This is a genomic window from Enterobacter cloacae complex sp. HYC080_NIDB, from assembly GCF_056673325.1.
This window is the reverse complement of the sequence record NZ_CP114212.1, coordinates 346,029-403,699: the sequence shown is the minus strand read 5'-3', so window position 1 is coordinate 403,699 and position 57,671 is coordinate 346,029. Positions and strand designations below refer to the sequence as shown.

Genomic DNA, 57,671 nt, shown 5'->3' with positions numbered 1-57,671 from the left:
TGAACGGAGACCAGCCTTTTACCTAATTTTACGAAATTGAAACAGTTGTAACCACGCAAACGATTGGTTATGGCGTCTTTTTATGTGATAGAGATCACATAAAAAACTGCAATGAAGTTTAAATTTCTTTGAAAAGGTATGAATGGATCACTTTAATGTCTAAAATCTGCCCGCTCTCAGCGCCTTCCGGGCGCTTTTCTTTTTTGAACAGGCCAGACATGACTAACAGCAATCGCATCAAGCTCACATGGATCAGCTTCTTCTCCTACGCCCTGACCGGCGCGTTGGTGATCGTCACCGGGATGGTGATGGGGAATATCGCAGACTACTTCCAGCTGCCCGTCTCCAGTATGAGTAACACCTTTACCTTCCTCAACGCCGGTATCCTCATCTCTATCTTCCTGAATGCCTGGCTGATGGAAATCGTGCCGCTGAAGACGCAGTTGCGTTTTGGTTTTGTGCTGATGGTCGCCGCCGTGGCGGGTCTGATGCTGAGTCACAGCATCGCGTTGTTCTCCGCCGCCATGTTCGTGCTCGGCCTGGTCAGCGGGATCACCATGTCGATCGGTACGTTCCTGATTACCCATATGTATGAAGGCCGTCAGCGCGGCGCGCGCCTGCTGTTCACCGACTCCTTCTTCAGCATGGCCGGGATGATTTTCCCGATGGTGGCCGCCGTTCTGCTGGCACGCAGCATTGAGTGGTACTGGGTCTATGTCTGTATCGGTCTGGTTTACGTAGCAATCTTTATTCTGACCTTCGGCTGTGAATTCCCGGTTCTGGGCAAAAAAGCGCAAACCGCCGCAGAACCCGTCGCGAAAGAGAAATGGGGCATCGGCGTACTGTTCCTCTCCATCGCCGCCCTGTGCTATATCCTGGGCCAGCTGGGCTTTATCTCCTGGGTACCGGAATACGCGAAAGGCCTGGGCATGAGCCTGAACGACGCGGGTAAACTGGTAAGCGATTTCTGGATGTCTTACATGTTCGGCATGTGGGCGTTTAGCTTCATCCTGCGCTTCTTCGACCTGCAGCGCATCCTGACGGTGCTGGCGGGCCTGGCAACCGTGCTGATGTATCTGTTCATCAACGGTTCTCCGGACAATATGCCGTGGTTCATTATGACCCTGGGCTTCTTCTCCAGCGCGATTTACACCTCTATCATCACGCTGGGCTCCCTGCAGACCAAAGTAGCTTCGCCGAAGCTGGTTAACTTCGTGCTGACCTGCGGTACCATCGGCACCATGCTCACCTTTGTGGTGACGGGGCCGATCGTTGCCCACAGCGGCCCGCTGGCGGCGCTGCACACCGCTAACGGTCTGTATGCCGTGGTGTTCATCATGTGCTTCGTGCTGGGCTTCGTGACTCGCCACCGCCAGCACAACGCGGTAGCGTCTCACTAACCTTCACGCCCCTTTGCGCTACGCAGAGGGGCTGTTTCTGGCAAAGCTGACCTCTTCACCCCCGATATCCATCTGGATCCACGTCTGCGCCAGCTGCGTCGTGGCAATCACCCGCCCCTGACGAATCGACCAGCGCACCGGCACCTGACAGCGCACCGCTTCAAACCCGCTTTCCGCAGGCAAAATCACCAGATTCGCCGGATTGCCCGTGGCAATACCGTAATCGCTCAGGCCAAAGGTACGGGCGCTGTTATGGGTGATCAGATCCAGGCCGCTGTCGATTTGCGGATAGCCCATCATCTGGCAGACGTGTAACCCCATGTGCAGCACCTGGAGCATATTGCCGGTTCCCAGCGGGTACCAGGGGTCAAAAACATCGTCATGACCAAAGCAGACGTTAATGCCTGCTTCCTGGAGTTCCTTCACGCGCGTGATGCCGCGGCGCTTAGGATAGTCGTCAAAACGCCCCTGCAGGTGGATATTGACCAGCGGGTTAGCGACGAAGTTAATCCCCGACATCTTCAACAGGCGGAACAGGCGCGAGGTGTACGCACCGTTGTAGGAGTGCATGGCGGTAGTATGGCTGGCGGTCACGCGCGGACCGATGCCGGCCTCGTAGGCCAGGGTAGCCACCGTCTCGACAAACCGCGACTGTTCGTCGTCAATTTCATCGCAATGGATATCCAGCGGACGGTCATATTTCTTCGCCAGTGCAAAAGCAATATGCAGCGACTGGACGCCATACTCGCGGGTGAATTCGAAGTGCGGGATCGCCCCCACCACGTCGGCACCCAGTTTTAACGCCTCTTCCAGCAGCGCCGCGCCGTTCGGGTAAGAGAGAATACCCTCCTGGGGGAACGCGACGATTTGCAGCGTCACCCACGGGGCCACCTCCTGCTTCACCTCCAGCATGGCCTTCAGGGCGGTGAGCGTCGGGTCGGAGACATCCACATGGGTACGGACAAACTGAATGCCGTTGGCGATTTGCCACTTCAGCGTTTTCCAGGCGCGCGCTTTGACGTCGTCATGGCTGAGTAACGCTTTGCGCTCCGCCCAGCGTTCAATGCCCTCAAAGAGCGTGCCCGACTGATTCCAGTTCGGCTCGCCTGCCGTCTGGGTGGTATCAAGATGGATATGCGGCTCGATAAACGGTGGGATCGCCAGCCCACCGCGCGCGTTCAACACTTCATAACTTTCAGCGCGGGTGTCGTCCATTGGGGTGATGTCACCAAATCGCCCGTTCTCAATGGCGAGTTGCCATAGTCCTTCCCGGCCCGGTAAGCGAACATTCTGAACAAGCCAAAGCGGTGTTGTAGACATTTCTTATCCCCTGATCAACGCAACGTTGTTTAAGCATATTTTTGTTCAAAAATACGCCATTGCTTTGTACACAAAATCGACGCCCCCGAAAAGCCTGCGATTTCCATAACTTATAAAAATCCTGACAAATCAGCCGCATACCACCTAAGGAGTAGGCGAAGACGTATTTGATTTACATCAATAAGCGCCCCTGCTGAATCGTTAAGGTAGGCAGTAATAGAAAAGAAATCGAGGCAAAAATGAGCAAAGTCAGACTCGCTATCATCGGTAACGGCATGGTCGGCCATCGCTTTATTGAGGATCTTCTCGATAAAGCCGGTGCCGACCAGTTCGATATTACCGTGTTCTGTGAAGAACCCCGCAAGGCGTACGACCGTGTGCACTTGTCTTCCTACTTCTCCCATCATACCGCCGAAGAGCTCTCTTTAGTGCGTGAAGGTTTCTATGAGAAGCATGGCGTAAAAGTGCTGGTGGGCGAACGCGCCATCACCATCAACCGTCAGGAAAAAGTGATCCACTCCAGCGCCGGGCGTACGGTTTTTTACGACAAGCTGATCATGGCGACAGGCTCGTATCCGTGGATCCCGCCTATTAAAGGTTCTGAAACTCAGGATTGCTTCGTTTACCGTACGATTGAAGACCTCAACGCCATTGAATCCTGCGCACGCCGCAGCAAGCGCGGCGCCGTTGTCGGCGGCGGTCTGCTGGGCTTAGAAGCCGCGGGCGCGCTGAAAAACCTCGGCGTAGAAACCCACGTCATCGAATTTGCCCCGATGCTGATGGCCGAACAGCTCGACCACATGGGTGGCGACCAGCTTCGCCGCAAAATCGAAAGCATGGGCGTGAAAGTTCACACCAGCAAGAACACCAAAGAGATCGTGCAGGAAGGCACCGAAGCACGTAAAACCATGCGCTTTGCTGACGGCAGCGAGCTGGAAGTAGACTTTATCGTCTTCTCCACCGGTATTCGTCCACGCGACAAGCTTGCAACCCAGTGCGGTCTGGCCGTCGCGCAGCGCGGCGGGATCATGATTAACGATACCTGCCAGACCTCCGACCCGGATATCTACGCGATTGGCGAATGCGCCAGCTGGAATAACCGCGTATACGGTCTCGTGGCGCCAGGCTACAAAATGGCGCAGGTCGCCGTGGATCATATTCTCGGCAGCGAAAACGCCTTCACGGGCGCGGATATGAGCGCCAAGCTGAAGCTGCTGGGCGTGGACGTGGGCGGTATCGGCGATGCGCACGGTCGCACGCCTGGCGCTCGCAGCTACGTCTATCTCGACGAAAGCAAAGAAGTCTACAAACGTCTTATCGTCAGTAAGGACAATAAAACCCTGCTCGGCGCAGTACTGGTAGGCGATACCAGCGACTTCGGTAACCTGCTCCAGCTGGTGCTCAACGCCATCGAGCTGCCGGAAAACCCGGACGCGCTGATCCTCCCGGCGCACGCCTCCAGCGGTAAACCGTCCATCGGCGTGGATAAACTGCCGGACAGCGCGCAGATTTGCTCCTGCTTCGACGTCACCAAAGGCATGCTGATCTCTGCCATCAACAAGGGCTGCCATACCGTTGCCGCGCTGAAAGCCGAAACCAAAGCCGGTACCGGCTGTGGCGGATGTATTCCACTGGTAACTCAGGTGCTGAACGCCGAGCTGGCGAAACAGGGCATCGAAGTGAACAACAACCTGTGCGAGCACTTTGCTTACTCTCGCCAGGAGCTTTATCACCTGATCCGTGTGGAAGGCATTAAGTCCTTCGACGAACTGCTGGCGAAACACGGCCAGGGTTACGGCTGTGAAGTGTGTAAACCGACCGTCGGCTCTCTGCTGGCCTCCTGCTGGAATGAATACGTGCTCAAACCCGAGCACACGCCGCTGCAGGATACCAATGACAACTTCCTGGCGAACATTCAGAAAGATGGCACCTACTCCGTCATTCCACGTTCCGCCGGTGGCGAAATCACGCCGGAAGGGCTGGTCGCGGTGGGCCGGATCGCCCGCGAATTTAACCTGTACACCAAAATTACCGGTTCACAACGTATCGGGCTGTTTGGGGCGCAGAAAGACGACCTGCCAGAAATCTGGCGCCAGCTGATTGAAGCAGGCTTTGAAACCGGCCACGCGTATGCCAAAGCGCTGCGTATGGCGAAAACCTGCGTGGGCAGCACCTGGTGCCGCTACGGCGTGGGCGACAGCGTCGGCTTCGGCGTGGAGCTGGAAAACCGCTACAAAGGCATCCGTACCCCGCACAAAATGAAGTTCGGCGTCTCCGGCTGTACCCGTGAATGTGCCGAAGCGCAGGGTAAAGACGTGGGTATTATTGCCACCGAAAAAGGCTGGAACCTGTACGTCTGCGGTAACGGCGGGATGAAACCACGCCATGCAGACCTGCTGGCAGCGGATCTTGACCACGACACGCTGATTAAGTACCTCGACCGCTTCATGATGTTCTACATCCGTACCGCCGATAAGCTGACCCGTACAGCGTCCTGGCTGGATAACCTGGAAGGCGGCATTGATTATCTGAAAGCGGTGATCATCGACGACAAGCTGGGCCTGAACGAGCATCTGGAAGCAGAGATGGCTCGCCTGCGCGAGGCAGTGATCTGCGAGTGGACCGAAACCGTGAATACCCCTGCGGCGCAGACACGCTTCAAACACTTTATCAACAGCACCCAGCGCGACCCGAACGTGCAGGTGGTGCCAGAGCGCGAGCAGCATCGCCCGGCAACACCGTATGAACGCATTCCAGTCACGCTGGTGGAGGAAAACGCATGAGCCAGTGGGTAAACATTTGCGAGATTAACGACATTCTGCCCGCCACCGGCGTGTGTGCGCTGCTGGGTAACGAGCAGGTCGCGATTTTCCGTCCCCGTCACGATGAACAGGTTTTTGCCATCAGCAATATCGACCCGTTCTTCGAGGCCAGCGTGCTCTCCCGTGGCCTGATTGCCGAGCACCAGGGTGAACTGTGGGTCGCCAGCCCGCTGAAAAAGCAGCGTTTCCGTTTAACCGACGGACGCTGCATGGAAGATGAAAGCGTCTCCGTGAAGCACTATGACGTCCGCGTGAAGGACGGCAAGGTGCAGCTCAAAGCGTAACCCCCCGCCTTTTCAATAGGAAAGGCTTATGACCCCTTATGGGTAACGGCAGGAAAAACCGTATATTTTCGGCGATTCCTGCTGTTATCCTGACGTCAATGCTTACCCCCCTCCTTGAATGCTGTGAGGTATCGTCGTGGACCACCTGCCGATTTTTTGTCAATTACGCCATCGCGACTGCCTGCTTGTAGGCGGCGGCGATGTGGCTGAGCGCAAGGCGCGCCTGCTGCTGGAAGCGGGGGCCCGACTGACCGTGAATGCTCTCACCTTTACCCCGCAGTTTGACGTCTGGGCCCAGGAAGGGATGCTCACGCGGGTACAAGGAGAGTTTGATGAATCCCTGCTGGATACCTGCTGGCTGACCATTGCCGCAACGGATGACGATGCCGTGAATCAGCGCGTCAGCGATGCCTGCGAAGCGCGGCGTATCTTCTGCAACGTGGTAGATGCGCCGAAAGAAGCCAGCTTTATCATGCCGTCGATTATCGACCGCTCACCGCTGATGATTGCGGTGTCATCCGGTGGACGCTCTCCTGTTCTCGCCCGCCTGCTGCGGGAAAAACTGGAAGCCGTGCTGCCGCAGCATCTTGGTCAGATTGCCCACTATGCCGGACAACTTCGTTCCCGCGTGAAGCAAACCTTCGCGACCGTAGGGGAGCGTCGTCGCTTCTGGGAAAAGTTCTTTGTGAACGACAGGCTGGCGCAGTCGCTGGCGAACCAGGACACAAAAGCGGTGGAAGAGACGACCGAACAGTTACTGAACGAACCGCTGGATCACCGTGGAGAAGTGGTGCTGGTCGGCGCGGGTCCTGGCGATGCAGGCTTACTGACGCTGAAAGGCCTGCAACAGATCCAGCAGGCGGATATCGTGGTCTACGACCGCCTGGTCTCCGATGACATCATGAACCTGGTGCGTCGCGACGCCGATCGCGTCTTCGTCGGCAAGCGCGCGGGCTACCACTGCGTACCGCAGGAAGAGATTAACCAGATCCTGCTGCGCGAGGCGCAGAAAGGTAAGCGCGTGGTGCGTCTGAAAGGCGGCGATCCGTTTATCTTTGGTCGCGGCGGCGAAGAGCTGGAAACCCTGTGCAACGCAGGTATTCCGTTCTCCGTGGTGCCAGGGATTACGGCGGCGTCCGGCTGCTCAGCCTACTCCGGCATCCCGCTAACCCACCGCGATTACGCGCAGAGCGTGCGTCTGGTGACGGGCCACCTCAAAACCGGCAGCGAACTGGACTGGCATAACCTGGCCGCTGAAAAGCAGACGCTGGTCTTCTACATGGGGCTAAATCAGGCCGCCACCATTCAGGCGAAACTGCTGGAGCACGGCATGGAGGCAGATATGCCCGTTGCGCTGGTGGAAAACGGTACCGCCATTACGCAGCGTGTGGTCGATGGTGTGCTGACTCAACTCGGCGAGCTGGCGCAGCAGGTTGAAAGTCCGGCGTTGATTGTGGTGGGTCGCGTGGTTGAATTACGCGATAAGCTGAACTGGTTCTCGAATCACTGACACATATTTTTCCTTCTTCGAGTAGTCCTTAAGCGGACTACTCCCCTCTAACGGCTACCGCTAACATACCGCCCGCATAGTGGAACTTTTCCATTTATTCCCTCGTATTACATCCAATTTTTTAGACAAGGAATGCGTATGTTCAAGCTGGCAAAAGCCGCCGTTCTGGTTGGCCTGTTATCGACCCTGACGGCCTGTACCGGTCACGTTCAAAACACCAAAAATAACTGCAGCTACGATTATCTGCTGCACCCGGCGATCTCAATTTCGAAGATCATCGGTGGTTGCGGACAGGCGGCACAGCAGTAAGCCGTTTTCAGGCGTAAAAAAACCGGGATTACCCGGTTTTTTAGTTTTGGGAAGTGCGGCCTGATGCCCTCACCCTGACCCTCTCCCACAGAGAGAGGGAACAAACCCTAAAAACGGTAACGTGGTTACCGTTTTGCTTTTACCTATGGTTTACCAACAAACCCAATCGCTTCATACACCGCTTTGAGGGTTTCTGACGCGCGCGCGCTGGCTTTTTCCGCGCCGTCTTTCATCACCTTCTGCAGGAAAGCTTCGTCGTTACGGTAGCGGTGATAACGCTCCTGCAACTCGGTCAACATGCCGGAAACGGCGTCTGCCACTTCACCTTTCAGGTGGCCGTACATCTTGCCTTCGAAGTGCTGTTCCAGCTCTGAAATGCTCTGGCCGGTGACACCGGAGAGAATATCCAGCAGGTTGGAAACGCCCGCTTTATTCTGCACGTCGTAGCGCACCACTGGCGGCTCGTCGGAGTCGGTCACCGCACGCTTAAGCTTTTTAACCACGGATTTCGGATCTTCCAGCAGGCCAATAACGTTGTTGCGGTTATCGTCTGACTTGGACATCTTCTTGGTCGGTTCCAGCAGCGACATGACGCGTGCGCCCGATTTCGGAATAAACGGCTCTGGTACTTTAAACACCTCGCCATAAAGCGCGTTGAAGCGCTGGGCGATATCGCGGCTCAGCTCCAGGTGCTGTTTCTGGTCTTCACCGACAGGAACCTGGTTGGTCTGGTACAGCAGAATGTCAGCCGCCATCAGCACCGGATAGTCAAACAGACCGGCGTTGATGTTTTCAGAATAGCGTGCGGATTTATCCTTAAACTGGGTCATGCGGCTCAGTTCACCGAAGTAGGTGTAGCAGTTCAGCGCCCAGCCCAGCTGTGCGTGCTCTGGTACATGTGACTGAACGAAAATGGTGCTCTTCTCAGGATCGATGCCGCAGGCCAGATAGAGGGCGAGGGTGTCCAGGGTGGCTTTGCGCAGCTTCTCAGGATCCTGACGCGCAGTGATGGCATGAAGGTCCACGATGCAGTAAATGCAATGGTAGTCATCCTGCATGCTGACCCACTGACGCAACGCACCCATGTAGTTACCAATGGTCAATTCACCTGACGGCTGTGCGCCACTAAATACGATGGGCTTAGTCATTATTCAATTCCTGATGTTCACTGTGCGAAAGCCCGAGTGCGGGCAACAAATCTTTGAAGTGGTCGAACACAACATCCGGCTCACTCAGCGTAATGGCCTCACCGTAGTTGTAGCCATAGGTCAATCCGACGGAAGGACATCCTGCCGCGCGGGCAGCCAGAATATCATTGCGGGAATCCCCGACAAAGAGCAGCTCCGCAGGTGTTAAGGATAATTTTCCTGCCACCAGCAACAGCGGTTCCGGATGCGGCTTTTTGTTTTGCACATCATCGCCGCCCACAATCACGGAGAAATATTTCGCGATATCCAGCGCGTCGAGAAGAGGGGCAACAAACGGCGTGGGTTTATTGGTCACCAACCCAAGCGGGATGCCTTTGGCATGCAGCGCGCTCAGGGTTTCCTGGACGTCCGGGAAGAGAAAACTCCCCTCTTCAACGGTCTCTTCATAGAAACGATTGAACAGTTTGCGCAGAATACGCAGCTGCTCATCCTGAGGGATATCCGCGTGATCGACGCTCGGTTTGCCCTGCGCGGAACGCTGCGACGCGCGCTCCTGACGAGCCCACGTTAACGCGCGCTCCATCAGCACATCGGCACCGTTGCCAATCCACGTCACAACACGTTCTTCGCCCGCAACGGGCAGTTCAAGGGCATACAGCGCCTGATCCACGGCGCTCGTTAAGCCCGGCGCGCTGTCAACCAGCGTGCCGTCGAGGTCGAACGCTACACCCCGAATTGCCTGCAATTTATCCATGACTTACCTTCGCCAGCTCGTGGCGCATTTCATCAATGACTTTTTTGTAATCCGGTTGGTCGAAAATGGCCGACCCGGCAACGAACATATCCGCGCCCGCTGCCGCAATTTCACCAATGTTATTCACTTTCACACCGCCGTCCACTTCCAGGCGAATATCGTAGCCTGACTCATCAATACGACGGCGCACTTCGCGCAGCTTGTCCAGCGTATGAGGGATGAACGACTGACCGCCAAAGCCCGGGTTAACAGACATCAGCAAAATGACGTCCAGTTTATCCATGACATGATCGAGATAGCTCAACGGCGTGGCCGGGTTAAACACCAGACCCGCCTTACAGCCATTCTCTTTGATCAGCTGCAGGGTGCGGTCCACATGTTCAGAGGCTTCCGGATGGAAAGTGATAATGCTGGCCCCCGCCGCGGCGAAGTCTGGCACGATTCGGTCGACCGGCTTCACCATCAGGTGAACGTCGATCGGCGCGGTGATGCCGTAGTTACGCAGCGCCTTGAGCACCATTGGGCCAATCGTCAGGTTGGGGACATAGTGGTTATCCATAACGTCGAAATGGACGACATCTGCGCCAGCCGCGAGAGCTTTAGCCGTGTCTTCACCCAGGCGGGCAAAATCGGCCGACAGAATTGAGGGAGCAATCAAAAACTGTTTCATCCGCATCTCCTTGAAATGTGTTTACCGGCGGGCAAAACGGCTCAGGGGCGATAAAGAGCCAGGAGTTCGTCCACCTTTTTACGTGTGCCGCCGTTGCTGCTAATGCTACGCCGCACTTTAACCTGAAAATGCTTCGCGGCTTTATACCATTCGCGCGTATCAGGCGTATCGTGATTCGAAATTAACACCGGAATTCTTTTGCTGACCAGCTTTTCCGCCATCTCCGCCAGACGCGCCTGTTCGGCCGGGCTGAAGCTGTTGGTATGGTAGGCGGTGAAATTCGCCGTCGCCGACAGCGGGGCGTACGGAGGGTCACAGTAAACCACCGAATTTACGCCCGCCAGTTCCATACACTCCTCATAGGAGAGACAGTGGAACTCTGCATTCTGCGCTTTTGCAGCAAAGTGATATAACTCGTCCTGCGGGAAGTACGGGCGCTTATAACGACCAAACGGCACGTTGAATTCACCACGCAGATTATACCGGCACAGGCCGTTGTAACCATGACGGTTGAGATAGAGGAACAACAGAGCGCGGCGGAACGGATCCTGGCTCTGATTAAACTCCGTGCGGAACCGATAGTAGACGTCAGGGTTGTTGTTCTCAGGCGTAAACAGCTTACGCGCCTCTTCCACATACTCATCGGTACGCAGTTTGACGATGTTATAGAGGCTGATAAGGTCGCTGTTGATATCCGCGAGGATATAACGAGAAAAATCGGTGTTCAGGAACACCGATCCTGCACCCACGAAGGGCTCGATAAGACACTCGCCTTTTGGCAGGTGCTTTTTAATATCATCGAGCAGGGGGTATTTCCCCCCTGCCCATTTCAGAAAAGCGCGATTTTTTTTCATGCTGACTAACTGATTACACCTTCTCCGGCTGTGGAGAAAGCTCCGACAGCATCCTGCGCTTTAAACATTACTTCAGATCGGCCTGAACCTGATGAATCGGCTTCGCCCATGGGTTTTTAGCCTGAACATCTGCAGGCAGCGACGCCACGGCACGTTTCGCTTCATCTTTGGATGCATAAACCCCGCTAACCAACACATACCACGGTTGACCGTTTCGGGTCGTCTGATAAACCACATAGTTTTTCAGATTTGATTTCTTCGCCCAACCGTTGAGGTTGTCATAGTTAGACGAACTGCTCAACTGCAGCGTGTAGTTGCTGGATGGCGCAGATTTCAGCGAGCTGACGTTGCCTGCGGTTTTGCCTGCTGTCGTGCTGGAAGCCGTCGCGGCAGGCGCAGTGGTGGCCGCCGGTGCCGTTGTGGTCGCCGTCGCTTTCGGTGCAGTCTGCGTGACTGGCGCTTTGGCCGGCTCGTTCACGGCAGCTGTAGCCGTGTGTTTCGGCTGTGTCGGTGCGGCTTTCACTTCAGGCGCTTTGACTACGGCCTGAGGTTTGGTTTCACGCTTAGGCTCAATCACCGCCTGCTTACGTTCAGGACGTGTCGCCGTTTGCGTCTGACGCGGCTTGGTTTCCGTCGCCGCAGTTTGCGGCTGAGCGTTACCACCGCGAATCGGCGCAACGGTTGCAGGTTCAGTTGGCAGCGTAGAGTTCACCACAACGTTATCAACCTGCTGCTGGTTCTGTGGCTGCGTCAGTGCATTGTTCAGGTCTCCCTGAACTTCTACACGCTGCTGGCCTTCAGGCGTAACGGGAGCCTGGCCTTGAGCTGGGGTTGATGACACAGGCGGCAGGGAAACATCCTGCGGCGTCGTGGTGTTGCTGGCAGTCTGCTCAGCGGAAGTGGTGCCCGGCGCTGGCTGCGCACCGTTCGCCTGATCCGTCGCATCGTTACCGGAAAGATTAATGCTCTTCTCAGTAGAAGCCGTCTGCTCGGTTGAGTTCGTTGACGGTGCTTTCAGCGCGGAGCCAATGCCAACAATCAGCAGCACAAGCACCAAAACGCCAAGGCCCATCATAATATACTGGCGGGAAGCCGGTTTCTGCGCAGCGGCTTTTTTACGTTTACGCGGGCGACGCTCTACAGGCTGTTCGTCCATTGAATCTTCTTCGGACTCATAATCCTCTTCTTCTCGCTCATCACGCGCGTTGCGGCTACGCGAAGGGCGACGATCGTCTGCATCCAGTTCAACATCGTCAAAGTTGATCTGCGGCTCGTTATCACGTTCTGAAGATTGACGAGAACGACCAGTACGACGATCGCTGGGATCGGGTTTCAGCTCGTCTTCTGGTTTGAATTCATCCATTTAACACCCCACTCAAAGGCTTATGCCTACGTCTTTGCATTTCGCCTGAAGCTAAACGACCACCGGTAAAAGTGGCCTGACCTTTCTAGTTGTTACGCCTGCTGACAATCAGCGATAGCGCCAAGAACGACATCGTGCGACACTCCGCCGCGCACTTCACTCTTCCCTATTGCAAGCGGGAGTACAAGACGCATCTCACCTGCCAATACTTTTTTATCGCGCATCATGTGGGGTAAATACGCTTGCGCCGACATCTCCTGCGGCCCGGTTACCGGCAAACCTGCACGTTCAAGCAGCGCAATGATACGTGCCGTCTCTTCCGGTTTAAACTGACCCAGACGTTCAGAGGTGCGGGCTGCCATGACCATTCCGGCTGCGACGGCTTCACCGTGCAACCAGTTGCCGTAACCCATTTCGGCTTCAATGGCGTGACCAAACGTATGCCCAAGATTCAGTAAAGCACGTAAGCCGGTTTCACGCTCGTCTGCGGCGACAACTTCTGCTTTCAGTTCACAACAACGACGAATGCAGTATGCCAGTTTTGCTTCATCCAGGCGCAACAACGCATCCATATTCTCTTCCAGCCAGTTAAAGAACTCGCCATCCAGAATAATGCCGTATTTGATCACTTCAGCCAGACCCGAAGCCAGCTCGCGCGTCGGCAGGGTTTTCAGACAGTCGAGATCCACCACGACCGATGCGGGTTGGTAGAACGCGCCAATCATGTTTTTGCCGAGCGGATGGTTGACTGCGGTTTTGCCGCCGACAGAGGAGTCGACCTGTGACAGCAACGTGGTCGGGATTTGAATAAAACGAACGCCACGTTGATAACTTGCGGCCGCAAAGCCGGTCAGATCGCCCACAACACCGCCGCCCAGGGCAAGCAGTGTTGTATCGCGACCATGCGGTTTTTGCAGCAATGCGGTAAAGACGGTATCCAGTACCGTCAGGCTTTTATACTGCTCGCCATCGGGCAGAATCACACTGTCGACTTTAACGCCTGCCTGCTCAAGCAGGTGGCGTACGCGGTCGAGATAAAGCGGAGCCAGCGTCTCATTGGTGACCAGCATCGCCTGATCACCCGCTTTTAGTGGTAAAAAGGAAGCTGGGTCGTTAAACAAACCAGCCGCGATGGTGATAGGGTAACTACGTTCCCCGAGAGTAACTGTAATCCTCTCCATGACGCGACATCCACCTTTAATGCTTTACCCGCAGGCGAGTGTATATAAAGCCAGAATCAGTTGCTTTCCAGCATATGAATAATCTGGTTTGCAACCACTTTAGCGCTCTGATCGTCAGTGCGAATGGTCACATCGGCAATCTCTTCGTACAGCGGATTGCGTTCATCGGCCAACGCTTCCAGAACTTCGCGAGGTGGCGTTTCAACCTGCAGCAGCGGGCGCTTTTTATCGCGCTGCGTACGTGCCAGCTGTTTCTCAATGGTCGTCTCAAGATAGACCACTACGCCACGGGCGGAGAGACGGTTGCGGGTTTCGCGAGATTTCACAGAGCCGCCGCCTGTTGCCAGTACGATGCCCTGTTTTTCCGTGAGTTCGTTGATCACTTTTTCTTCTCGGTCACGGAAACCTTCTTCGCCTTCTACATCGAAAACCCAGCCCACATCAGCTCCGGTTCGTTTCTCAATCTCTTGATCAGAATCGTAAAATTCCATATTGAGTTGTTGAGCTAACTGACGCCCAATAGTGCTTTTGCCGGCACCCATAGGCCCAACCAGAAAGATATTGCGTTTCTCTGCCATTTTATCGGTACTACTAAGACTATTCGTTAATGGTAATCCCCGCTTCGCAGACACCCGGCGTAGCAGGACATGAACTGAAACCTCATATGCAATAGAGCGAGAGTCAGACTAAAAATTATCTCAATACTCCGGCTTGTTTGGCAACTGATTAAATCACCACGCCGGTCGCATAAGGTAATAAGACGTAAGTCCAACTCAAATCGGTACTCCTTGTATGCTAATTCATGCCCCACGTCAAACATCTGCAACAAACTGAATGCAAAATCATTGCGGGGATCGTTACCCGTCAGTGAATAGCCACCAGACGTGGTGTAATAAACACCACTAACTCACGCCGTTCATTGTCTTTTCCATCATGGCGAAAAAGTTGTCCCAGCCAGGGGATGCGGCTAAGCCCGGGTACGCCGTCACTGCCGGTTTTATTCTTTTGCGAGAAAATCCCGCCCAGCGCCAGCGTTTCTCCACTTTTGACCTCCACCTGGGTTTCTATCTCCTGCTTGTCGATGGCCAGCGTTTCACCGTCAGCCTGCTGCAACACCTGTCCCGGCATGTTTTCACTGATGTGTAATTTCAGTCGCACGCGTCCACCGGGCAATACCACCGGCGTGACCTCCATTCCGAGTACTGCCTCTTTAAACTCCACCGAGGTCGCGCCGCTTTCGCCGCTTGAGACCTGATACGGGATCTCACTGCCCTGCTTGATGCTTGCCGGTTGCATATGCGAGGCCAGCAGCCGGGGGCTGGCGATGATATCGACCTGCTGTTTTTGTTCCAGCGCAGATAACTCCAGATCCAGCAGCCTGCCGTTAATCCGCCCGATGTTAAACCCCACATGGCTGGTTGCGCTGGCCACGGACAGATCGCTGCCAAGCGTCGTAATCTGTCCAACCCTGCCCGCCTCGGTAGCGTCAGCGAGATTCCATTTCACGCCCAGCTCACGGAGGCTTTTTTCATTAATGGTGACAATGTGCGCCGCCAGCTCAACCTGCTCGACGGGAATATCCATCTGCAACGCCCACTGCTGCAGCGCTTCCAGCGCGGCCGCGTTATCTCTGACCAGCAGGCGGTTGGTACGTTTGTCGACCGATACACTCCCCTTTGGACTCAGAAGCTTTTCCGCGGCTTTTTGCAGTTCCCCGGCATCCGCATATGAAAAAGGGAGGCTTTGCGAGACCAGCGGTGCATCAAGCTGTCGACGCGCCCGCTCCTGCTCTAAACGTTCCCGCCGATCGCGCAGCCATGCCGGGGTATGAACATAAAAAATGCTGCGCTCCTCGTGCAAAACGAGCCCGGCGCTGGCAATGACCGTCTGCAATGCTTGCCGCCAGGGGACGCCCGTCAGATTAAGCGAGAGCGTGCCGCTGACATCGGGCGATATCACCAGATTACAGTTCTCCTGCGTAACCAGTGCCTGGAGCACCTGGGCCACAGGAACATCATCCACCACCAGCGTGACCGGCTTTGGCGCGGCGGCCCACAGCGGGTGGCTGAACGCCAGCAGCAACAGCACTATCCTTAACGTCATTTGTATCCTTTCCTTCTCGTTGCCACGTCCATTGCCCGGGTTCACATGTCTCCCCCACGGCAATGACCAGTTCCGTTTCATTGATGGCGGTTATCTGCCAGCCCGCCGGAAAACGATCGCGCATTTTCATACGATGCCAGCGCTGTTGCCCGTCCTGTAAAATAGCCAGTCGCTGCTGTCCTGCTACCATTCCGCGGTAGTGCCACTGCGCCAGCTCGCCCGTAGCGCAAGGGTCATCCGGCGGACGAAACGGATCGCGCATGCCGGTCAATAACAGCACGGAACAAACCAGCAGACCCTTCGCGCTATTTCGCATGTTCCAGCTCCAGCCGCAGGCGTAACACCGTACTTTGGGGTGAAATCGTATAAGCAGCGACCTGCACATCCCGCTGTGCCAGCCGGGAAAAGAGTGCGGGGATCGCCTGCCACGCCGATTCCAGCGCCAGTTCGCCGCCGTTTTGCAACGGCTTCCAGTGCAGGAGCGTTGTTCCTTCACCCTGAAAATCGAGCGGCGAAAATGGCATCATCTCCCGTGCAGTCTGGGTTTCCGGACGAAGCGTTGTCTTACTGGCGGAAGGCCACAGCGACGCGTTAGTCCGCACCTCCTGGACCAGCTGCTGCTGTCGCTCTGTACACTGCCTCTCAACTGGCCGAAGCACCGTGCTCCATGCTGCCAGTCCCACAAGGAAAATCCCCAGACACATGCAGATCAGCCGACACCAGGGGCGGCTATCACACCAGCGTTCTAACAAAGTCTCCACGCGCTACCCCTCGCTTTTCAGGTACAGCGTGAACATCCAGCGCCCCTGGCTATCCTGCCGAAGCTCCCCTTCAGGCCCGGGCGTAAAGCCGGCGAGTTGTCCCACCCCGTTGCGCAGCGCAGAGAGAGCCGGAAGGGTGGAGGCATACCCGATCATCATCAGCGCGGGAGGCTGATAACGCAGCTCTGTCAGCCAGACCTGTGGGGGCATGGCGCGGGAAAGTGATTCCAGCACCGGTTGCCATGCGTGTCGTTGCAGCGTGCCCGCAGGCTTCTGCGTCACGGTGGTCAGTTTCTGGCGAGACATAAGGCCACGCTGCACGGACTGGATTCCCACAAGCTGACTTCGCAGCGCGCGCAGCGTTACCTGATGATTCATTCGCAGACTGAAAACGATCATGAGGATCAGCAGCGACGTGCTGATAAACATGCCGCCCCAGAAACGCAGGCATCGCGCGCGACGCTGCTGACGCCAGGGCAGGAAATTGGTGACGTTCATTCAGGCTCCTCACTCATAGCCAGTGCCAGCGCGACGGTAAAGTCAGCTCCGCATTCGGGGAGAGGAGCATGGCAGCGTTGCAGGGTTTCCCATGGCGTCTGTTGGGTATCAAATAGCGCGATGTCGTTCGGGTTGAGGGCCAGCAGCGCCGCCAGCTCAGTGACGTTTTCTGCTTCAGTGGTGTATCGACGTCCCCACTGGTGGCGCATGGCCCACAGCCATTGATGCTGATCCCGCCAGGCGACGCACGGCGTCGGTGCTACCGCAGGGAGCAGGTTCGCCAGCGCGCTGGCATCCGGGGTGATGGTCGCCAGCCGCAAATGCAGTGTTTTCGCCAGCGCCAGCAGCGTTTCAACCTCCTTGTTTTGTGCGGCAGTGACGTGATACGTATTGCTGAACGTATCCTGGGTGTAATCGAAACAGAGGGTATCTGCGGACATCTCCAGTTCGCGCGAGAGCGACGCGCCCAGCCATGAGAGCTGTTCGCTGTCGCGCAGCGCAACCGCCGGGCGGGGAAGCGACCTTTGCAGAGTGCGCGCGGCTGGGAATGAGAGATAGACCCGGTGATAATGCGGCAGCGTCTTTCGCCAGTCGCGCAACGCATTAACCAGCTGTTCCGGCTGGCAAATTTTGCCGTCACGAATCGTGCCTTCAGCAAGAGTGAATGCCCACCAGCGGCGTAAACACCAGCCGCCTCTCTCCCGGGCCAGCGCCGCAATCAGCACCCTATCCTGTTGAATATGAACGCCCGTTTGCCATGTTTTGAAAGCCATGCTTCACGATCTCCTTATCGCCCGTCGCCGTGACGGCTATATCAATGAATCAGGCTTGCCTTTATACTACCGCGCGATTGTTTAGAAACTGCCCAAGTGAAACCAAATGGGAAATCTCCGGTGAAGTTCGTAAAGTATTTATTCATCCTTGCAGTCTGTTGCATTCTGCTGGGAGCAGGCTCGATTTACGGTTTGTACAAATATATTGAGCCACAGCTACCTGATGTCGCCACGCTTCGCGATGTGCGGCTCCAGATCCCGATGCAAGTCTATAGCGCCGATGGCGAATTGATGGCGCAGTATGGCGAGAAGCGTCGTATCCCGCTGACCTTAAACCAAATTCCGCCCGTGATGGTGAAAGCCTTTATCGCCACCGAGGACAGCCGTTTTTACGAGCACCACGGTGTCGATCCGGTGGGGATTTTCCGCGCCGCGAGCATTGCGTTGTTCTCTGGTCATGCCTCCCAGGGGGCAAGTACCATTACGCAGCAGCTGGCGCGTAACTTCTTCCTCAGCCCTGAAAAAACGCTGATACGTAAGATCAAAGAGGTGTTCCTGGCGATCCGTATTGAGCAGTTGCTGAGCAAGGACGAAATCCTTGAGTTGTACCTCAATAAAATCTACCTGGGCTACCGTGCTTATGGCGTGGGGGCTGCGGCACAGGTGTATTTCGGTAAACCGGTGGATCAACTCACCTTAAGCGAAATGGCCACCATCGCCGGTCTGCCTAAAGCGCCTTCTACGTTTAACCCGCTCTATTCGCTCGATCGCGCCACCTCGCGTCGTAACGTCGTCCTGTCACGTATGCTGAGCGAAGGCTATATCAGCCAGAGCGAGTACGACCAGGCACGCAACGATGTCATTGACGCCAACTACCACGCCCCTGAGATCGCCTTCTCTGCGCCTTACCTGACCGAAATGGTGCGCCAGGAGATGGTGAGTCGTTATGGCGACAAGGCCTATGAAGATGGCTATCGCGTGTACACCACCGTCACTCGCAAAGTGCAGCAGGCGGCTCAGGAGGCGGTGCGCAACAACGTGATGGACTACGACATGCGTCACGGCTATCGCGGCCCGTCAAACGTGCTCTGGAAAGTGGGTGAAAGCGCGTGGGACAGCAAAAAAATCACCAGCACGCTGAGGGCGCTGCCAACCTATGGCCCGCTCCTCCCTGCTGTCGTGACGCAGGCCAATCCTCAGGAAGCCGTTGCGACCCTGGCGGATGGCACTTCCGTCTCCCTGCGTATGGACGGGATGCGTTGGGCACGACCTTACCGTTCGGACACTCTGCAAGGGCCAACCCCGCGTAAAGTCACCGACGTGGTACAGACCGGACAGCAAATCTGGGTGCGTAAGGTGGGCGATGCCTGGTGGCTGGCGCAGGTCCCTGACGTCAACTCGGCCCTGGTCTCGATCAACCCACAGAATGGTGCGGTCATGGCACTGGTTGGCGGGTTCGATTTCAACCAGAGCAAGTTCAACCGCGCGACTCAGGCACTGCGTCAGGTTGGCTCCAACATCAAGCCGTTCCTCTACACTGCGGCGATGGATAAGGGCTTAACCCTTGCCAGCATCCTTAACGACGTGCCTATCTCCCGCTGGGACGCCGGTGCCGGTTCCGACTGGCAGCCGAAAAACTCGCCTGCGGAATATGCCGGCCCTATTCGTCTTCGTCAGGGTCTGGGACAGTCGAAAAACGTGGTGATGGTACGTGCCATGCGCGCAATGGGCGTTGACTATGCGGCAGAGTATCTGCAGCGTTTCGGCTTCCCGGCGCAGAACATCGTTCGCACCGAGTCGCTGGCGTTAGGCTCCGCTTCCTTTACCCCGCTTCAGGTCGCACGTGGATACTCGGTGATGGCCAACGGTGGCTTCCTGGTTGACCCGTTCTTCATCAGTAAAATCGAGAACGATCAGGGCGGCGTGCTGTTTGAGGCAAAACCGAAAATTGCCTGCCCTGAGTGCGATATCCCTGTCATTTACGGCAATACACCGAAATCCGAGGTGCTTGAAAACAAGGACATGGAAGACCCTGCCGTGTCTCAGGAGCAGCCGAATATCGTTGTACCGCAGCCACAGCTGGAGCAGGCTAACCAGTCGCTGGTTGCACAGACCGGCGCGCAGGAGTATGCCCCGCATGTGATCAACACGCCGCTGTCATTCCTGATCAAGAGCGCGCTGAACACCAACATCTTCGGTGAACCAGGCTGGCAAGGTACCGGCTGGCGTGCGGGACGCGATTTACAGCGCCATGATATCGGCGGTAAAACGGGTACCACCAACAGCTCGAAAGATGCATGGTTCTCCGGCTACGGTCCGGGCGTAGTGACCTCGGTGTGGATCGGTTTCGACGATCATCGCCGTGACTTAGGTCGTACCACGGCATCCGGCGCGATTAAAGATCAGATTTCCGGCTACGAAGGCGGCGCGAAAAGCGCACAACCGGCGTGGGATGCGTACATGAAATCCGTTCTTGAAGGCGTACCAGAGCAGCCATTAACGCCACCGCCGGGTGTGGTCACGGTCAATATCGACCGTAGCACCGGACAGCTCGCTAATGGCGGTAATAGCCGCGCCGAGTATTTCATCGAAGGCACGCAGCCAACCACGCAGGCGGTGCATGAGGTGGGTACAGAGATTATTGATAACGGCGAAACGCACGAGCTGTTCTAAGCATAAAAATGCCCGGTAAAAACCGGGCAAAGAATCCCAGGCCGGGTAAGGCGTAGCCGCCACCCGGCTTTTTTTATGACCTACAACCGCCCCTGCCCCTTCAACCATTCCCGAACCAGGAACAACGCGCTCACGTTGCGGGCCTCGTTAAAGTCTGGGTCTTCCAGCAGATCCATCAGATGCGCCAGCGGCCAGCGCACCTGCGGCAGCGGTTCCGGCTCATCTCCCTCCAGCGATTCAGGGTAGAGATCTTCAGCCACCACAATATTCATTTTGCTGGAAAAATAGGATGGCGCCATGCTCAGTTTTTTCAGGAACGACAGCTCATTCGCGCCAAAACCCACCTCTTCTTTCAGCTCACGGTTTGCCGCTTCAAAGACCGTTTCACCCGGGTCGATCAGTCCTTTGGAAAACCCAAGTTCGTAAGATTCTGTTCCCACGGCGTATTCGCGGATCAAAATCAGATGATCGTCGACGATAGGGACAATCATCACCGCTTCGCGCGAAGAGGGGCGCATACGTTCATAAACACGACGCACACCGTTGCTGAACTCCAGGTCCACACTTTCAACATTAAACAGGCGCGATTTGGCGACAGTTTCAACATTCAGAATGGTGGGTTTTTGTAGTGGTTTGCTCATCTTGATGGGGTCTTAACAGTGTGAACTGGCTTTATTGTGCGATATGCCGCACGGTTTCGGCAATGTCAATCGCTCTTTATTTACATTTATGCAACGTAGCTGGGATCAATCCTCAATTCAAAACAAATGTCAAGAGGTTGAAATGTTTCCAGGAATTTGCTGATATCGCGCCATAAGAGGCTTTGCTATCATCACTGGTCACTGGGATGCGCTTCAGAATGCTCAAGTTCGACTCCATACTTGCCGATAGCCAGCCACAGACTCTCATTCAATGTAAAGGTGCTACTGATTACACCTGTAAGAAGATTAGTAAGATGGGGAAAGCATGAGCACCATTTTGATTGTTCTCGCTGCTATGCTGGCCAGCGCATTGATTGCAGGGTGGCTGTACTGGCGACGCGCACAGCGCCGTTACCGGCTGCCTTTTTTAAATGCCTTCGCGGGTGCGACCACCCGTAAACTCGCGCAAGATGAGCGCGATGCAGTTGAAAACTATCTCGAAACGCTGAACCGTACCCAGTTATCGCCTGGGCCGACGGGAGCCACAGCTGCGCCTGTCGCACTGAAACTTAACGCGCAGAGCGACACCGTGCTCTGCGTGACGCGTTCCATTACTCGCTACGGTATCACAACGGACGACCCCAACAAGTGGCGCTACTATCTTGATTCCGTCGAGGTACATCTGCCCCCCTCCTGGGAACAGTACATTAACGACGAAAACAGCGTTGAGCTGATTCATACCGATTCGCTGCCGCTGGTTATCTCGCTTAACGGTCATACCCTGAGTGAATATCTTCACGAAGCTCCGCGTTTTGCGCTGGAACGCGCGAGTTCTACACAGGCCTCCATTCGTGGCGAAGAGACCGAGCAGATCGAACTGCTGAACATTCGTCAGGAAACGCATGAAGAATACGCCCTGAGCCGTCCGGACGGCATCCGTGAAGCCATTCTGATCGTTGCCGCTTTCCTGCTCTTTTTTGTCTGCCTGCTGACGCCGGACGTCTTTGTTCCGTGGCTGGCGGGGGGCGCTGTGCTGCTTCTGGCTGCCGGACTGTGGGGGCTTTTTGCACCGCCGGCCAAAACCTCGTTGCGGGAGATCCACTGCCTGCGCGGCACACCAAAGCGCTGGGGTCTTTTCGGTGAAAACGATCAGGAGCATCTCAACAATATTTCGCTCGGTATTATCGACCTTATCTATCCGCGCCACTGGCAACCGTGGATCGCGCAGGATTTAGGGCAGAAAACCGATATTGATATCTACCTTGACCGCCACGTTGTGCGTCAGGGACGCTTCCTGTCTCTGCATGATGAAGTGAAAAATTTCCCGCTTCAGCACTGGCTCCGTAGCACGGTCATTGCTGGCGGCGCCGCGCTGGTGTTTATCATGCTGCTGCTTTTCGTGCCGCTGGATATGCCCATCAAATTCACCCTGTCGTGGATTAAAGGCGCGCAGACCATCGAAGCGACCAGCGTCAACCAGCTGGATGAAGCAGGGGTACGGGTGGGCGATACGCTGCGCCTGAAGGGAACCGGGATGTGTAATATCCACAGCCCGGGCGGATGGAACACGCGGCAGAGCTCGCCTTTCATGCCGTTCGACTGCTCGCAAATTATCTGGAACGACGCGCCGCCGCTGCCATTACCGGAATCCGAAGTGGTGAATAAAGCCACGGCGCTGACCCAGACGGTTAACCGCCAGCTGCACCCGAAAGCGGATGACGATTCACGCGTCAGCCCTGCGCTCCGTTCTGCCATCCAGAAGTCAGGCATGGTTCTCCTGGATGACTTTGGCGATATCGTTCTCAAAACCCAGGATTTATGTTCCTCGCAGGATGAGTGCATACGCCTCAAAAACGCGCTGGTTAACCTGGGGAACAGCAAAGACTGGGACTCACTGGTCAAACGCGCCGAAGCGGGACGACTGGACGGCGTCAACGTCCTGCTGCGCCCGGTAAGCGCCGAATCGCTGGATAACCTGGTCGCCACGTCGACATCGCCGTTTATGATGCGCGAAACCACCCGTGCGGCGCAGGCGCTCAACAGCCCGGCACCGGGCGGCTTTGTGATTGTCAGCGATGAGGGCAGCGACCTGGTCGATCAGCCTTACCCGCAGGTGGCGCTTTATGACTATCCGGCACAGGAGCAGTGGGGTCAGTTCCAGCGTCTGGCGCAGATGCTGATGCAAACCCCCTTCAGCGCCGAAGGGATTGTCACCAGTATTTATACCGATGCCAACGGCACCCGTCATATCGGCCTGCACCGGATGCCGGATAGCGCAGGATTGTGGCGATACATTGGCACCTCTCTGCTGATGATCGCCATGCTTATCGCCATTGTCTGGAACGGTATTATGGCGCTGCGCCGCTATCAACGCTCGCGCACCCGTCTTGCTGAGATCCAGCAATATTATGAAAATTGCCTTAATCCCAAGCTGATCCCCTCCTCCGAGAGCCTGATCTGATAACCTCGTTGCGCGACAAGATGTGCTACCCTGTCGCGCACGTTTCTTCTGGCTGGAGTTCCCCCTTATGCATCTTGATATCGACTGGCAGCAGGTCGACACCGTTCTGCTGGATATGGACGGCACACTGCTCGATCTCGCCTTTGATAACTATTTCTGGCAAAAGCTGGTACCGGAAACCTACGGCGAACAGCAGGGTATCTCCCCGGCAGAAGCACAGGCATTCATTCGTTCGCAATATAGCGCGGTGCAACATACGCTAAACTGGTACTGTCTTGACTACTGGAGCGAGCGCCTCGGTTTGGATATTTGTGCCATGACCACCGCCCAGGGCCCGCGCGCGGTACTGCGCGAAGATACGGTTCCGTTCCTGGACGCGCTGAAAGCCAGCGGCAAGCGCCGTATTTTGCTGACCAACGCGCATCCACATAATCTGGCCGTGAAGCTGGAGCACACGGGGCTGGCATCGCACCTTGATTTATTGCTTTCTACCCACACATTTGGTTATCCGAAAGAGGATCAGCGGTTGTGGCATGCGGTGAAGGAAGAGACCGGCTTGCAGCCGGAACGCACGCTGTTCATTGACGACAGCGAGCCCATTCTGGATTCCGCGGCAACGTTTGGCATTCGCTATTGTCTGGGCGTCACCAATCCTGACTCTGGCCTGGCTGAAAAACGCTATCTGCGACATCCTGGACTGAACGACTACCGCCAGATGATCCCCTCACTGACCGTGAAGGAGACGCCATGAAAGAAAAACCCTCTGACGGGGTAAGACTGGATAAATGGCTGTGGGCGGCCCGTTTTTATAAAACGCGCGCCCTTGCCCGCGAGATGGTTGACGGCGGTAAAGTGCATTACAACGGCCAGCGCAGCAAGCCGAGCAAGCTGGTTGAGCTGAACGCCACCTTAACGCTACGCCAGGGCAACGATGAAAAAACGGTGGTGATTAAAGCCATTACCGAACAACGTCGGCCCGCATCGGAAGCCGCACTGCTTTATGAAGAGACGGCGGAAAGCGTTGAGAAACGCGAGAAGACCGCGCTGGCGCGCAAAATGAATGCGCTAACCATGCCCCACCCGGACCGGCGGCCGGATAAAAAAGAGCGCCGCGATCTGATGAAATTTAAACACGGTGAGACAGAGTAACCCTCACCCGCACGAGAGATGAAAATGGCCCAACACGACCAATTACACCGCTATCTGTTTGAACAATTCGCCGTGCGCGGCGAACTGGTCACCGTATCCGAAACCTGGAAACAGATTCTGGAAAACCACAATTACCCGCTGCCGGTGAAGACCCTGTTGGGCGAACTGCTGGTTGCCACCAGCCTGCTGACCGCGACGCTGAAATTTGCCGGTGATATTACCGTGCAGTTGCAGGGTGACGGCCCAATGACGCTGGCAGTGATCAACGGCAATAACCAGCAGCAGATGCGCGGCGTCGCACGCGTTCAGGGCGATGTGCCAGAAAATGCAGACCTCAAAACGCTGGTGGGGAATGGCTACCTGGTGATCACCATCTCCCCTGAGGAAGGTGAACGCTATCAGGGCGTGGTCGGCCTCGAAGGGGATACCCTGGCAGCCTGCCTGGAAGATTACTTCATGCGTTCTGAACAGCTGCCGACGCGTCTGTTCATCCGCACCGGTGAAGTGGATGGTCAGCCTGCTGCGGGCGGTATGCTGCTGCAAGTTCTGCCAGCCCAGGACGCACAGACCAATGACTTCGAGCACCTGGCGACGCTGACCGAAACCGTCAAAGCAGAAGAGCTGTTTAACCTGTCGGCGACTGACGTGCTGTGGCGTCTGTACCACGAAGAAGAAGTGACCGTTTACGACCCGCAGGCGGTGGAGTTCAAATGCTCCTGTTCTCGCGAACGCTGCGCGGGTGCGCTGAAAACCCTGCCAGATGAAGAGATCGACAGCATCATGGCGGAAGACGGCGAAATTGATATGCACTGTGACTACTGCGGTACGCACTATGTGTTCAATTCAATGGATATCGCTGAGATCCGCAACAACGCCTCCCCGGCGGATCCGCAGGTTCACTAATCCCCTTCCCTCTCCCCATCCAGTTCCCTCTCCCAGTGGGAGAGGGTTAGGGTGAGGGCAAAAAACCTCGCTTAAGCTGAATCGTTTTCCGTATGTAACTCTTACGTAATTTTCTTACGTGTATGCGATTACATTCACATTCTCTCCGATAAAATCACCAGCCTTTAACCTTTTCGGAACATTTTCCCCAACCAAAAAGCGATTCCTGCGATAATCCGCCTGCACTGTGACTGGAGTCGCAGCGTTTTCCGTTAGTAAGGGTTTTGTCCAGATGCGTAAATCTATGAGCCCCGTCGCGGTTAACAACCCCAGAAAAACCCTACAATTTCAGGCAGTACATATTGGCTAAGGAGCAGTGATATGCGTGTTACTGGTTTAACCCCGCAAGATCTCAAGGCTTATGGTATTCACGACGTCCAGGAAGTCGTCTACAACCCCGACTACGATACGCTGTATCAGGAAGAGCTCAATCCAGCACTGGAAGGATACGAGCGCGGTGTGTTGACGAATCTTGGTGCTATCGCCGTCGATACTGGTATTTTTACCGGTCGTTCGCCGAAAGATAAGTATATCGTCCGAGACGAAACCACCCGCGATACGCTGTGGTGGGCTGACAAAGGCAAAGGGAAGAACGACAACAAACCGCTCTCTCCGGAAACCTGGCTGCATCTGAAAGGGCTCGTCACCCATCAACTTTCTGGCAAGCGTCTGTTTATCGTAGACGCTTTCTGCGGCGCTAACGCCGACACCCGTCTCTCCGTACGTTTCATTACCGAAGTAGCCTGGCAGGCGCATTTCGTGAAGAACATGTTTATTCGTCCAACCGACGAAGAGCTGCAGGACTTCACGCCTGACTTCATCGTAATGAACGGTGCGAAATGCACTAACCCGCAGTGGAAAGAGCAGGGCCTGAACTCCGAAAACTTTGTCGCCTTCAACCTGACCGAGCGTATCCAGCTGATCGGCGGTACCTGGTACGGCGGCGAGATGAAGAAAGGGATGTTCTCGGTCATGAACTACCTGCTGCCACTGCGCGGCATCGCGTCCATGCACTGCTCGGCGAACGTCGGCGAGAAAGGCGATGTGGCGGTGTTCTTCGGCCTGTCCGGCACAGGGAAAACCACCCTCTCCACCGACCCGAAACGTCGTCTGATTGGCGATGACGAACACGGCTGGGACGATGACGGCGTGTTTAACTTTGAAGGCGGCTGCTACGCGAAGACCATTCGCCTGTCAGAAGAGGCTGAGCCGGATATCTTACACGCAATCCGTCGCGATGCGCTGCTGGAAAACGTCACCGTACGTGCCGACGGCTCTATCGACTTTGACGACGCCTCGAAAACCGAAAACACGCGCGTGTCATACCCGATCTACCACATCGACAACATCGTGAAGCCGGTGTCAAAAGCGGGTCATGCTACGAAGGTGATTTTCCTGACGGCGGATGCCTTTGGCGTGCTGCCTCCGGTATCTCGCCTGACCGCCAGCCAGACGCAGTACCACTTCCTCTCTGGGTTTACGGCCAAACTGGCGGGTACCGAGCGCGGCGTGACGGAGCCAACCCCAACCTTCTCCGCCTGCTTCGGCGCAGCATTCCTGTCGCTGCACCCGACGCAGTATGCTGAAGTGCTGGTGAAACGCATGCAGGCGTCTGGCGCGCAGGCCTACCTGGTGAACACCGGCTGGAACGGGACTGGCAAACGTATCTCTATCAAGGATACTCGCGCCATTATCGACGCCATTCTGGATGGTTCTCTCGATAACGCCGAAACCTTCACGCTGCCGATGTTTGACCTGGCCATTCCAACGTCGCTGCCGGGCGTGGATACGCATATCCTCGACCCGCGCAATACGTACGGTTCGCCGGAACAGTGGCGCGAGAAGGCAGAATCGCTGGCGAAGCTGTTTATTGAGAACTTCGAGAAATATACCGATACACCAGCGGGCGAAGCGCTGGTGAGTGCGGGACCGAAGCTGTAGCCCTTCTCCCTCTCCCTGTGGGAGAGGGCCAGGGTGGGGGCATCAGGCCGCAGAGGTCGCATGTTGTCGGGTGGCGGCTTCGCCTTACCCGACCTACAAAAAAGGTGGCTTTTGCCACCTTTTTTAACTCTCTTTCACCTGTCCGCGCGTCACCGGCACCGGTAACCAGGCGCGAATGCTCAGCCCACCCCGCTCGCTGGTGCCGATCTCCAGCAATCCGTTATGGTTATCGATAATACGCTGCACAATCGCCAGGCCTAAGCCCGTACCACTGGTGCTGCGCGCACTGTCGCCACGCACAAACGGCTGGAACAGATGCTTACGCTGCTCGGGCTTAATACCCGGACCGTCATCTTCCACCTGGAACCAGGCGCGGTTGAGTTCAGACCCGCTGCTGACTTTAATCCAGCCGTTGCCGTAGCGCGCCGCGTTGACCACCATGTTCGCCACCGCACGCTTAATGGAGAGCGGGTGCATACGGACCTGAATTTCACCGGCCTGAAGGGCAGTATCAATTTCACGTTCATAACCACTTTCCGCGGCCACCACTTCACCCAGCACCGCGTTCAGATCCGCCATCTCCATCGGCATCTCCTGCCCGGTACGGAGATAGTCGATGAACTGCTCGATGATGGCGTTACACTCTTCGATGTCCTTGTTGATGGACTCGGCGAGATAACCATCTTCTTCGCCCATCATCTCCGTTGCCAGACGGATACGCGTCAACGGCGTGCGCAGGTCATGACTGACGCCCGCCATCAGCAGCGTACGGTCATCCGCCAGCTGCTTCACACCTGCGGCCATGTGGTTAAAGGCCCGCGTCACAGAACGCACTTCCGAGGCGCCATACTCGCGCAGCGGGGGAGGAATAATGCCTTTACCGACCTGCAGCGCAGCGTGCTCCAGGTCGACCAGCGGTCGGTTCTGTATACGGATAAACAGCCAGGCCCCGCCTATCGCCAGCAGCATAATGGCGAGCGTATAGCGGAACAGCGGCGAGAAGTCGCCCTGATGGATTTCCGTCAGCGGAACGCGCACCCAGATGTTGGGTGACAGCCAGGTTTTCAGCCAGACGACAGGCGAGCTTTTGTTGACCTCAACGCGGACTTCCGTTGGCCCCCCCAGTTGCTGCGCCATCTGCTGGCTAAGAAATTCGTAGTGCTGCGCCCAGCGCAAACCCGCGTCTTCTGCCGCCTCATTCGAGTAGAGCGAAATGCCCAGTTCACGGTAGATTTCACGGCGAAACGCCGGGGGAACGACCAGTTGCGTGCCGTCCTCCAGTTGCAGTTTATCGGTCATCAGCATACGGACTTCGTATGCCAGGACCTTATTAAACTGCTGGAGGCTCGGCAAAATCGCAAAGTTCAAAACCACCAGGTAGGTCGTCACCAGGCTGACGAACAGCAAGGTGACGATCAGTAACAGGGTGCGGGCAAATGAGCTTCGCGGCGAGAAGCGCATTCGCCTCATGCTTTAGAGCCGTCCGGAACGAACACGTAGCCCAGACCCCATACGGTCTGAATATAACGAGGATGCGCCGGATCTTCTTCCACCATGCGGCGCAGACGGGAGATCTGCACGTCGATGGAGCGTTCCATTGCCGAGTATTCGCGACCACGCGCCAGGTTCATCAGCTTGTCACGGGAAAGCGGCTCACGCGGGTGGCTGACCAGCGCTTTCAGCACCGCAAACTCACCGCTGGTGAGCGGCATTGGCTCGTCTTCACGGAACATCTCACGCGTACCGAGGTTCAGCTTGAACTTGCCGAAGGCAATCACCGCTTCTTCCTGCGACGGTGCGCCAGGCAGCTCGTTCGCCTGACGACGCAGCACGGCACGAATACGCGCCAGCAGTTCACGCGGGTTAAACGGTTTTGGAATGTAGTCATCCGCGCCGATTTCGAGGCCCACGATACGGTCAACTTCTTCACCCTTCGCGGTCACCATGATGATCGGCATCGGGTTACTCTGGCTACGCAGACGACGGCAGATAGAGAGCCCGTCCTCGCCCGGCAGCATCAGGTCGAGAACCATCAAATGGAAAGATTCACGGGTTAGCAGACGATCCATCTGCTCAGCGTTCGCGACGCTACGAACCTGGAAGCCCTGCTCGGTCAGATAACGCTCCAGCAGCGCACGCAGGCGCATGTCGTCATCCACGACCAGAATTTTGTAGTTCTCTTGCATTGTGTGTACTCCCAAAGGTTCGGATAGTCTTTGTGACAGCGTATTCTAAAAAAGTGCACGTATTCGACCAGCGAAATCTGGTATAAATTCTAGTCGAAATTGTTACAAAGCATATTTAACAGCAGCTTATCTGCTCATTTCATCACATAAATCATTATTAATCCTGTCTGTTACACTGTGTGGTACGTATTGTGCGCCAGACAGAAAACAGGCAGCAAAGGCTTTACCATGAAAACGCCCCTGATCACCCGCGAAGGGTACGAAAAACTCAAAAAAGAGATGGATTACCTGTGGCGAGAAGAGCGCCCTGAAGTAACCAAAAAGGTGACCTGGGCGGCAAGCCTGGGCGATCGCAGCGAAAATGCTGACTACCAGTACAACAAAAAGCGACTGCGTGAGATTGACCGTCGGGTACGCTACCTGACCAAGTGCCTTGAGAACCTGAAAATTGTCGATTACTCCCCGCAGCAGGAGGGCAAAGTGTTCTTCGGCGCGTGGGTGGAGATTGAAAACGACGACGGTGACACCCTGCGTTTTCGTATTGTCGGCTACGATGAAATTTTTGGTCGTAAGGATTACATCTCCATCGACTCCCCGATGGCCCGCGCGCTGCTGAAAAAGGAAGTGGGTGATTTGGCCGTCGTTCAGACTCCCGCCGGTGAAGCCAGCTGGTACGTCAATGAGATCGTCTACGTAAAATAGTCCGAGAGCGCCCTCCCCGGCTGGCATTTTGCCGTGTCAGCCCGTATAACTATCCCCTGATTTTTCGACTCAACAGATGATAAAGCCATGATGAAAGATTCGCTCTGCCGCATTATTGCGGGTGAACTTCAGGCCAGAGCCGAACAGGTAGAAGCTGCCGTTCGCCTGCTTGATGAAGGGAACACCGTGCCGTTTATTGCACGTTATCGTAAGGAAGTCACCGGCGGTCTGGATGACACGCAGCTGCGTAACCTGGAAACCCGTCTGGGATACCTGCGTGAACTGGAAGACCGTCGTCAGGCGATCCTCAAATCCATTGGCGAACAGGGCAAGCTGACCAGCGAACTGGAAAGCGCCATTAACGGCACCCTGAGCAAAACCGAACTCGAAGATCTCTATCTGCCTTACAAACCGAAGCGCCGCACGCGCGGGCAGATCGCGATTGAAGCAGGCCTTGAGCCGCTGGCCGACCTGCTGTGGAATGAGCCGTCCCACCATCCGGAAACTGAGGCGGTGAAATTCATCGATGCCGACAAAGGCGTCGCGGACACCAAGGCCGCCCTCGACGGTGCGCGTTACATTCTGATGGAACGCTTTGCCGAAGACGCAGCCCTGCTGGCTAAAGTGCGTGATTACCTGTGGAAGAATGCGCACATCGTCTCTACCGTCGTGGCGGGGAAAGAGGACGAAGGCGCGAAATTCCGCGACTACTTTGATCACCACGAACCGATTTCTACCACCCCTTCACACCGTGCGCTGGCAATGTTCCGCGGCCGCAACGAAGGTGTGCTGCAGCTCTCTCTGAACGCTGATCCGCAGTTTGACGAGCCGCCGAAAGAGAGCCACTGCGAGCAGATCATCATTGACCATCTCGGCCTGCGCCTGAACAACGCTCCGGCAGACAGCTGGCGCAAAGGCGTGGTGAGCTGGACCTGGCGCATCAAGGTGCTGATGCACCTCGAAACCGAGCTGATGGGCACCGTGCGCGAGCGCGCCGAAGATGAAGCGATCAACGTTTTCGCCCGTAACCTGCATGACCTGCTGATGGCGGCGCCTGCTGGCCTGCGCGCGACCATGGGTCTCGATCCGGGCCTGCGTACCGGCGTGAAAGTGGCGGTGGTTGACGGCACCGGCAAGCTGGTCGCCACTGACACCATCTATCCGCACACCGGACAGGCAGCGAAAGCGGCTGTCGTGGTTGCCGCTCTGTGTGAAAAATACAACGTCGAGCTGGTCGCCATCGGTAACGGTACGGCGTCCCGCGAGACTGAACGTTTCTTCCTCGACGTGCAGAAGCAGTTCCCGAAAGTCACGGCGCAGAAGGTGATCGTCAGCGAAGCGGGCGCATCAGTCTATTCCGCCTCCGAGCTGGCGGCGCAGGAATTCCCGGACCTGGACGTTTCATTGCGCGGCGCGGTATCTATCGCCCGTCGTTTGCAGGATCCGCTGGCGGAGCTGGTGAAAATTGATCCGAAATCCATCGGCGTGGGCCAGTACCAGCACGATGTGAGCCAGACTCAGCTGGCACGCAAGCTGGATGCGGTCGTAGAAGACTGCGTAAACGCCGTCGGTGTTGACCTGAATACCGCCTCCGTGCCGCTGCTGACCCGCGTGGCGGGCTTAACCCGCATGATGGCGCAGAACATCGTCGCCTGGCGTGATGAGAACGGCCAGTTCCAGAACCGTCAGCAGCTGCTGAAGGTGAGCCGTCTGGGGCCGAAAGCGTTTGAGCAATGCGCGGGCTTCCTGCGCATCAACCACGGCGATAACCCGCTGGATGCCTCCACCGTTCACCCGGAAGCCTACCCGGTGGTGGAACGTATTCTGGCCGCCACCCAGCAGGCGCTGAAGGACCTGATGGGCGATAGCAGTGCCCTGCGCAACCTCAAAGCGGTGGATTTCACCGACGACAAATTTGGTGTGCCAACCGTCACCGATATCATCAAAGAGCTGGAAAAACCGGGCCGCGATCCGCGTCCTGAGTTCAAAACGGCGACCTTTGCTGACGGCATCGAGACCATGAACGATCTGCTGCCCGGCATGGTGCTGGAAGGCGCGGTAACTAACGTCACCAACTTCGGCGCGTTTGTGGATATCGGCGTGCATCAGGATGGCCTGGTTCACATCTCTTCTCTCGCCGACAAGTTCGTTGAAGACCCGCACACCGTGGTCAAAGCGGGCGACATCGTGAAGGTGAAAGTGCTGGAAGTGGACCTACAGCGCAAACGTATCGCCCTGACCATGCGTCTGGACGAGCAGCCAGGCGACACCAACGCGCGTCGTGGCGGAAACGGCGGCGCTCGTGACTCCCAGCGCCCGGCCGCGAAAGCGGCAAAACCGCGCGGGCATGATGCTCAGCCAGCGGGCAATAGCGCGATGATGGATGCGCTGGCGGCCGCGATGGGCAAGAAGCGCTAAGTGATAAACGCCCGGTGGCGCTACGCTTACCGGGCCTACGGTTTTGTAGGCCGGGCAAACGCAGTGCCGCCCGGCAAGCAGGCCGCAAAGAATTAAAACAAATAGAGTGCATCCATATTTAAACCACTAATTATCACTTCGTTAACAAATAACCCTCTTCTCTTTATCTCCGCATTTCAGCAAATATTGAGCAAGGTCAAACAGGCCGTAAATTAATACACCAAACAACATTCCGTCACAGTTTTATTATTGCTGATAAAAACTATTCTCATTATCATCCCATAGTAGATAATTTAACCTTTCGTGGAAGCAGGCGTTATGCAATTCACTCCAGACAGTGCGTGGAAGATTACCGGTTTTACCCGCGAAATAAGCCCGGCCTATCGGCAAAAGCTACTCTCGCTGGGCATGCTGCCCGGCTCGTCATTCCAGGTGGTGCGCGTGGCGCCGTTAGGCGATCCGGTTCACATTGAAACCCGACGCGTAAATCTGGTCCTGCGTAAAAAAGACCTCGCATTAATAGAAGTCGAAGCCTTATCCCGATAACAAGCCAGCGGTTTCAGTGGGTCTAAAAAATGAAAAAATTAACTATTGGCTTAATTGGCAATCCTAATTCCGGCAAGACCACGCTATTTAACCAGCTCACGGGCGCGCGCCAGCGCGTCGGTAACTGGGCAGGCGTAACCGTTGAACGTAAAGAAGGCCAGTTCACGACAACGGATCATCAGGTCACTCTGGTTGACCTTCCCGGCACCTATTCCTTGACCACCATTTCGTCGCAGACCTCGCTCGATGAGCAAATTGCCTGCCACTACATTCTGAGCGGCGACGCGGATCTGCTGATCAACGTGGTCGACGCCTCCAACCTCGAGCGCAACCTCTACCTGACGCTGCAACTGCTGGAGCTGGGTATTCCCTGCATCGTGGCGCTCAACATGCTCGACATTGCAGAGAAACAAAAGCTGCGCATCGACGTCGATGCCCTCTCCGCGCGCCTGGGTTGCCCGGTAGTGCCGCTGGTCTCAACGCGCGCTCGCGGGATTGATGCCCTGAAGCTGGCGATTGACCGTCACACGGGAAATCACGACGTTGAGCTGGTGCATTACGCCCGCCCGCTGCTGCGCGAAGCGGATCTGCTGGCGCAGGAGATGGACAAAAGCATGCCTGCAAAACAGCGCCAGTGGCTCGGCCTGCAGATGCTGGAAGGCGATATCTATAGCCGCGCCTATGCCGGACATGCGGCAGATAAACTGGACGCGACGGTGGCCCGTCTCAGCGACGAGCTGGACGACCCGGCGCTGCACATCGCCGATGCACGATACCAGGCCATCGCCTCGATTTGCGACGTGGTCAGTAATGCCCTGACGGCGGAACCCAGCCGCTTTACGGCGGCGGTGGATAAGATTGTACTCAACCGCTTCCTCGGTTTGCCGATCTTCCTGCTGGTGATGTATGTGATGTTCCTGCTCGCCATCAACATCGGCGGCGCACTCCAGCCGATTTTTGACGCCGGTTCCGTCGCGATCTTTGTACACGGGATTCAGTGGGTGGGTTACACCCTGCACTTCCCGGAGTGGCTGACCATTTTCCTCGCTCAGGGGCTCGGCGGGGGCATTAACACCGTTCTGCCGCTGGTACCGCAGATCGGCATGATGTATCTGTTCCTCTCGTTCCTGGAAGATTCAGGTTATATGGCGCGCGCCGCGTTCGTCATGGACCGCCTGATGCAGGCCCTGGGTCTGCCCGGCAAATCCTTCGTACCGCTGATTGTCGGCTTCGGCTGTAACGTGCCGTCGGTCATGGGTGCCCGTACCCTGGATGCTCCGCGTGAACGCCTGATGACCATTATGATGGCGCCGTTTATGTCCTGCGGTGCGCGTCTGGCCATCTTCGCCGTCTTTGCGGCCGCCTTCTTTGGTCAGCAGGGCGCGCTGGCAGTCTTCTCGCTGTATGTTCTGGGCATCGTGATGGCGATACTGACCGGTTTAATGCTCAAGCACACGATTATGCGCGGTGAAGCCTCACCGTTTGTCATGGAGCTGCCGGTCTATCACGTTCCACACCTGAAAAGCCTGGTGATCCAGACCTGGCAACGCCTGAAAGGGTTTGTGCTGCGCGCTGGTAAGGTGATTGTCATCGTCAGCATTTTCCTGAGCGCGCTGAACAGCTTCACCCTCAGCGGTCAGGCAGCAGATAACATCAACGATTCTGCCCTCGCCTCTGTCAGCCGCATCATCACGCCGGTCTTCAAACCGATTGGCGTGCATGAGGATAACTGGCAGGCGACCGTGGGCCTGTTCACCGGTGCGATGGCGAAAGAGGTGGTTGTCGGCACCCTGAACACGCTCTACACCGCGGAGAACATCCAGGAACAGGAATTTAATCCGGCAGCGTTTCACCTCGGTGATGAACTGCTGGGTGCCGTCGAGGAGACCTGGCAGAGCCTGAAAGATACCTTCAGCCTGAGCGTGCTGGCGAACCCGATTGAGGCCAGCAAAGGCGACGGTGAAATGGCGACGGGTGCCATGGGCGTGATGGGAGAGAAATTTGGTAGCGCATCTGCGGCCTACAGCTATCTCATCTTTGTTCTGCTCTATATTCCGTGCATCTCCGTCATGGGAGCGATTGCGCGTGAATCCAGTCGCGGCTGGATGGGCTTCTCCATTCTGTGGGGGCTGAATATCGCTTACTCGCTGGCGACGCTGTTTTATCAGACCGTTAATTTCAGTCAGCACCCACGCTACAGCCTGGTTTGTATCCTCGCGGTTGTCCTGTTTAACGTGATTGTTCTTGGCCTGCTGCGCCGGGCACGCAGCCGCGTCGATATTGACCTGCTGGCAAATCGTAAAACCGCCGCGACCTGCTGCAACAGCCCGGCGGGCGACTGTCACTAAGGAGCACACCATGGCGTCATTGATTCAGGTGCGTGACATGCTGGCTCTGCAGGGCCGGATGGAGGCGAAACAGCTGAGCCTCAGCCTGCATACGCCCCAGCCGATGATCGATGCCATGCTGGAACGCCTTGAAGCCATGGGTAAAGCCGTGCGGATCCAGGAGGAGGCAGAGGGTTGCCTCTCTGGCAGTTGTAAAAGTTGTCCGGAAGGAAAGGCTTGCCTGCGGGAGTGGTGGGCACTGCGCTAATACTGCACTCATAAAGCCGGGCATCGCTGCCCGGCTTTATCATATTACTTATAGACGTCCGCGGTGGCGCGTACGTTTTTGGTCTGTTTTTCTGCACTGGTGACGACGTAGTACGTCCCGCCCATCTCATCCGCTTTCTTCGACAGCTCTTTTCTCGCATCCATCGGCGCGGTGGTGTCAGACGTAGAAATCTCACCGATTTTCGTCAGATTCATGCCGGCAACTTTATCTTTTTCCAGCTCTTTTGCCGCAAAGACGCCAAATGACAGTGACCCAATAACCAGAGAAGTGACAATACCTGTAACAAGTTTCATAGCCTGACTCTCCATAGGATTGTTGTTTTGATCATCGTAGGCATAACAACCGCAACGACATCTGGAGTATGGTTGCGGTGTGTTACTTTTTCCAGGCTGGATAGAAAATAATCAGTCTAAACGTTGACTTAACGCAATGAGCGCTGAACAAAATTCCGTCGGATGCGAGATAAACGGGGCATGCGCGGCTTTGGCAATGACCTGCGATTCGCTGTCCGGCCAGAGGGAGTCCAGCAAGGGCACCACTTTGCGCGGCACCAGCCCGTCAAGATAACCATAGATACGCAGATGCGGCATCGTCAGCGCGGCCAGCGGCTCACGCAGATCGACCGTTTTCAGAATTTCAAGGCCGCCGTTGAGCACCTCAACGTCCGGCATCGGCAAAGAGAGCACCACCTGCTTCAGCGCTCTGGCATCCTGTCGCGCGGTTTCGGTGCCCATCGTCTGTAGCGCGAGGAACCGCTCTACGGTCCGCTGGAAATCGTCACTCAGCTGCTGCTGGAAACCCGCCAGCACGTCAGGCTTTATTCCGGGCCACGTCTCCTGCGCGCTAAAACAGGGCGATGAGGCCACCGTTACCAGCGCGTTTACGCGCTCGGGCCAGGAAAGCGCAATCTGGCTTGCCACCAGCCCACCCAGGCTCCAGCCCAGCCAGATGGCATGTTGTGGCGCCGCGTTCAGCACCTCCTGCGCCATCTCTTCGAGCGTCATCGCACCATAACCGTGGCTACGGCCATACCCCGGTAGATCAACCAGATGTAACGTAAATTGCGTGGCTAGTTCCTCGTTTATGCAATGCCATACTTCTGCATTCAGGCCCCATCCGTGCAGCAGCACAAGATGGCAATTTCCTGTCCCAACGGTCTGCCACCACAGCGTCTTCATCAGTTACTGTTCTCTTTTTTCACATGGAGGTTGAACATGCTAACAGTGCCCGGCTTGTGCTGGCTATGCAAAATGCCGCTTGCCCTTAGCGCCTGGGGCGTCTGTTCCGTCTGCACGCGTTCGCTGGAAAGGCGTATCACCACCTGCCCACAATGTGGTTTACCCGCCGCGAACCGCTATTTACCCTGTGGCCGCTGCCTGAAAAAACCCCCGCCGTGGAGCGCACTGGTGGCGGTGGATGATTACGTTCGGCCGCTGAGCAGGCTGATTCACGCCCTGAAGTTTTCCGGTCAGAGCTCGCTGGCACCGCCCCTTGCCCGCCTGCTATTGCTGGCGGTTTTACAGGCACGGCGAACCCGCGCCCTGCCGAAAATTGATATGGTGGTCAATGTCCCCCTGTATCGCCGTCGCCACTGGCGGCGAGGTTACAATCAGAGCGACCTGCTCTGCCGCCCGCTCGCCCGCTGGCTCGGCTGTCGATATACTGCCAGCGCACTCACCCGCGTACATGCCACCGCCGTTCAGCATCAGCTCAACGCCCGGCTGCGCAAAAGAAACCTCAAAAATGCCTTTCGCCTTGAATTGGCGGTTAACGGCCTCCATATCGCGATTGTGGATGATGTCGTCACCACAGGCAGTACCGTTGCTGAACTTTCCCGACTGCTTTTGCAAAGCGGCGCCGCGTCGGTTCAGGTATGGTGTCTGTGCCGTACCTTGTAGCCCTTCTTCAATGGGCGTATGATTATACCCAGGTAATTTAGTCAACTATTAGGCCAAAGCTATGATCCGTATTTCCGATTCTGCACAAGCGCACTTTGCCAAACTGCTGGCAAATCAGGAAGAAGGGACGCAGATCCGCGTGTTTGTGATTAACCCGGGCACGCCGAATGCAGAATGCGGTGTCTCTTATTGTCCGCCAGACGCTGTGGAAGCAACTGACACTGCCCTTAAGTTTGAACAGCTCACCGCTTATGTTGATGAGCTGAGCGCGCCGTATCTTGAAGATGCGGAGATCGACTTCGTCACCGACCAACTGGGCTCTCAGCTGACCCTGAAAGCGCCGAACGCCAAAATGCGTAAAGTCTCAGACGATGCCCCGCTGATGGAGCGCGTTGAATATCTGCTGCAATCCCAGATCAACCCCCAGCTGGCGGGTCATGGTGGTCGCGTTTCCCTGATGGAAATCACGGAAGACGGCCTGGCGATCCTGCAGTTTGGCGGCGGCTGTAACGGTTGCTCTATGGTCGATGTGACGCTGAAAGAAGGGATCGAGAAGCAGCTGCTGAACGAGTTCCCGGAACTGAAAGGCGTACGTGACCTGACCGAGCACCAGCGCGGCGAGCATTCTTACTACTAAGCCGTCTGCCTTTGCCCGGTGGCGCTGCGCTTACCGGGCCTACAATACTGTTACTGTATCCCAATCGCAGGCCGGGTAAGGCTAAGCCGCCACCCGGCTTTTGTTTTCCCGCCGCGCCTCCTCTATATGTTGACCTGCGTCTCATAATTCACATTTTGCCTGCCTGGGTGATTCTCAACCACGCCATGTTACCCGTATCATTCTCGTGGGCACTAAGCACACTCATAACAGCCGACTAAACTTAATGGTTTGCAAGGCATCAGTATTAGTGCCGTTACTTCTCTGTTCCCAGTTGGGACAATCGGAATGTGTCGTTGAAACAATGACGTTACCCATAACAATTCAAAGGCCAGGTAAATCATGCCATTAGTCATCGTTGCTATCGGTGTTGTGTTATTACTGCTCTTGATGATCCGTTTCAAAATGAACGGATTTATCGCTCTGGTTCTGGTGGCACTTGCAGTCGGTCTGATGCAGGGTATGCCGCTGGTTAAAGTTATCAGCTCCATTAAAGCCGGTGTCGGCGGCACGCTCGGCAGCCTGGCGCTGATCATGGGCTTCGGTGCCATGCTCGGCAAAATGCTGGCAGACTGCGGCGGCGCGCAGCGTATTGCCACCACGCTTATCGACAAATTTGGTAAGAAGAACATTCAGTGGGCGGTGGTATTGACCGGTTTTACCGTCGGTTTCGCGCTGTTCTATGAAGTGGGCTTCGTGCTGATGCTGCCACTGGTGTTCACCATCGCAGCGGCGGCTAACATTCCGCTGCTGTTTGTGGGTGTGCCAATGGCTGCGGCGCTGTCCGTGACCCACGGCTTCCTGCCACCTCACCCGGGCCCAACGGCAATCGCCACCATCTTCCACGCCGATATGGGTAAAACCCTGCTGTTCGGTACGATTCTGGCAATCCCGACCGTGATTCTGGCAGGCCCGGTATATGCCCGCTTCCTGAAAGGTATCGATAAGCCAATTCCGGAAGGTCTGTACAGCGCGAAAACCTTCACCGAAGAAGAGATGCCTGGCTTTGGCGTCAGCGTCTGGACCTCACTGGTACCGGTGATCCTGATGGCGATGCGCGCCGTGGCAGAGATGATCCTGCCGAAAGGTCATGCGTTCCTGGGCGTGGCAGAATTCCTGGGCGATCCGGTCATGGCTACGCTGATTGCCGTCCTGATCGCGATGTTCACCTTCGGTCTGAACCGGGGTCGTTCAATGGATCAGATCAACGACACATTGACCTCTTCCATCAAAATTATTGCCATGATGCTCCTGATCATCGGCGGTGGCGGTGCGTTCAAGCAGGTGCTGGTTGACAGCGGCGTGGACAAATACATCGCTGCGATGATGCATGAAACCAACGTGTCGCCGCTCCTGATGGCCTGGTCTATTGCCGCGGTTCTGCGTATTGCGCTGGGTTCTGCAACCGTTGCTGCGATTACTGCAGGCGGTATCGTTGCGCCGCTGATTGCCACCACGGGCGTCAGTCCTGAGCTGATGGTTATCGCGGTCGGTTCCGGTAGCGTGATTTTCTCTCACGTGAACGACCCGGGCTTCTGGCTGTTTAAGGAGTACTTCAACCTGACCATCGGTGAAACCATCAAGTCCTGGTCCGCGCTGGAAACCATTATTTCGGTGTGTGGCCTGGTTGGGGTGCTGCTGTTGAATATGGTGGTTTGATGTCATAAGTCGGGTGGCGGCTTCGCCTTACCCGACCTACTGGCTCCATGTAGGCCCGGTAAGCGTAGCGCCACCGGGCAATAAAAAACCCGCCACTGGCGGGTTTTTTATCACTTCTTAGCAGCCGCTTTTCGCCGCTTATCCAAATCCTTAATCAGCCTGTTCACCCCGTCATCGGCAAACATCTTCTCAAGCGTTGTGGACAATTTGCGACGCCAGTTCTTGTACTGATAGCTGGTGCCCGGGATGTTCACCGGCTCCGCCATATCAATCCAGTCTTCCGGCTGAAGGCCAAGCAGAGCGCTGTTGCTGTCGGCAATATAGCGCTGCAAACCGCGGTTGAGCGTTGGCGTCATCGCCATCAGCGACGCCTTGTGACCGGCGCGCTTCGGCAGGCAGCCATGCTTATGCAGCGCATCCAGCAGCCCCTGCTTCGCCAGCTCGCGATCCTGATACAGCCCACGCAGAACCTCTTCATCAGGATAGAGACCCAGCGTTTTCCCGAGCGTCAGATCGCCGCTTTCCCAGTAGCCTCTGAGCGTAGGAAGATCATGCGTCGTCGCGACTGCCATTGACTGTTCTGGATACGCTTTCGGCGCGCGGAAGGTTTTCTCATGGTCGTTTTCAAAATAGAGCACTTTATAGGAGTACACGCCGCTGTCGCGGAGCTTGCTGACAATTTCCACCGGCACGGTACCGAGATCTTCCCCGATCACCATACACTGGTGACGCTTACTCTCCAGGGCCAGGATCGACAGCAGATCGTCTACCGGATACTGGACGTACGCGCCGTGATCGGCCGTTTCGCCGTAAGGGATCCACCACAGGCGCAGTACGGACATGACGTGGTCAATACGCAGCGCGCCACAGTTTTGCATGTTCGCACGCAGCAGGTCGATAAACGGCTCGTACGCGCGCGCCGCCATCACGTGCGGATCCATCGGCGGCAAGCCCCAGTTCTGACCGAGCGGCCCAAGGATATCCGGCGGCGCACCGACGGACGCTTTCAGGCAGTAAAGCTCACGGTCACACCAGGTTTCCGCGCCACCTTCTGCCACACCGACGGCCAGGTCGCGATACAGGCCGATCGGCATGTTATAGCCCTGGCTTACCTGCCAGCAGGCGGCAAACTGGCTGTAGGCCAGCCACTGCAGCCACAGATAGAAGTCCACCTCGTCGGCATGCGTTTTACAGAAGGCTTTGACTTCCGGGGTGTCCACGGACTGGTACACTTCCGGCCAGACCGGCCAGCCCCAGCGCATTTCGTCCTCTTTCACCTGATGCGCGTGCAGCGCATCGAATGCCGCCTGCCAGTAGAGACTTTCGCCTTCCTGCGCCACAAACTGGCGGAAGGCCGCCATCTGATCGTCATCGCGCTTAGCAAAGCCTTTCCAGGCCAGACGCAGCGCCGCCATTTTTAGCGCGGTCACAGTAGCATAATCGACCCAGTCCGCTTCGCGGGCCTGTTTCAGCATCTGCTTCGTGGTCTCAAGCTTCCACCACGCCTGCGCGTCTTTACTGTTTTTAAAATCATCCAACGCGTTAACGTCGATATAAATGACGTTCAGCCAGCGACGGGAGGACGGGCTGTACGGGCTGGCGCTTTCCGGGTTCGCCGGATAGAGCGCGTGGATCGGGTTGAGGCCGATGAACGCGCCGCCGCGCTCACCCACGGAGGCCAGCATATTCTTCAGATCGCCAAAATCGCCGATGCCCCAGTTGCTGTCGGAACGCAGCGTGTAGAGCTGCACGCAGGCGCCCCACAGCTTTTTGCCTTCGAGCAGCGCCTGCGGCTCATAGCAGCGTTTTGGCGCGACGATCACCCGGCAGTGAAAACGCTGCTCGTCCTGGGTGAGCGTCAGGCTGTGATAGCCCTCCGGCAGTTTCGCCGGAAGGTTAAACGCTTTGCCGCCGGTGGCGTGGCCTTTATGCTGATGCCCCTCTTCGGTGGTGAGCAGCCAGCTAAACTCGCCGCGCCCCTCCACCGTCAGCGACATTTTTTTGCCCGCAGTAAAGACCTTTACGTTTGGCACCGGTAGTGCCGACGCTTTCGCGTCGGCTTTGTGCATGGCATTCAGCAAACGTCTTTTGGTGTCCGCACCAATAGACTGCGGTTTGCCGTGCGCATTGATGTAACTGAGGCTAATTCCCGCCGCCTGCGCGGCACTGTCCAGACGTTTACTCTCCATCGCGCTTCCTTAGCGTTTTGCCTGCCAGATACGAGCCTGATAATCACGGATTGAGCGGTCAGAGCTGAACATACCGCAGCGCGCCGTGTTCAGAATGCATGCCCGGGTCCACGCGTCCTGGTCGCGATACAGCACGTCGACCTGCTTTTGCGCGTCCACATAGGCAGTGAAATCGGCCATCACCAGATACGGGTCACCGCCATGCTTGTCCAGGCTGTGCAGCATCTGGTCAAACGCGTGCTTGTCACCGTCGCTGTATTTACCGCTCTCCAGCTCTTTCAGCACCGCATCCAGCACTTTGTCTTTCTTACGCCATTTCACCGGGTCGTAGCCTTTGGCCTTGATGGCTTTCACCTCTTCCACGGTATGACCGAAGATGAAGATATTCTCTTCACCGACCTGCTCAGCGATTTCGACGTTCGCACCGTCCAGCGTGCCAACGGTCAGCGCACCGTTCAGCGCCAGCTTCATGTTACCTGTGCCGGAGGCCTCTTTCCCTGCGGTCGAGATCTGCTCGGAAATATCCGCCGCCGGGATCAGCATTTCAGCCGCCGATACGCAGTAATCCGGCAGGAACACCACCTTCAGCTTGTCGCCCACCTTCGGATCGTTGTTGATCGCCGCCGCCACTTTATTAATGGCGAGGATGATATTTTTCGCCAGGTAGTACCCCGGTGCCGCTTTCGCACCGAACAGGAACACGCGCGGCACGCGGTCGGCCTGCGGGTTCTCGCGGATCTCTTTATACAGCGCCAGGATGTGCAGCAGGTTAAGGTGCTGACGTTTGTACTCATGCAGGCGCTTGATCTGGATATCGAAAATGGCATTCGGGTTGATCTCAATCCCGGTGCGCGCTTTCACAAACGCCGCCAGACGAACTTTGTTCTCCAGCTTGATGGCACGGTACTGCTCGCGGAACTTCGCGTCATCCGCGTATTTTTCCAGGTTGATCAGCTGGTCCAGATCGTTGGCCCACTCTTTCTTCAGGGTCTTATCCAGCAGATCGGCCAGCAGCGGGTTACACTGCTTGATCCAGCGACGCGGCGTGATGCCGTTGGTCACGTTGTGGAATTTGGTCGGCCACAGCTGGTGATATTCCGGGAACAGATCTTTAACCACCAGATCCGAGTGCAGGGCCGCTACGCCGTTCACCGCAAAGCCGCTCACCACGCACATGTTCGCCATGCGAACCTGCTTATCGTGAACCACTGCCAGCTTCGCCCAGACCGCTTTATTGCCCGGCCAGGTTTTATCCACCAGGGTTTTAAACCGATCGTTAATCTTGTTGATGATCTGCATATGGCGCGGCAGCAGCGCTTTCACCAGCTTCTCATCCCAGCACTCCAGCGCTTCCGGCATCAGGGTGTGGTTGGTGTAGGCGAAGGTGCGGCTGGTAATAGCCCAGGCGTCATTCCAGCCCAGCTGATGCTCGTCGATCAGCACGCGCAGCAGTTCAGGAATGGCGATGGTCGGGTGCGTGTCGTTGAGCTGAATCACTTCGAAGTCCGGCAGCTGTGCCAGCTTGCGGCCCGCCAGGTGATGACGGCGCAGAATGTCCGCCACGGAGCAGGCGCACTGGAAATACTGCTGCATCAGACGCAGTTTTTTACCCGCCAGATGGTTGTCGTTCGGGTAGAGGACTTTGGTCAGCTTCTCGGCGTCGATACCCTGCTGCTCGGCACGCAGGAAATCGCCGTCGTTGAATTTGGTCAGGTTGAACGGATGAGCGTGCTTCGCCTGCCACAGGCGCAGCGGCTGCGCCACGCCGTTACGGTAGCCAAGCACCGGCAGATCCCAGGCTTCACCGGTGATGGTGAAAGCCGGTTCCCAGAGGCCTTGCTTTGTGACTTTCCCACCGATGCCGACCTGCACGTCCAGCTGCGCATTGTGGCGGAACCACGGGTAGGTATTGCGGTGCCAGTCATCTGGCGCTTCCATCTGGTGACCATCAGCGAACGACTGACGGAACAGGCCATACTGATAGTTCAGGCCATAGCCAATAGCGGACTGGCCAACCGTTGCCATGGAGTCAAGGAAGCAGGCCGCCAGGCGACCCAGACCACCGTTACCGAGAGCCGGGTCAATCTCTTCTTCCAGCAGGTCAGTCAGGTTGATGTCGTGCGCTTTCAGCACATCACCCACCTCCTGATACCACCCAAGGTTCAGCAGATTGTTGCCCGTCAGGCGGCCAATCAGGAATTCCATCGAGATATAGTTGACGTGACGCTGGCCTTTGACGGGCTTCGCCACGGGTTGAGCATCCAGCTGCTCTGCGAGCGCCCCGCTCACCGCCTGCCACCACTGGTGAGGCGTCATCTCGTTTGCAGCATGAAGGCCAAAACGCTGCCACTGACGCGTCAGGGCAGCCTGGAATTGAGCTTTGTTGAAGGTAGGCTGTGACATAGGGGATCGGCATCCTTTAGAAAGAAAACACAAGTTGGTGCTAGTGTGCCTGGCTCATTTCACCTCTTCCTCATCCTGTGGGGGATTAGACAGGGAGGAGTAGCGGGGATGAGCATAAAAGTGTGATCGAGGCCACTCTCAGAGCATAGCCTGAGTGTGCCCGGAAGAGGAAAACGTCACCGGGAAGAATGTCAAAGAAATGAAATGCAGTTTCGGATGAAATTAATCCGCGCTGAAATGATTACTTACGTAGAATAATATTTCTGCAATTGGGTCATATCTAAGGAGATTATTAAGCTCACTGAACTTTACCCGGACTTTATTAAATTTGGCGTCACTATCCCTTTCTGAAACCAGTTTCAGCACAACCGCAAGAGATCCACACAAGCCAGCACTGGCGCGGCGTCACAGCCCTTTCAGGAAAGTTCCATCATCTGCCTGAATGTTTTGTGACAGAGTGCAAATTCAGAGCCACCAAATCCAGACATAACTTGCAATAGTTCTCTATCTGTCCGACCTTATAGCTATTAATTACGAAGCGCAAAAAAAATAAAATCTCTCGTTCCCCACAGTGAAGTGAAACCTATGTTGATTCCGTCTAAATTAAGTCGCCCGGTTCGTCTCGACCATACAGTGGTCCGCGAGCGTCTGCTGGCTAAACTTTCCGGCGCGCATAATTTCCGACTGGCGCTGGTTACGAGCCCTGCAGGTTATGGAAAAACAACGCTCATTTCGCAATGGGCCGCAGGTAAGAGCGATCTTGGCTGGTACTCCCTTGATGAGGGCGATAACCAGCAAGAGCGTTTTGCCAGCTATCTGATTGCTGCCATTCAACAGGCCACGAATGGACACTGCGTCGCCAGTGAGGTGATGGTGCAAAAGCGCCAGTACGCCAGCCTGTCCTCCCTTTTCTCTCAGCTGTTCATTGAACTGGCTGAATGGCATCGTCCGCTTTATGTGGTGATTGATGATTATCATCTGATTTCAAATCCGGTTATCCACGAGTCGATGCGTTTCTTCCTGCGCCATCAACCGGAAAACCTGACCCTGGTGGTGCTGTCGCGCAACCTGCCACAGCTGGGCATTGCCAACCTGCGCGTGCGCGATCAGCTGCTGGAGATTGGCAGCCAGCAGTTGGCCTTTACCCATCAGGAAGCGAAACAGTTCTTCGACTGCCGCCTGACCTCGCCGATTGAGGCCGCTGAAAGCAGCCGCCTGTGCGATGACGTCGCGGGCTGGGCCACGGCGTTGCAGCTGATTGCCCTCTCTGCGCGGCAAAACAACAGCCCGACACACCAGTCGGCACGGCGTCTGGCCGGTATCAACACCAGCCATCTCTCTGATTATCTGGTGGACGAGGTGCTGGACAGCGTTGATCCTTCAACCCGTCATTTCCTGCTGAAAAGCTCCCTGCTGCGTTCGATGAACGACGCGCTGATCGTGCGCGTTACCGGCTGTGAAAACGGCCAGTTACAGCTGGAAGAGATTGAACGTCAGGGCCTGTTCCTGACACGCATGGACGATCCCGGCGAGTGGTTCAGCTACCATCCCTTGTTTGGTAGCTTCCTGCGCCAGCGCTGTCAGTGGGAGCTTGCCACAGAACTGCCGGAAATCCATCGCGCCGCCGCTGAAAGCTGGATGGCGCAAGGCTTCCCGAGCGAGGCCATTCACCACGCGCTGGCTGCCGGTGACGCCAGTATGCTGCGCGATATTCTGCTCAACCACGCGTGGGGGCTGTTTAACCACAGTGAACTGACGCTGCTGGAAGAGTCGCTGAAAGCCCTGCCGTGGGAGAGCCTGCTGGAGAACCCGCGTCTGGTTCTGCTGCAGGCCTGGCTGATGCAAAGCCAGCACCGCTACAGTGAGGTCAATACCCTGCTGGCGCGTGCCGAGCAGGAGATGGAAAGTGAAATGGATACTACCCTGCACGGCGAATTTAACGCCCTGCGGGCGCAGGTCGCAATTAACGACGGCGATCCGGATGAAGCGGAACGGCTGGCGATGGTCGCGCTGGATGAGCTGCCGCTGGCTAATTTCTACAGCCGCATCGTGGCGACCTCGGTACACGGGGAAGTACTGCACTGCAAGGGCGAGCTGACGCGCTCCCTTTCCCTGATGCAGCAAACCGAGCAGATGGCGCGCCGCCATGATGTATGGCACTACGCCCTGTGGAGTCTGATTCAGCAAAGTGAAATTTTATTCGCTCAGGGGTTCCTGCAGGCTGCCTGGGAAAATCAGGAAAAAGCGTTCCAGCTGATTCGTGAACAGCATCTGGAACAGCTGCCGATGCACGAGTTCCTGTTGCGCATTCGCGCTCAGCTGCTTTGGGCATGGTCGCGCCTCGATGAAGCAGAAAGCTGCGCCCGTCAGGGTGTGAACGTGCTCTCTGGCTTCCAGCCGCAGCAGCAGTTGCAGTGCCTGGCGCTGCTGGTGCAGTGCTCGCTGGCGCGCGGCGATCTCGATAACGCCCGCAATCACCTTAACCGTCTGGAAAACCTGCTCGGCAACGGCCAGTACCACAGCGACTGGGTGTCAAACGCCGATAAGGTCCGGGTGATTTACTGGCAGATGACGGGGGATAAAAAATCCGCCGCCAACTGGCTGCGTCATACGCCAAAACCAGAGTTTGCCAATAACCACTTCCTGCAAAGCCAGTGGCGCAACATCGCCCGCGTGCAGATCCTGCTGGGTGACTTCGAGCCTGCCGAGATCGTGCTGGAAGAATTAAACGAAAACGCCCGTAGCCTGCGCCTGATGAGCGATCTGAACCGCAACCTGCTGCTGCTTAACCAGCTTTACTGGCAGGCGGGACGCAAAAATGACGCCCAGCGCGTGCTGCTGGAAGCGCTGCAGCTGGCGAACCGTACCGGGTTTATCAGCCACTTTGTGATTGAAGGTGAAGTGATGGCGCAACAGCTGCGCCAGCTGATTCAGCTGAATACCCTGCCGGAGCTGGATCAGCATCGTGCTCAGCGTATTCTGCGCGAGATTAACCAGCATCATCGCCACAAATTTGCGCATTTTGATGAGAACTTCGTTGAACGTCTGCTAAACCATCCGGAAGTGCCGGAGCTTATTCGCACCAGCCCGCTCACCCAGCGGGAATGGCAGGTGCTGGGGCTGATCTATTCCGGCTACAGCAACGAGCAGATTGCCGGTGAGCTGGCGGTGGCGGCGACCACCATCAAAACGCACATTCGTAATCTGTATCAGAAGCTGGGTGTGGCGCATCGTCAGGATGCGGTACAGCATGCGCAGCAGCTCTTGAAGATGATGGGGTACGGAGTGTGATTCCTTGCCCGGCGGCGCTACGCTTGCACGGGCCTACGGGGTTTCGTAGGTCGGGTAAGCGCAGCGCCACCCGACACAATTCCTAGCACAATTCTAACTGCAAATTATTATCTTTAATCACCTGCATCACGCCCGCTGGCGGCATCGCGTCGGTGTAGACCGCATCCACAATGCTGATGCTGCCCATGTTCACCATCGCGTTACGGCCAAACTTCGAATGATCCACCACCAGCATCACGTGGCGTGAATTTTCAATAATCGCGCGCTTGGTGCGCACCTCGTGGTAATCAAATTCCAGCAGCGAGCCGTCGCTGTCGATACCGCTGATCCCCAGAATGCCGAAGTCGAGGCGGAATTGAGAGATAAAGTCGAGCGTCGCTTCACCGATAATGCCCCCGTCGCGGCTGCGCAGTTCACCACCGGCGAGGATGATCCGGAAATCGTCTTTCTGCATCAGAGTGTTGGCGACGTTCAGGTTGTTCGTGACCACGCGCAGGTTCTCGTGATCCAGCAGCGCGTGAGCAACCGCTTCCGGCGTGGTACCGATGTCAATAAACAGCGTCGCCCCGTTTGGGATTTGGCTCGCCACTTTACGGGCTATGCGTTCTTTTTCCGCCGTCTGCGTGGCTTTACGGTCATGCCAGGAGGTGTTGACCGAGCTGGACGGCAGCGCCGCCCCGCCGTGGTGGCGCAAAATACGGTTCTGATCGGCCAGATCGTTCAGGTCACGACGGATCGTTTGCGGGCTGACGGCAAACTGCTCGACGAGCTCTTCGGTGCTGACGTATCCCTGTTTTTTGACCAGTTCGATAATGGCGTCATGACGTTGTGTTTGTTTCATCAATTATCCCTGAGAATTATGTTCGTTTTCGCGCATGGAGCGTGTCGGCAAGCGCCATTGCCAGCCCGACCGCCAGGCCGGTGACGTGCGCACCATTGGCGATAGACATACCAAACAGATCAAACCATCCGGCAATTAGCCATATTAACGCAAAGGCTATTAATCCGCGTTGTAAATAGATGCCGCTTTCCGGGTCGCGCTCTCCGCGAAGCCAGACATAGCCCATCAGGGCGTAGACGACGCCCGACAGCCCACCGAACCACGGGCCGCTGAATTTATGCTGCACGTAGCCGCTCAACAGGGCGCTAATCACGGTGATCACGATCAGCTTACCGCTGCCGAGTCGCTTCTCGACAATCCCGCCGAGATACCACCACCACAGCAGGTTGAAGAGAATATGCATCACTGAGAAGTGCATCAGCGCATGGGTGAAGTAGCGCCAGACGTCAAACTCCAGAGAGGGGTCGTACGGCCACGCCAGGGCGATCATCACGCTCTGGTCGCCCACCACGTTCATGATAATGAAGACGATAATACAGGCGGCCATCAGCAGCAGCGTAAACGGCCCTGCGCGCTCGCGAATAGTGGCAAGAAAAGGGAAACGACTGTAATGCAATCCGCTGCCCGTCTGGCCGGATTGCCAGCTTGCCGCCAGATAGCGCGGGTCGCCAGGATTCTCAAGAAAACGCGCCAGCTCCTCGTTTACCCGCCCGGCCTGGCTCTCATCGGCCAGCCAGACATCGGTCTGCGTATGTTGCTGAATGGTCAGAATAACGCCCTGCGTTGCCATATAGTCGACAAACGCCTGGGCGACGCGCGGATTGGTAAAAGAGGTGATCATCAACATGGGCAGCGGTCGCTTATTTCCACACAAAAGGGAACAGTATAGCGGGATTAGCGCTCAAAGGCGTATTCCACTTCTGCCGGGAAATGACGATGCCAGGCATCGAAGCCGCCGTCGACGCTGTACACCGCGTCGTAGCCCTGCTGAAGCAGATACTGCGCCGCGCCTTTGCTGCTGTTGCCGTGGTAACACATCACCATCACCGGCGTATCGAAGTCGTTATCGCGCATAAACGCGCCCAGCGTGTCATTGGTGAGATGGAACGCGCCCGGCGTATGGCCCATCGCAAAACTCTGCGGATCGCGGATATCCACCAGCACCGCCGTTCCCTGGTGCATCTTCTGATGGGCTTCTTCTACGTTAATACATTCAAACTGATCCATGGTGTTCTCTTTACAGGGGTCAACGACACAATTTTACCCCGTAGTGTACGTCCTGGCGGCGGGTAAACGCCATTATGTTATCCATATCACTCTAAATTGTTTTTTTGATGTTACCAAAAGCGCGTTCCTTTGCTATTATGAGCGATATCGAACATTTTTGAGCTTTAACGAAAGTGCATGAGGGTGTTATGGAAACCAAAGATCTGATTGTGATAGGCGGTGGCATCAACGGTGCCGGTATTGCGGTCGATGCCGCAGGACGCGGTTTATCCGTGCTGATGCTGGAAGCTAACGATCTCGCCTGCGCGACGTCGTCCGCCAGCTCCAAGCTGATCCACGGTGGCCTGCGCTACCTGGAACACTACGAATTCCGCCTGGTCAGTGAAGCGCTGGCCGAACGTGAAGTGCTGCTAAAAATGGCGCCGCATCTGGCGATCCCGATGCGTTTCCGTCTGCCCCATCGCCCGCACCTGCGTCCGGCGTGGATGATCCGAATTGGGCTGTTTATGTACGATCATCTGGGTAAACGCACCAGCCTGCCGGGTTCGAACGGTTTGCGTTTTGGCTCAGAATCGGTCCTGAAGCCTGAAATCGTGCGCGGTTTCGAATATTCCGACTGCTGGGTGGACGATGCACGTCTGGTGCTGGCGAATGCGCAGATGGTGGAGAAGAAAGGTGGCGAGGTGAAAACCCGTACCCGCGCTACCGCCGCGCGTCGTGAAAACGGCCTGTGGATCGTCGAAGCAGAAGACATTGATACCGGCGAGAAATTCAGCTGGAAAGCGCGCGGTCTGGTGAACGCCACCGGTCCGTGGGTGAAGCAGTTCTTCGACGACGGCATGCATCTGCCTTCGCCGTACGGCATCCGCCTGATCAAGGGCAGCCATATTGTGGTGCCGCGCGTACACACGCAAAAACAAGCGTACATTCTGCAGAACGAAGATAAGCGCATCGTGTTTGTGATCCCGTGGATGGACGAATTCTCGATCATCGGCACCACCGACGTGGAGTACAAAGGCGATCCGAAAAACGTTGAGATCGACGAGAGCGAAGTGAACTACCTCCTTAAAGTGTATAACGCACACTTTAAGAAACAGCTGTCCCGCGATGACGTGGTATGGACTTACTCCGGCGTGCGTCCGCTGTGCGATGACGAGTCTGACTCACCGCAGGCCATTACCCGCGACTATACGCTCGATATTCACGACGTAGACGGCCAGGCGCCGCTGCTGTCGGTGTTTGGCGGCAAGCTCACCACCTACCGCAAGCTGGCGGAGCACGCGCTGGAAAAACTGGCCCCGTACTATAAGGGCATTGGGCCGGCATGGACCAAAGGCGCGGTATTGCCCGGCGGTGATATCGGCGACAACCGCGACGATTATGCCGCTAAGCTGCGCCGTCGCTTCCCGTTCATTACCGAAGGCATGGCGCGCCACTACGCCCGCACCTACGGCAGCAATACCGAGCTGTTCCTCGGTGATGCGAAGGACATTGCGGATCTGGGCGAGCATTTCGGTCACGAGCTGTACGAAGCCGAGCTGCGTTACCTGGTCGAGCACGAGTGGGTTCGCCGCCTGGACGACGCCATCTGGCGCCGTACCAAAGAAGGGATGTGGCTGAATGCCGAACAGCAGTCGCGTGTGGCGCAGTGGCTGCAGCAGCATGCGGGAAAGCGTGAGCTGTCGTTAGCGTCGTAATTGAAAAAAAGCCGGGTGGCGGCTCCGCCTTACCCGGCCTACTCGATCCCGTAGGCCCGGTAAGCGCAGCGCCACCGGGCTTTGTTTTTACAGCCTCACCGGATCAATATGCCAGATCGTCTCGGCATACTCCTTGATGGTCCTGTCGGACGAGAAATACCCCATATTGGCGATGTTATGCATCGCAGCACTGGTCCACTTCTCCTGCTGACGGTACAGTTCGTCCACCTTATCCTGACAGTCCACGTAGCTGCGATAATCCGCCAGCACCTGGTAGTGATCGCCAAAGTTAATAAGCGAATCCACCAGATCGCGATAGCGGCCCGGCTCGTCCGGGCTGAACACACCGGTTGCGATCTGCGTCAGTACCTGACGTAACTCTTCATCTTTTTCATAGAACTCACGCGGCGAGTAGCCTTTTCTGCGCAGCGCCTCCACTTCTTCCGTGGTGTTCCCGAAGATAAAGATGTTCTCAGCCCCTACGTGCTCCAGCATCTCAACGTTCGCCCCGTCCAGGGTGCCAATGGTCAGCGCACCGTTGAGGGCAAACTTCATGTTACTGGTCCCGGAGGCTTCCGTACCCGCCGTCGAAATCTGCTCAGAGAGATCCGCCGCCGGGATGATCAGCTGCGCCAGGCTTACGCTGTAGTTCGGGATGAACACCACCTTCAGCTTGTCGCCAATATCCGGATCCAGGTTGACGACCTTCGCCACATCGTTGATGAGATGGATAATGTGCTTCGCCATGTAATAGGCGGAAGCGGCTTTACCGGCGAAGATTTTCACGCGCGGCACCCACTCGGCCGTCGGGTCGGCCTTAATCCGGTTGTAGTGGGTAATCACATGCAGCACGTTCATCAACTGACGCTTGTACTCGTGAATACGTTTGATCTGCACGTCAAACAACGCTTTCGGGTTGGCGACCACGTTCAGATGCAGCGCAAGGTAAACCGACAAACGCTTTTTGTTCAGCAGCTTGGCTTCGCGCACGGCTTTGTTCACCGTCGGGAAATCAATGTGCTGTTCCAGCTCGCTCAGCTGGCTCAGGTCGGTGCGCCAGGTGCGGCCAATGTTCTGATCCAGCACGTCAGAAAGCGGCTGGTTCGCCAGCGCCAGCCAGCGACGCGGCGTGACGCCGTTGGTCACGTTGCAGAAACGCGTCGGGAAGATCTTCGCGAAATCCGCAAACAGCGACTGCACCATCAGGTTTGAGTGGAGCTCAGACACGCCGTTTACCTTATGGCTGATCACTACCGCCAGCCAGGCCATGCGTACGCGACGACCGTTGGATTCATCAATGATCGACGCCCGGCTCAGCAGGCCGGTATCGTTCGGATACTGCTCCTGCAGCGTCTTGAGGAAGTAGTCGTTAATCTCGAAGATAATCTGCAGATGGCGCGGCAGGATTTTGCCGAGCATATCCACCGGCCAGGTTTCCAGCGCTTCGCTCATCAGCGTGTGGTTGGTGTACGAGAACACCTGGCAGGTCACTTCGAATGCCTCATCCCAGCTGAACTTATGCTCGTCGATAAGCAAGCGCATCAGCTCTGGAATAGAGAGCACCGGGTGCGTGTCGTTGAGGTGAATCGCGGTTTTCTCCGCCAGATTGGCGTAGGTTTTGTGCAACTGGTGATGGCGGCTGAGGATATCCTGAATCGTCGCCGAGACGAGGAAATACTCCTGGCGCAGGCGCAGCTCGCGGCCGGAGTAGGTTGAGTCATCGGGATAGAGCACGCGGGACACGTTTTCAGAGTGGTTTTTATCTTCCACCGCGGCGAAATAGTCACCCTGATTGAATTTACCGAGGTTAATCTCGCTACTGGCCTGGGCGCTCCACAGGCGCAGCGTGTTGGTGGCATCGGTGTCATACCCGGGGATGATCTGGTCGTAGGCCACGGCCAGGATCTCTTCGGTCTCCACCCAGCGGGATTTTTTACCTTCCTGCTGAATACGCCCGCCAAAGCGCACCTTGTAGCGGGTATTGTGACGCTTGAACTCCCACGGGTTGCCATACTCCAGCCAGTAGTCCGGCGACTCTTTCTGACGCCCGTCGACGATGTTCTGCTTGAACATGCCGTAGTCGTAGCGAATGCCGTACCCGCGTCCCGGCAGCGCCAGGGTCGCCAGCGAGTCGAGGAAGCAGGCGGCAAGACGCCCCAGGCCGCCGTTGCCGAGGCCCGGGTCGTTCTCTTCGTCAATCAGCTCTTCTAAATCCAGCCCCATCTCTTCGAGGGCGGTTTTAACGTCGTCGTAAATGCCGAGCGACAGCAGCGCGTTGGAGAGCGTGCGGCCAATCAAAAATTCCATCGACAGGTAGTAAACCTGACGCGTTTCCTGCGAGAGCTGGGCGCGGTTTGATCGCAGCCAGCGTTCAACTAAACGGTCGCGCACCGCAAACAGAGTGGCGTTCAGCCACTCATGTTTGTTGGCGATGACCGGATCTTTCCCGATGGTGAACATCAGCTTATAGGCGATGGAGTGCTTTAACGCCTCAACGCTGAGCGTGGGTGAAGAGTAGCTAAATGGAGCATTCATATCAGTAACTTCGCCTCGTTACATCAAGCGTTGATAAAGATCGCGGTACGACTGCGCCGCAACGTGCCAGCTAAAGTCCATGGACATCGCCTGACGTTGTACGTAACGCCACAGCGACGGACGGGACCACAAGACGAAAGCACGCCGAATCGCCCGAAGCAGCGACCAGGCATTACTGTCTTCAAAAACAAACCCGCTGGCGATACCGTCCGCCAGGTTTTCCAGTGAGCTATCGGACACCGTATCCGCCAGCCCGCCCGTGCGGCGTACCAGCGGCAGAGTGCCGTATTTCAGGCCATAGAGCTGCGTCAGGCCGCAGGGCTCGAAGCGGCTTGGCACCAGAATGACGTCTGCGCCGCCCATAATGCGGTGCGAAAATGCCTCGTGGTAACCAATCTGCACGCCCACCTGCCCCGGGTGTTCCGCTGCCGCCGCGAGGAAACCTTCCTGCAGCACCGGGTCGCCTGCGCCGAGCAGCGCCAGCTGTCCGCCCTGCTCGAGCAAGCCGGGCAGCGCCTCCAGCACCAGGTCCAGCCCTTTCTGGCTGGTCAGGCGGCTCACCACCGCGAAGAGCGGCACTTTGTCGTTGACCTTCAGCCCCATTGCAATCTGCAGCTGGCGTTTGTTTTCCGCTTTGTCTTCCACGGAATCGCGACCATAGCGTGCCGCCAGCAAGAGATCGGTTTCCGGACTCCAGATCTGTTCATCCACGCCGTTCAGAATGCCCGACAGGCGGCCTTCCCGATGGCGCTGTTGCAGCAGCCCTTCCATGCCGTAGCCAAACTCCGGCTGGGTGATTTCTCGCGCATAGGTTGGGCTGACCGCCGTGATGTGATCGGCGTAGTACAGCCCCGCCTTCAGGAACGAAATCTGCCCCTTAAACTCCAGCCCGTGCATGTTAAAGAACGACCATGGCAGATCGATGTCATTCATATGATGCGCGTAGTACATCCCCTGATAGGCGAGGTTATGCACCGTAAAGACCGATTTTGCCGGGTGACCGCGCGCGGCGAGATACGCCGGAGCCAGCCCGGCATGCCAGTCGTGCGCGTGCACCACATCCGGACGCCAGAACGGATCAAGCCCCGTCGCCATTTCTGCCCCGACCCAGCCGAGCAGCGCAAAGCGCAGCACGTTGTCGGTATAGGCGAACAGGTTCGTATCGTGATACGGGCTGCCCGGTCGGTCGTATAAGTGTGGCGCGTCGATCAGGTAAATCCCTACGCCATTGTAATGTCCAAACAGCAGGGTGATGCGTCCGGCAAACGTCTCACGGCGGGTCACAACCTTTGCATCAGGAATGCCGCGCCGGATATCCGGGAAGGCAGGCAGCAGGACTCGGGTATCCACGCCTCCGGCGATTTGTGCCGCCGGTAATGCACCAAGAACATCCGCCAGACCGCCCGTTTTTAACAACGGGAACATCTCAGAACATACGTGTAAAACCTGCATCATCGCTCCTGTTTGATCTGCAGCTTCCGCAACATTTCCCGTGTGACTAACACGATCCCCTCTTCCGAACGGTAGAAACGACGCGCGTCTTCTTCCGCGTTTTCACCGATGACCATCCCCTCAGGGATGACGCAGGCGCGGTCGATCACGCAACGACGCAGACGACACGAACGCCCTACCCAGACATCCGGCAATAAGACCGCCGAATCGATATTACAGAATGAATTTATCCGCACGCGCGGGAACAGCACGGACTGCACCACCACCGAACCGGAGATAATGCACCCGCCAGAGACCAGCGAGTTCAGCGTCATACCGTGGCTGCCGGAGCGGTCCTGCACGAATTTGGCCGGCGGCAAGGATTCCATGTGGGTACGAATCGGCCAGTTCTGGTCGTACATATCCAGCTCAGGCGTGACTGAGGCCAGATCGAGGTTCGCTTTCCAGTACGCTTCCAGCGTGCCCACATCGCGCCAGTAAGGCTCGGCATTCGGGTCTGACTGCACGCAGGACAGCGGGAAAGGATGTGCATACGCCATGCCAGCTTTGGTGATTTTCGGGATGATGTCTTTACCGAAGTCGTGGCTGGAGTTTTCGTCTTTGTCGTCGTCTTCCAGCAGCTCATAAAGATAATCTGCATCAAAGACATAGATCCCCATGCTGGCGAGGGATTTGGTGTCATCGCCCGGCATGGTTGGCGGGTTCGCCGGTTTTTCGACGAAGTCGATGATTTTATCGTCAGCGTCCACGTGCATCACGCCAAACGCCGTCGCCTCGGCAACGGGCACCGGCAGACACGCCACGGTGCAGCGCGCCCCTTTTTCGACGTGGTCGATGAGCATGTGGGAGTAATCCTGCTTGTAGATGTGATCCCCGGCGAGGATCACAATGTATTCCGCGTTATAGCGACGAATGATGTCGAGGTTCTGCGTCACCGCATCCGCCGTCCCGCGATACCAGTTCTCGCCGTGAACACGTTGCTGAGCAGGAAGGAGATCGACAAACTCGTTCATCTCTTCACTGAAGAATGACCAGCCGCGCTGAATATGCTGAACCAGCGTGTGCGACTGATACTGCGTAATGACGCCAATACGGCGAATGCCTGAGTTCAGGCAGTTGGAGAGCGCAAAGTCGATGATGCGGAACTTACCACCAAAGTGAACGGCCGGCTTGGCGCGCTTGATGGTCAAATCTTTCAGACGGGTACCACGCCCGCCCGCAAGTATCAGGGCAACCGTTTTTAATGGTAGCTGGCGTGCCAACATTAAGGGATCGTTCTTCTCTAATCTAACCATGACTAACTCCTTTTTTATCATCTTTGGAATACGCACACTCCGTGCGCAGGCCCGTGCCAGACAGCCATTACTACCGGATTATCCGCTCCGGCAAAGGGGGGAACAGCGCGCCATTCCCCGTCAGGTAAAACAATCTCTGCGACGTCATCCGTCGCGTTCAGCGTCACCAGCCACTTATCCGACAGCAGGATTTGCAGACAGGTGATGCCGTGTTGCCACTCTTGCGCACTCAACGGTTGCGCGTCTTTATTCAGCCAGCGAACGTTGCCGTCGCCCTCTTCCCACCAGCGATCGGCGGTGAGCGCGGGGATCTGCTGGCGAAGGTGGATCAGCGCTGCGGTGAAATGGGTCAGTCCACTGTTCGCCTCACCCCAGTCGAGCCAGGTCAGGGTATTGTCCTGGCAATAGGCGTTATTGTTGCCGTGCTGACTGTGGCCGTGCTCATCGCCCGCCAGCAGCATCGGCGTGCCCTGCGATAACAAAAGCGTCGTCAGCAGCGCATGA

Annotated in this window: 48 protein-coding genes (1 of these 48 only partly in view); 21 read left to right on the top strand and 27 right to left on the bottom strand. The window is 56.5% G+C overall.

The window, feature by feature from the left end; genetic code table 11:
- Positions 1-218: 218 nt before the first annotated feature.
- Entirely contained in the window at positions 219-1,400 is a 1,182-nt protein-coding gene (gene tsgA, locus O1723_RS01785) for an MFS transporter TsgA (protein ID WP_032645322.1), read from the top strand.
- An 18-nt stretch (positions 1,401-1,418) separates the two neighbouring features.
- Here tsgA and O1723_RS01780 read toward each other — a convergent pair whose 3' ends face one another.
- A complete protein-coding gene (locus tag O1723_RS01780; protein ID WP_023331477.1) occupies positions 1,419-2,720 on the bottom strand; it encodes a cytosine deaminase in 1,302 nt (433 codons plus the stop codon).
- 239 nt (positions 2,721-2,959) lie between these two features.
- Here O1723_RS01780 and nirB point away from each other — a divergent pair, with 239 nt between their 5' ends.
- The 4 genes from nirB to O1723_RS01760 all read left to right on the top strand — a co-directional run bounded on the left by nirB (position 2,960) and on the right by O1723_RS01760 (position 7,645).
- Complete coding sequence (gene nirB / locus O1723_RS01775) at positions 2,960-5,503, top strand: nitrite reductase large subunit NirB (RefSeq protein WP_023331478.1); 2,544 nt, start codon at positions 2,960-2,962, stop codon at positions 5,501-5,503.
- Positions 5,500-5,826 (top strand): nitrite reductase small subunit NirD, encoded by a 327-nt coding sequence (gene nirD, locus O1723_RS01770; protein WP_014885518.1) that lies wholly within the window; start codon positions 5,500-5,502, stop codon positions 5,824-5,826. The genes nirB and nirD overlap by 4 nt, the downstream gene beginning before the upstream one ends.
- Before the next feature lie 136 nt (positions 5,827-5,962).
- Positions 5,963-7,336 (top strand): siroheme synthase CysG, encoded by a 1,374-nt coding sequence (gene cysG, locus O1723_RS01765; protein ID WP_014885519.1) that lies wholly within the window; start codon positions 5,963-5,965, stop codon positions 7,334-7,336.
- Between the two features lie 138 nt (positions 7,337-7,474).
- Entirely contained in the window at positions 7,475-7,645 is a 171-nt protein-coding gene (locus O1723_RS01760) for a YhfL family protein (RefSeq protein ID WP_014885520.1), read from the top strand.
- A gap of 143 nt (positions 7,646-7,788) precedes the next feature.
- Here O1723_RS01760 and trpS read toward each other — a convergent pair whose 3' ends face one another.
- The 12 genes from trpS to O1723_RS01700 all read right to left on the bottom strand — a co-directional run bounded on the left by trpS (position 7,789) and on the right by O1723_RS01700 (position 17,750).
- Positions 7,789-8,793 (bottom strand): tryptophan--tRNA ligase, encoded by a 1,005-nt coding sequence (trpS, locus tag O1723_RS01755; protein WP_023337905.1) that lies wholly within the window; start codon positions 8,791-8,793, stop codon positions 7,789-7,791.
- Positions 8,786-9,547 carry a phosphoglycolate phosphatase gene (gene gph, locus O1723_RS01750; protein WP_023337906.1) on the bottom strand — a complete coding sequence of 254 codons (762 nt, stop codon included), beginning with the start codon at positions 9,545-9,547 and terminating at the stop codon, positions 8,786-8,788. Before gph ends, trpS begins: the two co-directional genes overlap by 8 nt.
- The gene (gene rpe, locus O1723_RS01745) at positions 9,540-10,217 is read right to left on the bottom strand and encodes a ribulose-phosphate 3-epimerase (RefSeq protein ID WP_023337907.1); all 678 of its coding nucleotides are present in this window, start codon (positions 10,215-10,217) and stop codon (positions 9,540-9,542) included. Before rpe ends, gph begins: the two co-directional genes overlap by 8 nt.
- Positions 10,218-10,258: 41 nt before the next feature.
- Positions 10,259-11,071: an adenine-specific DNA-methyltransferase gene (dam, locus tag O1723_RS01740; protein WP_014885524.1), complete on the bottom strand. Its 813-nt coding sequence runs from the start codon at positions 11,069-11,071 to the stop codon at positions 10,259-10,261.
- Between the two features lie 67 nt (positions 11,072-11,138).
- The gene (gene damX / locus O1723_RS01735) at positions 11,139-12,434 is read right to left on the bottom strand and encodes a cell division protein DamX (RefSeq protein ID WP_014885525.1); all 1,296 of its coding nucleotides are present in this window, start codon (positions 12,432-12,434) and stop codon (positions 11,139-11,141) included.
- Between the two features lie 92 nt (positions 12,435-12,526).
- Positions 12,527-13,615: a 3-dehydroquinate synthase gene (aroB, locus tag O1723_RS01730; RefSeq protein ID WP_014885526.1), complete on the bottom strand. Its 1,089-nt coding sequence runs from the start codon at positions 13,613-13,615 to the stop codon at positions 12,527-12,529.
- A 56-nt stretch (positions 13,616-13,671) separates the two neighbouring features.
- Entirely contained in the window at positions 13,672-14,193 is a 522-nt protein-coding gene (aroK, locus tag O1723_RS01725; protein ID WP_003861630.1) for a shikimate kinase AroK, read from the bottom strand.
- Between the two features lie 286 nt (positions 14,194-14,479).
- A complete protein-coding gene (hofQ, locus tag O1723_RS01720; protein ID WP_023337908.1) occupies positions 14,480-15,718 on the bottom strand; it encodes a DNA uptake porin HofQ in 1,239 nt (412 codons plus the stop codon).
- Positions 15,630-16,034: a HofP DNA utilization family protein gene (locus tag O1723_RS01715; protein ID WP_032645323.1), complete on the bottom strand. Its 405-nt coding sequence runs from the start codon at positions 16,032-16,034 to the stop codon at positions 15,630-15,632. Before O1723_RS01715 ends, hofQ begins: the two co-directional genes overlap by 89 nt.
- Positions 16,024-16,479 carry a HofO family protein gene (locus O1723_RS01710; protein WP_023337909.1) on the bottom strand — a complete coding sequence of 152 codons (456 nt, stop codon included), beginning with the start codon at positions 16,477-16,479 and terminating at the stop codon, positions 16,024-16,026. The genes O1723_RS01715 and O1723_RS01710 overlap by 11 nt, the downstream gene beginning before the upstream one ends.
- A gap of 3 nt (positions 16,480-16,482) precedes the next feature.
- A complete protein-coding gene (locus tag O1723_RS01705; protein WP_023337910.1) occupies positions 16,483-16,977 on the bottom strand; it encodes a PilN domain-containing protein in 495 nt (164 codons plus the stop codon).
- Positions 16,974-17,750, bottom strand: coding sequence for a type IV pilus biogenesis protein PilM (locus O1723_RS01700; protein ID WP_023337911.1), 777 nt, complete (start codon positions 17,748-17,750; stop codon positions 16,974-16,976). Before O1723_RS01700 ends, O1723_RS01705 begins: the two co-directional genes overlap by 4 nt.
- Before the next feature lie 120 nt (positions 17,751-17,870).
- Here O1723_RS01700 and mrcA point away from each other — a divergent pair, with 120 nt between their 5' ends.
- On the top strand, positions 17,871-20,423 hold the full coding sequence (gene mrcA / locus O1723_RS01695) for a peptidoglycan glycosyltransferase/peptidoglycan DD-transpeptidase MrcA (RefSeq protein ID WP_014885532.1): 2,553 nt from the start codon (positions 17,871-17,873) through the stop codon (positions 20,421-20,423).
- Positions 20,424-20,503: 80 nt separating this feature from the next.
- Here mrcA and nudE read toward each other — a convergent pair whose 3' ends face one another.
- Positions 20,504-21,064, bottom strand: a complete 561-nt coding sequence (gene nudE / locus O1723_RS01690; RefSeq protein WP_008503041.1) for an ADP compounds hydrolase NudE — start codon at positions 21,062-21,064, stop codon at positions 20,504-20,506.
- 325 nt (positions 21,065-21,389) lie between these two features.
- On the opposite strand from nudE, the gene O1723_RS01685 reads away from it, so the two are divergent.
- From O1723_RS01685 to pckA, 5 genes are all read left to right on the top strand, one after another.
- Complete coding sequence (locus tag O1723_RS01685; RefSeq protein WP_014885533.1) at positions 21,390-23,525, top strand: intracellular growth attenuator family protein; 2,136 nt, start codon at positions 21,390-21,392, stop codon at positions 23,523-23,525.
- Between the two features lie 67 nt (positions 23,526-23,592).
- Positions 23,593-24,276, top strand: a complete 684-nt coding sequence (yrfG, locus tag O1723_RS01680; RefSeq protein ID WP_014885534.1) for a GMP/IMP nucleotidase — start codon at positions 23,593-23,595, stop codon at positions 24,274-24,276.
- Positions 24,273-24,674, top strand: a complete 402-nt coding sequence (hslR, locus tag O1723_RS01675) for a ribosome-associated heat shock protein Hsp15 (protein ID WP_014885535.1) — start codon at positions 24,273-24,275, stop codon at positions 24,672-24,674. The genes yrfG and hslR overlap by 4 nt, the downstream gene beginning before the upstream one ends.
- An 18-nt stretch (positions 24,675-24,692) precedes the next feature.
- On the top strand, positions 24,693-25,577 hold the full coding sequence (hslO, locus tag O1723_RS01670) for an Hsp33 family molecular chaperone HslO (RefSeq protein WP_162269363.1): 885 nt from the start codon (positions 24,693-24,695) through the stop codon (positions 25,575-25,577).
- A 360-nt stretch (positions 25,578-25,937) separates the two neighbouring features.
- Positions 25,938-27,557: a phosphoenolpyruvate carboxykinase (ATP) gene (gene pckA / locus O1723_RS01665; RefSeq protein ID WP_248191080.1), complete on the top strand. Its 1,620-nt coding sequence runs from the start codon at positions 25,938-25,940 to the stop codon at positions 27,555-27,557.
- A 123-nt stretch (positions 27,558-27,680) separates the two neighbouring features.
- Here pckA and envZ read toward each other — a convergent pair whose 3' ends face one another.
- A complete protein-coding gene (envZ, locus tag O1723_RS01660; protein ID WP_014885538.1) occupies positions 27,681-29,027 on the bottom strand; it encodes a two-component system sensor histidine kinase EnvZ in 1,347 nt (448 codons plus the stop codon).
- A complete protein-coding gene (gene ompR, locus O1723_RS01655) occupies positions 29,024-29,743 on the bottom strand; it encodes an osmolarity response regulator transcription factor OmpR (protein ID WP_001157751.1) in 720 nt (239 codons plus the stop codon). Before ompR ends, envZ begins: the two co-directional genes overlap by 4 nt.
- 228 nt (positions 29,744-29,971) lie before the next feature.
- Between ompR and greB the strand changes: the two genes are divergently transcribed.
- From greB to feoC, 5 genes are all read left to right on the top strand, one after another.
- Positions 29,972-30,445: a transcription elongation factor GreB gene (gene greB / locus O1723_RS01650; protein ID WP_014885539.1), complete on the top strand. Its 474-nt coding sequence runs from the start codon at positions 29,972-29,974 to the stop codon at positions 30,443-30,445.
- Positions 30,446-30,532: 87 nt separating this feature from the next.
- Entirely contained in the window at positions 30,533-32,863 is a 2,331-nt protein-coding gene (locus O1723_RS01645) for a Tex family protein (RefSeq protein ID WP_014885540.1), read from the top strand.
- A gap of 318 nt (positions 32,864-33,181) precedes the next feature.
- Positions 33,182-33,409 (top strand): ferrous iron transporter A, encoded by a 228-nt coding sequence (gene feoA / locus O1723_RS01640; RefSeq protein ID WP_008503050.1) that lies wholly within the window; start codon positions 33,182-33,184, stop codon positions 33,407-33,409.
- 29 nt (positions 33,410-33,438) lie between these two features.
- A complete protein-coding gene (gene feoB / locus O1723_RS01635) occupies positions 33,439-35,757 on the top strand; it encodes a Fe(2+) transporter permease subunit FeoB (RefSeq protein WP_014885541.1) in 2,319 nt (772 codons plus the stop codon).
- Between the two features lie 10 nt (positions 35,758-35,767).
- A complete protein-coding gene (gene feoC, locus O1723_RS01630) occupies positions 35,768-36,004 on the top strand; it encodes a [Fe-S]-dependent transcriptional repressor FeoC (RefSeq protein WP_014885542.1) in 237 nt (78 codons plus the stop codon).
- Positions 36,005-36,048: 44 nt separating this feature from the next.
- Here feoC and O1723_RS01625 read toward each other — a convergent pair whose 3' ends face one another.
- Together O1723_RS01625 and bioH are read right to left on the bottom strand one after the other, a co-directional pair.
- Positions 36,049-36,318: a YdgH/BhsA/McbA-like domain containing protein gene (locus tag O1723_RS01625; protein ID WP_014885543.1), complete on the bottom strand. Its 270-nt coding sequence runs from the start codon at positions 36,316-36,318 to the stop codon at positions 36,049-36,051.
- Positions 36,319-36,429: 111 nt separating this feature from the next.
- The gene (gene bioH / locus O1723_RS01620) at positions 36,430-37,203 is read right to left on the bottom strand and encodes a pimeloyl-ACP methyl ester esterase BioH (RefSeq protein WP_014885544.1); all 774 of its coding nucleotides are present in this window, start codon (positions 37,201-37,203) and stop codon (positions 36,430-36,432) included.
- Positions 37,204-37,239: 36 nt separating this feature from the next.
- On the opposite strand from bioH, the gene gntX reads away from it, so the two are divergent.
- The 3 genes from gntX (at position 37,240) to gntT (ending at position 40,237) form a co-directional block, all read left to right on the top strand.
- Positions 37,240-37,923, top strand: a complete 684-nt coding sequence (gene gntX, locus O1723_RS01615; RefSeq protein ID WP_014885545.1) for a DNA utilization protein GntX — start codon at positions 37,240-37,242, stop codon at positions 37,921-37,923.
- A gap of 61 nt (positions 37,924-37,984) precedes the next feature.
- On the top strand, positions 37,985-38,560 hold the full coding sequence (gene nfuA / locus O1723_RS01610) for a Fe-S biogenesis protein NfuA (RefSeq protein WP_003861601.1): 576 nt from the start codon (positions 37,985-37,987) through the stop codon (positions 38,558-38,560).
- A 360-nt stretch (positions 38,561-38,920) separates the two neighbouring features.
- On the top strand, positions 38,921-40,237 hold the full coding sequence (gene gntT, locus O1723_RS01605) for a gluconate transporter (RefSeq protein ID WP_014885546.1): 1,317 nt from the start codon (positions 38,921-38,923) through the stop codon (positions 40,235-40,237).
- A gap of 110 nt (positions 40,238-40,347) precedes the next feature.
- Here the strand turns inward: gntT and malQ are convergent, their stop codons facing one another.
- Both malQ and malP read right to left on the bottom strand, forming a co-directional pair.
- Positions 40,348-42,426 (bottom strand): 4-alpha-glucanotransferase, encoded by a 2,079-nt coding sequence (gene malQ, locus O1723_RS01600; protein ID WP_014885547.1) that lies wholly within the window; start codon positions 42,424-42,426, stop codon positions 40,348-40,350.
- A gap of 9 nt (positions 42,427-42,435) precedes the next feature.
- Complete coding sequence (gene malP, locus O1723_RS01595) at positions 42,436-44,829, bottom strand: maltodextrin phosphorylase (RefSeq protein ID WP_479983856.1); 2,394 nt, start codon at positions 44,827-44,829, stop codon at positions 42,436-42,438.
- Positions 44,830-45,414: 585 nt separating this feature from the next.
- Between malP and malT the strand changes: the two genes are divergently transcribed.
- Positions 45,415-48,120: an HTH-type transcriptional regulator MalT gene (malT, locus tag O1723_RS01590; RefSeq protein WP_248191079.1), complete on the top strand. Its 2,706-nt coding sequence runs from the start codon at positions 45,415-45,417 to the stop codon at positions 48,118-48,120.
- Positions 48,121-48,202: 82 nt separating this feature from the next.
- Here malT and O1723_RS01585 read toward each other — a convergent pair whose 3' ends face one another.
- The 3 genes from O1723_RS01585 to glpE are packed head-to-tail and all read right to left on the bottom strand — an operon-like array spanning position 48,203 to position 50,188.
- Positions 48,203-48,961 (bottom strand): DeoR/GlpR family transcriptional regulator, encoded by a 759-nt coding sequence (locus O1723_RS01585; RefSeq protein ID WP_014885550.1) that lies wholly within the window; start codon positions 48,959-48,961, stop codon positions 48,203-48,205.
- Positions 48,962-48,977: 16 nt separating this feature from the next.
- A complete protein-coding gene (gene glpG / locus O1723_RS01580) occupies positions 48,978-49,808 on the bottom strand; it encodes a rhomboid family intramembrane serine protease GlpG (protein ID WP_014885551.1) in 831 nt (276 codons plus the stop codon).
- 47 nt (positions 49,809-49,855) lie between these two features.
- A complete protein-coding gene (gene glpE, locus O1723_RS01575; RefSeq protein WP_014885552.1) occupies positions 49,856-50,188 on the bottom strand; it encodes a thiosulfate sulfurtransferase GlpE in 333 nt (110 codons plus the stop codon).
- Positions 50,189-50,376: 188 nt separating this feature from the next.
- On the opposite strand from glpE, the gene glpD reads away from it, so the two are divergent.
- Positions 50,377-51,885 carry a glycerol-3-phosphate dehydrogenase gene (gene glpD / locus O1723_RS01570; RefSeq protein ID WP_014885553.1) on the top strand — a complete coding sequence of 503 codons (1,509 nt, stop codon included), beginning with the start codon at positions 50,377-50,379 and terminating at the stop codon, positions 51,883-51,885.
- Positions 51,886-51,972: 87 nt separating this feature from the next.
- Here glpD and glgP read toward each other — a convergent pair whose 3' ends face one another.
- The 4 genes in view from glgP to glgX are tightly spaced (at most 18 nt apart) and all read right to left on the bottom strand, a layout consistent with a single transcriptional unit that may run on beyond the window.
- Positions 51,973-54,420, bottom strand: coding sequence for a glycogen phosphorylase (gene glgP, locus O1723_RS01565; protein WP_014885554.1), 2,448 nt, complete (start codon positions 54,418-54,420; stop codon positions 51,973-51,975).
- Positions 54,421-54,438: 18 nt separating this feature from the next.
- Positions 54,439-55,872: a glycogen synthase GlgA gene (glgA, locus tag O1723_RS01560; RefSeq protein ID WP_014885555.1), complete on the bottom strand. Its 1,434-nt coding sequence runs from the start codon at positions 55,870-55,872 to the stop codon at positions 54,439-54,441.
- Entirely contained in the window at positions 55,872-57,167 is a 1,296-nt protein-coding gene (gene glgC, locus O1723_RS01555) for a glucose-1-phosphate adenylyltransferase (RefSeq protein WP_023337914.1), read from the bottom strand. The genes glgA and glgC overlap by 1 nt, the downstream gene beginning before the upstream one ends.
- 17 nt (positions 57,168-57,184) lie before the next feature.
- A protein-coding gene (glgX, locus tag O1723_RS01550) for a glycogen debranching protein GlgX (RefSeq protein WP_023337915.1) crosses the window boundary here: on the bottom strand, positions 57,185-57,671 show its 3' end. It continues 1,487 nt past the right edge of the window; 487 of the gene's 1,974 nt are visible here — the last part of the coding sequence; the start codon falls outside the window, past its right edge — the gene reads right to left on this strand; its stop codon occupies positions 57,185-57,187.

Bases quoted from the DNA above. Each gene is read 5' to 3' on its own strand.
- tsgA (WP_032645322.1), top strand. From the start codon at position 219: ATGACTAACAGCAATCGCATCAAGCTCACATGGATCAGCTTCTTCTCC.
- O1723_RS01780 (WP_023331477.1), bottom strand. From the start codon at position 2,720: ATGTCTACAACACCGCTTTGGCTTGTTCAGAATGTTCGCTTACCGGGC.
- nirB (WP_023331478.1), top strand. From the start codon at position 2,960: ATGAGCAAAGTCAGACTCGCTATCATCGGTAACGGCATGGTCGGCCAT.
- nirD (WP_014885518.1), top strand. From the start codon at position 5,500: ATGAGCCAGTGGGTAAACATTTGCGAGATTAACGACATTCTGCCCGCC.
- O1723_RS01760 (WP_014885520.1), top strand. From the start codon at position 7,475: ATGTTCAAGCTGGCAAAAGCCGCCGTTCTGGTTGGCCTGTTATCGACC.
- trpS (WP_023337905.1), bottom strand. From the start codon at position 8,793: ATGACTAAGCCCATCGTATTTAGTGGCGCACAGCCGTCAGGTGAATTG.
- gph (WP_023337906.1), bottom strand. From the start codon at position 9,547: ATGGATAAATTGCAGGCAATTCGGGGTGTAGCGTTCGACCTCGACGGC.
- rpe (WP_023337907.1), bottom strand. From the start codon at position 10,217: ATGAAACAGTTTTTGATTGCTCCCTCAATTCTGTCGGCCGATTTTGCC.
- dam (WP_014885524.1), bottom strand. From the start codon at position 11,071: ATGAAAAAAAATCGCGCTTTTCTGAAATGGGCAGGGGGGAAATACCCC.
- damX (WP_014885525.1), bottom strand. From the start codon at position 12,434: ATGGATGAATTCAAACCAGAAGACGAGCTGAAACCCGATCCCAGCGAT.
- aroB (WP_014885526.1), bottom strand. From the start codon at position 13,615: ATGGAGAGGATTACAGTTACTCTCGGGGAACGTAGTTACCCTATCACC.
- aroK (WP_003861630.1), bottom strand. From the start codon at position 14,193: ATGGCAGAGAAACGCAATATCTTTCTGGTTGGGCCTATGGGTGCCGGC.
- hofQ (WP_023337908.1), bottom strand. From the start codon at position 15,718: ATGACGTTAAGGATAGTGCTGTTGCTGCTGGCGTTCAGCCACCCGCTG.
- O1723_RS01715 (WP_032645323.1), bottom strand. From the start codon at position 16,034: ATGCGAAATAGCGCGAAGGGTCTGCTGGTTTGTTCCGTGCTGTTATTG.
- O1723_RS01705 (WP_023337910.1), bottom strand. From the start codon at position 16,977: ATGAACGTCACCAATTTCCTGCCCTGGCGTCAGCAGCGTCGCGCGCGA.
- O1723_RS01700 (WP_023337911.1), bottom strand. From the start codon at position 17,750: ATGGCTTTCAAAACATGGCAAACGGGCGTTCATATTCAACAGGATAGG.
- nudE (WP_008503041.1), bottom strand. From the start codon at position 21,064: ATGAGCAAACCACTACAAAAACCCACCATTCTGAATGTTGAAACTGTC.
- O1723_RS01685 (WP_014885533.1), top strand. From the start codon at position 21,390: ATGAGCACCATTTTGATTGTTCTCGCTGCTATGCTGGCCAGCGCATTG.
- yrfG (WP_014885534.1), top strand. From the start codon at position 23,593: ATGCATCTTGATATCGACTGGCAGCAGGTCGACACCGTTCTGCTGGAT.
- hslR (WP_014885535.1), top strand. From the start codon at position 24,273: ATGAAAGAAAAACCCTCTGACGGGGTAAGACTGGATAAATGGCTGTGG.
- hslO (WP_162269363.1), top strand. From the start codon at position 24,693: ATGAAAATGGCCCAACACGACCAATTACACCGCTATCTGTTTGAACAA.
- pckA (WP_248191080.1), top strand. From the start codon at position 25,938: ATGCGTGTTACTGGTTTAACCCCGCAAGATCTCAAGGCTTATGGTATT.
- envZ (WP_014885538.1), bottom strand. From the start codon at position 29,027: ATGAGGCGAATGCGCTTCTCGCCGCGAAGCTCATTTGCCCGCACCCTG.
- ompR (WP_001157751.1), bottom strand. From the start codon at position 29,743: ATGCAAGAGAACTACAAAATTCTGGTCGTGGATGACGACATGCGCCTG.
- greB (WP_014885539.1), top strand. From the start codon at position 29,972: ATGAAAACGCCCCTGATCACCCGCGAAGGGTACGAAAAACTCAAAAAA.
- O1723_RS01645 (WP_014885540.1), top strand. From the start codon at position 30,533: ATGATGAAAGATTCGCTCTGCCGCATTATTGCGGGTGAACTTCAGGCC.
- feoA (WP_008503050.1), top strand. From the start codon at position 33,182: ATGCAATTCACTCCAGACAGTGCGTGGAAGATTACCGGTTTTACCCGC.
- feoB (WP_014885541.1), top strand. From the start codon at position 33,439: ATGAAAAAATTAACTATTGGCTTAATTGGCAATCCTAATTCCGGCAAG.
- feoC (WP_014885542.1), top strand. From the start codon at position 35,768: ATGGCGTCATTGATTCAGGTGCGTGACATGCTGGCTCTGCAGGGCCGG.
- O1723_RS01625 (WP_014885543.1), bottom strand. From the start codon at position 36,318: ATGAAACTTGTTACAGGTATTGTCACTTCTCTGGTTATTGGGTCACTG.
- bioH (WP_014885544.1), bottom strand. From the start codon at position 37,203: ATGAAGACGCTGTGGTGGCAGACCGTTGGGACAGGAAATTGCCATCTT.
- gntX (WP_014885545.1), top strand. From the start codon at position 37,240: ATGCTAACAGTGCCCGGCTTGTGCTGGCTATGCAAAATGCCGCTTGCC.
- nfuA (WP_003861601.1), top strand. From the start codon at position 37,985: ATGATCCGTATTTCCGATTCTGCACAAGCGCACTTTGCCAAACTGCTG.
- gntT (WP_014885546.1), top strand. From the start codon at position 38,921: ATGCCATTAGTCATCGTTGCTATCGGTGTTGTGTTATTACTGCTCTTG.
- malQ (WP_014885547.1), bottom strand. From the start codon at position 42,426: ATGGAGAGTAAACGTCTGGACAGTGCCGCGCAGGCGGCGGGAATTAGC.
- malP (WP_479983856.1), bottom strand. From the start codon at position 44,829: ATGTCACAGCCTACCTTCAACAAAGCTCAATTCCAGGCTGCCCTGACG.
- malT (WP_248191079.1), top strand. From the start codon at position 45,415: ATGTTGATTCCGTCTAAATTAAGTCGCCCGGTTCGTCTCGACCATACA.
- O1723_RS01585 (WP_014885550.1), bottom strand. From the start codon at position 48,961: ATGAAACAAACACAACGTCATGACGCCATTATCGAACTGGTCAAAAAA.
- glpG (WP_014885551.1), bottom strand. From the start codon at position 49,808: ATGTTGATGATCACCTCTTTTACCAATCCGCGCGTCGCCCAGGCGTTT.
- glpE (WP_014885552.1), bottom strand. From the start codon at position 50,188: ATGGATCAGTTTGAATGTATTAACGTAGAAGAAGCCCATCAGAAGATG.
- glpD (WP_014885553.1), top strand. From the start codon at position 50,377: ATGGAAACCAAAGATCTGATTGTGATAGGCGGTGGCATCAACGGTGCC.
- glgP (WP_014885554.1), bottom strand. From the start codon at position 54,420: ATGAATGCTCCATTTAGCTACTCTTCACCCACGCTCAGCGTTGAGGCG.
- glgA (WP_014885555.1), bottom strand. From the start codon at position 55,872: ATGCAGGTTTTACACGTATGTTCTGAGATGTTCCCGTTGTTAAAAACG.
- glgC (WP_023337914.1), bottom strand. From the start codon at position 57,167: ATGGTTAGATTAGAGAAGAACGATCCCTTAATGTTGGCACGCCAGCTA.